This is a genomic window from Haemophilus parainfluenzae, from assembly GCF_014931275.1.
Classification (GTDB): domain Bacteria; phylum Pseudomonadota; class Gammaproteobacteria; order Enterobacterales; family Pasteurellaceae; genus Haemophilus_D.
In genome coordinates this window covers 509513-567183 of record NZ_CP063110.1, presented here as the reverse complement: position 1 = coordinate 567183, position 57671 = coordinate 509513, and the positions used below count along the sequence as shown (strand labels likewise).

Annotated in this window: 46 protein-coding genes and 1 pseudogene (2 of these 47 running past the window's edge); 25 read left to right on the top strand and 22 right to left on the bottom strand. The window is 38.5% G+C overall.

Features of this window, described 5'->3' with window-relative positions; genetic code table 11:
• The 3 genes and pseudogenes from INQ00_RS02740 to INQ00_RS09835 form a co-directional block, all read right to left on the bottom strand.
• On the bottom strand, window positions 1-6914 hold the 5' portion of the coding sequence (locus INQ00_RS02740) for a hemagglutinin repeat-containing protein (RefSeq protein WP_232086614.1). 235 nt of this gene lie to the left of the window's left edge; 6914 of the gene's 7149 nt are visible here — the first part of the coding sequence; the start codon lies at window positions 6912-6914; its stop codon lies off the left edge, out of view.
• 141 nt (window positions 6915-7055) lie between these two features.
• Window positions 7056-7616 carry a two-partner secretion domain-containing protein gene (locus INQ00_RS09870; protein ID WP_197547239.1) on the bottom strand — a complete coding sequence of 187 codons (561 nt, stop codon included), beginning with the start codon at window positions 7614-7616 and terminating at the stop codon, window positions 7056-7058.
• A 61-nt stretch (window positions 7617-7677) separates the two neighbouring features.
• Window positions 7678-9455, bottom strand: a pseudogene (locus INQ00_RS09835) (ShlB/FhaC/HecB family hemolysin secretion/activation protein).
• A 495-nt stretch (window positions 9456-9950) separates the two neighbouring features.
• Between INQ00_RS09835 and INQ00_RS02720 the strand changes: the two are divergent.
• The 3 genes from INQ00_RS02720 to INQ00_RS02710 all read left to right on the top strand — a co-directional run bounded on the left by INQ00_RS02720 (window position 9951) and on the right by INQ00_RS02710 (window position 11711).
• Window positions 9951-10628 carry a helix-turn-helix transcriptional regulator gene (locus INQ00_RS02720; RefSeq protein WP_041918214.1) on the top strand — a complete coding sequence of 226 codons (678 nt, stop codon included), beginning with the start codon at window positions 9951-9953 and terminating at the stop codon, window positions 10626-10628.
• A gap of 209 nt (window positions 10629-10837) precedes the next feature.
• Window positions 10838-11251 (top strand): hypothetical protein, encoded by a 414-nt coding sequence (locus INQ00_RS02715; RefSeq protein WP_197547238.1) that lies wholly within the window; start codon window positions 10838-10840, stop codon window positions 11249-11251.
• 28 nt (window positions 11252-11279) lie between these two features.
• Window positions 11280-11711: a hypothetical protein gene (locus tag INQ00_RS02710; RefSeq protein ID WP_197547237.1), complete on the top strand. Its 432-nt coding sequence runs from the start codon at window positions 11280-11282 to the stop codon at window positions 11709-11711.
• Between the two features lie 87 nt (window positions 11712-11798).
• Here the strand turns inward: INQ00_RS02710 and INQ00_RS02705 are convergent, their stop codons facing one another.
• From INQ00_RS02705 to INQ00_RS02690, 4 genes are all read right to left on the bottom strand, one after another.
• Window positions 11799-13013 (bottom strand): aromatic amino acid transporter, encoded by a 1215-nt coding sequence (locus INQ00_RS02705; protein ID WP_197547236.1) that lies wholly within the window; start codon window positions 13011-13013, stop codon window positions 11799-11801.
• Between the two features lie 162 nt (window positions 13014-13175).
• The gene (locus INQ00_RS02700) at window positions 13176-14552 is read right to left on the bottom strand and encodes a tyrosine phenol-lyase (protein WP_178162391.1); all 1377 of its coding nucleotides are present in this window, start codon (window positions 14550-14552) and stop codon (window positions 13176-13178) included.
• 500 nt (window positions 14553-15052) lie between these two features.
• The gene (locus tag INQ00_RS02695) at window positions 15053-15319 is read right to left on the bottom strand and encodes a hypothetical protein (RefSeq protein WP_197547235.1); all 267 of its coding nucleotides are present in this window, start codon (window positions 15317-15319) and stop codon (window positions 15053-15055) included.
• Between the two features lie 327 nt (window positions 15320-15646).
• Window positions 15647-15922 (bottom strand): hypothetical protein, encoded by a 276-nt coding sequence (locus INQ00_RS02690; RefSeq protein ID WP_197547234.1) that lies wholly within the window; start codon window positions 15920-15922, stop codon window positions 15647-15649.
• Window positions 15923-16275: 353 nt separating this feature from the next.
• On the opposite strand from INQ00_RS02690, the gene INQ00_RS02685 reads away from it, so the two are divergent.
• On the top strand, window positions 16276-16578 hold the full coding sequence (locus INQ00_RS02685) for a YMGG-like glycine zipper-containing protein (RefSeq protein WP_111327416.1): 303 nt from the start codon (window positions 16276-16278) through the stop codon (window positions 16576-16578).
• Window positions 16579-16674: 96 nt separating this feature from the next.
• Here INQ00_RS02685 and INQ00_RS02680 read toward each other — a convergent pair whose 3' ends face one another.
• From INQ00_RS02680 to rimO, 7 genes are all read right to left on the bottom strand, one after another.
• On the bottom strand, window positions 16675-18129 hold the full coding sequence (locus INQ00_RS02680; RefSeq protein WP_197547233.1) for a DASS family sodium-coupled anion symporter: 1455 nt from the start codon (window positions 18127-18129) through the stop codon (window positions 16675-16677).
• Window positions 18130-18356: 227 nt separating this feature from the next.
• A complete protein-coding gene (locus INQ00_RS02675) occupies window positions 18357-19838 on the bottom strand; it encodes an aldehyde dehydrogenase family protein (protein WP_197547491.1) in 1482 nt (493 codons plus the stop codon).
• A 473-nt stretch (window positions 19839-20311) separates the two neighbouring features.
• Window positions 20312-21247 carry an alpha/beta fold hydrolase gene (locus INQ00_RS02670; protein ID WP_197547232.1) on the bottom strand — a complete coding sequence of 312 codons (936 nt, stop codon included), beginning with the start codon at window positions 21245-21247 and terminating at the stop codon, window positions 20312-20314.
• A complete protein-coding gene (locus tag INQ00_RS02665) occupies window positions 21244-21633 on the bottom strand; it encodes a hypothetical protein (protein WP_054420179.1) in 390 nt (129 codons plus the stop codon). The genes INQ00_RS02670 and INQ00_RS02665 overlap by 4 nt, the downstream gene beginning before the upstream one ends.
• 99 nt (window positions 21634-21732) lie before the next feature.
• Window positions 21733-22848, bottom strand: coding sequence for an aspartate-semialdehyde dehydrogenase (gene asd, locus INQ00_RS02660; protein ID WP_197547231.1), 1116 nt, complete (start codon window positions 22846-22848; stop codon window positions 21733-21735).
• A 138-nt stretch (window positions 22849-22986) separates the two neighbouring features.
• On the bottom strand, window positions 22987-25005 hold the full coding sequence (locus INQ00_RS02655) for a UDP-glucose:protein N-beta-glucosyltransferase (protein ID WP_197547230.1): 2019 nt from the start codon (window positions 25003-25005) through the stop codon (window positions 22987-22989).
• A 39-nt stretch (window positions 25006-25044) separates the two neighbouring features.
• Entirely contained in the window at window positions 25045-26382 is a 1338-nt protein-coding gene (rimO, locus tag INQ00_RS02650; protein ID WP_197547229.1) for a 30S ribosomal protein S12 methylthiotransferase RimO, read from the bottom strand.
• 164 nt (window positions 26383-26546) lie between these two features.
• Between rimO and INQ00_RS02645 the strand changes: the two genes are divergently transcribed.
• The gene (locus tag INQ00_RS02645) at window positions 26547-27263 is read left to right on the top strand and encodes an MgtC/SapB family protein (protein ID WP_049364256.1); all 717 of its coding nucleotides are present in this window, start codon (window positions 26547-26549) and stop codon (window positions 27261-27263) included.
• An 84-nt stretch (window positions 27264-27347) separates the two neighbouring features.
• Complete coding sequence (gene mutS, locus INQ00_RS02640) at window positions 27348-29930, top strand: DNA mismatch repair protein MutS (RefSeq protein ID WP_197547228.1); 2583 nt, start codon at window positions 27348-27350, stop codon at window positions 29928-29930.
• Between the two features lie 59 nt (window positions 29931-29989).
• Here mutS and glpX read toward each other — a convergent pair whose 3' ends face one another.
• The gene (gene glpX / locus INQ00_RS02635; RefSeq protein ID WP_197547227.1) at window positions 29990-31003 is read right to left on the bottom strand and encodes a class II fructose-bisphosphatase; all 1014 of its coding nucleotides are present in this window, start codon (window positions 31001-31003) and stop codon (window positions 29990-29992) included.
• 143 nt (window positions 31004-31146) lie between these two features.
• On the opposite strand from glpX, the gene INQ00_RS02630 reads away from it, so the two are divergent.
• The 13 genes from INQ00_RS02630 (at window position 31147) to INQ00_RS02570 (ending at window position 41956) form a co-directional block, all read left to right on the top strand.
• The gene (locus tag INQ00_RS02630) at window positions 31147-31365 is read left to right on the top strand and encodes a cell division protein ZapB (RefSeq protein WP_049370030.1); all 219 of its coding nucleotides are present in this window, start codon (window positions 31147-31149) and stop codon (window positions 31363-31365) included.
• A 51-nt stretch (window positions 31366-31416) separates the two neighbouring features.
• Window positions 31417-31854, top strand: coding sequence for an FMN-binding protein MioC (gene mioC / locus INQ00_RS02625; protein ID WP_197542622.1), 438 nt, complete (start codon window positions 31417-31419; stop codon window positions 31852-31854).
• Window positions 31855-32284: 430 nt separating this feature from the next.
• On the top strand, window positions 32285-34174 hold the full coding sequence (gene mnmG, locus INQ00_RS02620; protein ID WP_197547226.1) for a tRNA uridine-5-carboxymethylaminomethyl(34) synthesis enzyme MnmG: 1890 nt from the start codon (window positions 32285-32287) through the stop codon (window positions 34172-34174).
• A 169-nt stretch (window positions 34175-34343) separates the two neighbouring features.
• Window positions 34344-34955 carry a 16S rRNA (guanine(527)-N(7))-methyltransferase RsmG gene (gene rsmG, locus INQ00_RS02615; protein WP_111327429.1) on the top strand — a complete coding sequence of 204 codons (612 nt, stop codon included), beginning with the start codon at window positions 34344-34346 and terminating at the stop codon, window positions 34953-34955.
• 140 nt (window positions 34956-35095) lie between these two features.
• Entirely contained in the window at window positions 35096-35470 is a 375-nt protein-coding gene (locus INQ00_RS02610; RefSeq protein ID WP_197547225.1) for an ATP synthase subunit I, read from the top strand.
• A 31-nt stretch (window positions 35471-35501) separates the two neighbouring features.
• A complete protein-coding gene (gene atpB, locus INQ00_RS02605; RefSeq protein WP_075916789.1) occupies window positions 35502-36290 on the top strand; it encodes a F0F1 ATP synthase subunit A in 789 nt (262 codons plus the stop codon).
• Between the two features lie 54 nt (window positions 36291-36344).
• Window positions 36345-36599 (top strand): F0F1 ATP synthase subunit C, encoded by a 255-nt coding sequence (gene atpE / locus INQ00_RS02600; protein ID WP_005629249.1) that lies wholly within the window; start codon window positions 36345-36347, stop codon window positions 36597-36599.
• 49 nt (window positions 36600-36648) lie between these two features.
• Window positions 36649-37119: a F0F1 ATP synthase subunit B gene (gene atpF / locus INQ00_RS02595; RefSeq protein ID WP_197547224.1), complete on the top strand. Its 471-nt coding sequence runs from the start codon at window positions 36649-36651 to the stop codon at window positions 37117-37119.
• A gap of 12 nt (window positions 37120-37131) precedes the next feature.
• Window positions 37132-37665 (top strand): F0F1 ATP synthase subunit delta, encoded by a 534-nt coding sequence (atpH, locus tag INQ00_RS02590; RefSeq protein ID WP_197542617.1) that lies wholly within the window; start codon window positions 37132-37134, stop codon window positions 37663-37665.
• Between the two features lie 12 nt (window positions 37666-37677).
• Window positions 37678-39219 carry a F0F1 ATP synthase subunit alpha gene (gene atpA / locus INQ00_RS02585; protein WP_197547223.1) on the top strand — a complete coding sequence of 514 codons (1542 nt, stop codon included), beginning with the start codon at window positions 37678-37680 and terminating at the stop codon, window positions 39217-39219.
• An 18-nt stretch (window positions 39220-39237) separates the two neighbouring features.
• A complete protein-coding gene (gene atpG, locus INQ00_RS02580; protein WP_197547222.1) occupies window positions 39238-40107 on the top strand; it encodes a F0F1 ATP synthase subunit gamma in 870 nt (289 codons plus the stop codon).
• A 16-nt stretch (window positions 40108-40123) separates the two neighbouring features.
• On the top strand, window positions 40124-41497 hold the full coding sequence (atpD, locus tag INQ00_RS02575) for a F0F1 ATP synthase subunit beta (protein ID WP_111315336.1): 1374 nt from the start codon (window positions 40124-40126) through the stop codon (window positions 41495-41497).
• A 30-nt stretch (window positions 41498-41527) separates the two neighbouring features.
• Complete coding sequence (locus tag INQ00_RS02570) at window positions 41528-41956, top strand: F0F1 ATP synthase subunit epsilon (protein WP_197547221.1); 429 nt, start codon at window positions 41528-41530, stop codon at window positions 41954-41956.
• 58 nt (window positions 41957-42014) lie between these two features.
• On the opposite strand, the gene ilvA is transcribed toward INQ00_RS02570, so the two are convergent.
• The 6 genes from ilvA to INQ00_RS02540 all read right to left on the bottom strand — a co-directional run bounded on the left by ilvA (window position 42015) and on the right by INQ00_RS02540 (window position 49111).
• Window positions 42015-43556 (bottom strand): threonine ammonia-lyase, biosynthetic, encoded by a 1542-nt coding sequence (ilvA, locus tag INQ00_RS02565; RefSeq protein WP_197547220.1) that lies wholly within the window; start codon window positions 43554-43556, stop codon window positions 42015-42017.
• Between the two features lie 87 nt (window positions 43557-43643).
• Window positions 43644-45482: a dihydroxy-acid dehydratase gene (gene ilvD / locus INQ00_RS02560; protein WP_178162441.1), complete on the bottom strand. Its 1839-nt coding sequence runs from the start codon at window positions 45480-45482 to the stop codon at window positions 43644-43646.
• 114 nt (window positions 45483-45596) lie between these two features.
• A complete protein-coding gene (locus INQ00_RS02555; RefSeq protein ID WP_197547219.1) occupies window positions 45597-46400 on the bottom strand; it encodes a hypothetical protein in 804 nt (267 codons plus the stop codon).
• Window positions 46400-46630, bottom strand: coding sequence for an acetolactate synthase 2 small subunit (gene ilvM / locus INQ00_RS02550; RefSeq protein WP_178162445.1), 231 nt, complete (start codon window positions 46628-46630; stop codon window positions 46400-46402). Before ilvM ends, INQ00_RS02555 begins: the two co-directional genes overlap by 1 nt.
• 1 nt (window position 46631) lies before the next feature.
• Window positions 46632-48287 (bottom strand): acetolactate synthase 2 catalytic subunit, encoded by a 1656-nt coding sequence (gene ilvG / locus INQ00_RS02545; RefSeq protein ID WP_178162447.1) that lies wholly within the window; start codon window positions 48285-48287, stop codon window positions 46632-46634.
• Window positions 48288-48472: 185 nt separating this feature from the next.
• The gene (locus INQ00_RS02540; RefSeq protein WP_070775162.1) at window positions 48473-49111 is read right to left on the bottom strand and encodes a tellurite resistance TerB family protein; all 639 of its coding nucleotides are present in this window, start codon (window positions 49109-49111) and stop codon (window positions 48473-48475) included.
• 159 nt (window positions 49112-49270) lie between these two features.
• Here INQ00_RS02540 and INQ00_RS02535 point away from each other — a divergent pair, with 159 nt between their 5' ends.
• Both INQ00_RS02535 and INQ00_RS02530 read left to right on the top strand, forming a co-directional pair.
• The gene (locus INQ00_RS02535) at window positions 49271-50785 is read left to right on the top strand and encodes a sodium-dependent transporter (RefSeq protein ID WP_070775163.1); all 1515 of its coding nucleotides are present in this window, start codon (window positions 49271-49273) and stop codon (window positions 50783-50785) included.
• 2 nt (window positions 50786-50787) lie between these two features.
• Window positions 50788-50886 (top strand): methionine/alanine import family NSS transporter small subunit, encoded by a 99-nt coding sequence (locus INQ00_RS02530; protein ID WP_111327440.1) that lies wholly within the window; start codon window positions 50788-50790, stop codon window positions 50884-50886.
• A 57-nt stretch (window positions 50887-50943) separates the two neighbouring features.
• Here the strand turns inward: INQ00_RS02530 and cpdB are convergent, their stop codons facing one another.
• Window positions 50944-52917 (bottom strand): 2',3'-cyclic-nucleotide 2'-phosphodiesterase, encoded by a 1974-nt coding sequence (gene cpdB / locus INQ00_RS02525; RefSeq protein WP_197547218.1) that lies wholly within the window; start codon window positions 52915-52917, stop codon window positions 50944-50946.
• Window positions 52918-53146: 229 nt separating this feature from the next.
• Here cpdB and INQ00_RS02520 point away from each other — a divergent pair, with 229 nt between their 5' ends.
• The 4 genes from INQ00_RS02520 to potE form a co-directional block, all read left to right on the top strand.
• Window positions 53147-54151 (top strand): ornithine carbamoyltransferase, encoded by a 1005-nt coding sequence (locus INQ00_RS02520; protein WP_197547217.1) that lies wholly within the window; start codon window positions 53147-53149, stop codon window positions 54149-54151.
• A 215-nt stretch (window positions 54152-54366) separates the two neighbouring features.
• Complete coding sequence (gene speFL, locus INQ00_RS09800; RefSeq protein ID WP_197534114.1) at window positions 54367-54561, top strand: leader peptide SpeFL; 195 nt, start codon at window positions 54367-54369, stop codon at window positions 54559-54561.
• A gap of 250 nt (window positions 54562-54811) precedes the next feature.
• Window positions 54812-56974 carry an ornithine decarboxylase SpeF gene (gene speF, locus INQ00_RS02510; RefSeq protein WP_014064454.1) on the top strand — a complete coding sequence of 721 codons (2163 nt, stop codon included), beginning with the start codon at window positions 54812-54814 and terminating at the stop codon, window positions 56972-56974.
• Window positions 56975-57079: 105 nt separating this feature from the next.
• Window positions 57080-57671, top strand: the start of a protein-coding gene (potE, locus tag INQ00_RS02505; RefSeq protein WP_232086613.1) for a putrescine-ornithine antiporter. It continues 725 nt past the right edge of the window; the window shows 592 of its 1317 coding nt (coding positions 1-592); it begins with the start codon at window positions 57080-57082; its stop codon lies beyond the right edge, outside the window.

Here is a 57671-nt window from a genome sequence, read left to right as displayed (position 1 = left end):
TTTTTACCATAAAGCTCTTTTGCAATTACATCAGCCATCACCTCACCCGCTAAAGCACCGCCAGCTCCCGCTGCTGCATTTTGATTTGCGGAGTAAGCTTCCACCGCGCCCCAAAGTGCATGGGCAACCTTATTAGCCATAGGACTACCCTCAGTGGCTAGCTTAATTTGATGATTTATTTCTGGCGAAAGTGCGGAGGTAGCAATACCCGCTGCTGGCAAACCACCCAATGCTGCAGAAATCGCATTCATTGCGCCATCAATTTTTCGCTTATATTCTCCTCCAGTTTGCCACTTGTCTGCTTCATTATTAGCCGTTATCAGATTTTGATTCGCGGTATTTAATGCGGTTTCATTTTCTTTGCTTGGGTTAGCTTTATACGCACGGTCAGCAACTTCTTGAGCAGCTTGTGCTTCACGTTGTTTAGCAACAGCTTCTTCACCTAATTTATTTGCAATTGCATTCCCAGCTGCACTCGCTGTTTGAACAAACCCTTTTGTTGCCTCGACTTGTACATTAAGCTCTTTTTGTAAGGCATTCTTATCAAAACGATTTTCTAATTTACCACTTTGACTTTCTGCATTATCAGTACTGATATCGGTTTTAATTGCTGCAAGGGTCTCGGTGATGGATTTCCCTGTACGTGCTTGTTGTGCGTTTTCATTGCGGATTTTAATATTTTGAGTATTGATACCGCTTTTAGTCACACTATCTTGATTATCACTTTCGCGACCATAACCCACACTACCAGAAATACCATTTTTCTCTTGGCCAGTCCATCCGCCATTTGCATCTCCCTTAGCAGATATGCCTATTGAAGAACCTTTATAAGATGAGTGGTTTTCAATATCACTATGGCTTAATGTACCAGTACTAAATTGATTTAATCCTAAGCTTTCAGCTTGTTGAGTTGAAGTAATGATCGCACCTTTTAAATCTGTATGATTTTTTACATTCACATCATAGCCTTCATCACCTGAATAAATTCCTGCCTGTTCATTCACAGATGCATGGTTTGAATTCATTTTAGACTTACTATAACCACCATCAGCAGAAAAACCATAACCAACTGTTATTGAACCATTTACGTTCATTTGTTTTCCATCATAGCTTGCTTTATTTTGCAAGCTCTCAATATTGAGGTTTTCCGCACTAAGCTCTACTCGTTTTCCTTGGATACTTGAACCAATTACATTAGCATCTCCACCTGCCTGAATCACGGTTTTACTTTGGATATCACCTACATGACTTGCTACATATGTAGTTTCATCGCCGTTACCATAACCTTTACCATAGTTGCCACCTACAGTTAATCCAGCTGAAACTCCTTTTCCAATAGCAATAGCAACCCCAGCGTTAAATCCACTGGATTTGTTAGTACTACGCTCTTGATGTGTTTGCTCTGCTGCTTTGATATTTACTTGATTATCAGCAATTAAAGTTGTTCCTTGTTTTCCCCATATATCAGATCCAACAATATCAATATTTGATGCTTTACCCGCTCCTGTAGCGATGATATTCACTTTACCGCCAGCATTGACTTGAGACTTAGCAGCGGTATTACCCACTGTATGTGTTCTGGATTCACTTTGTTGTTGACCATAAGTGATTGAAATTTTAACTCCCGTAGAACCACCAGCTGCTTGCCCTGCACCACTAGCAGCGCCAGCTAACTCACCTAGAGCTTGACCTGCTTGAACCACGTTATACACGCTATTAGCTGCTGTCATTGCATTTACTCGAGCATGCTTACTTTTCCCTATCATTTCAGCTGATTTAGCTACTCCCTGAATAGCTGAAATCACTGGAGAACTTAAGGAAATAGTAACGCCTTTTTGCTGAAAAGTTTGCTTAGTATTCGTTTCATATTTATCATCTGCTGCTTTAATTTCAGCTTTTTGAGCTAAAATATTTACATCACCCTCTATTGCTTTCACTGTACTCGCTGTTTGTGTGTATGATTGCTCGGCAATTATTGTAGTATTCCCCTTGAGGCTACCAACTTGACTACTTTGGGCATAAAGCTTAGTTTGGCCACTTTCCGTAGTTTGTTTTTGGGTACCGAAAGCAACCCCGATACCAGCACCTAGCATTCCTGATTTTTTCTTGCTATAAAAATCATCAGAATAAATTCGGTTCTCAGCCTCACGAATATCAATGTTCTTACCCTTCATCGTCAAGCCATTACCTGCCGCCACATTTGAGCCCTGAATAGTAATATTACCCTTAGTTGAATGGATATTTATCTTATCCACATCCAAATTTGAGGCTTCCGCAACATCATAATCGTGTTTATGTCGATAAACTTCTGTCGTTGAACTTGTTAAACCTCTAGATTTACTTTTTGAACCACTAGAAAGCTGCTCTTTATAACGGGCTTCTTGGATATTAATATTCCCCTCAGACATCACATTCATGGTGCCATTACTGGTTACAGAAACGCCTCGCATTTCAACCGCACTTTTACCTATAGCATCAAAGTTTCCAGTCACATTTAACTGACTGCCAACTTCTTGTTTTTGATCAAGCTTGTAATAATTATCAGCGTTAGAGACATAATGTTCTTTGTTTTGGGTTTCAATCGTGTCGAGATTTAATTTATCACCCGCTTGCAATACAGCATCACCTTTAATATTAAAGTTAGCGCCTTTTACTGTGATATTTTCCGTTGCCATTAAAAGAGCATTGCCTTTTTGCCCCTTGTCAGCTGCATCTTTTCTACCCACATTAATTGAGGCTTGCTGAACAAGGGATTTGCGGTAAAAATTGCCAGTATCCTCGGTTTCACTCGTACGGCTTTCTATGTTAATGTTTTTAGCTTGAGCCACTAAACGCTCTTCTGCATTGAGTTCTCCACCGAGATTATTAAGAGTTTCTTTCGCTTTTAAGTAAAGCTCACGCCCTTGCAATTTTCCGCCTAGGTTTTCTATATTATTTGCCGCCAAATGGGTCAAATTACGCCCAGAAATAACTCCACTGTTTTGAATGTCGCCTTGAATATTGACAATCACATCGTTGGCTGAAATCACTGCGCCTCGACTATCAATATCTGCATTACGGCCTACTACATAAACCTGTGGTGCAAGTACTTCTGTTTTCGTACCATCTTTTAACGTAACTTCACGTTTCACCATCCATACCATGTCTGAAGTGAGCTGTTTCATCTGCTCAGCCGTCAATGCTACGCCAGGGATCAAATTAAGTTTCGTTGCATATTGCGCACCATTATCCATCAAGGCTTTATACTGTTCATAATCTGACGAATACCCTTGAAGGAAACGTCTACCAGTAAGTTGATTAATTTGTTCATTAACTAAACGTTGTTCATAGAAACCATCCCCTAAACGTTTCAAAATATTTTTCGGATCGTTATGAATCTGTTTAAACATATAATCAGAACTTAGCCATTTAGATTTCTGAATAAAACGTGGATCAGTTTCCACTAGGTATTGACTAGATAGCACTGGGTTAATTTTGTAAAGGCTTGCCTGTGGCAATGAAATATCTGGTAAATGCGTTTTGATATCAAGGTTATCTTTATTTTTCATCACTCCAGACGTGATTGCTTCTAGATTAACGCGATGAACATTTAAATCTGTATTTAAAGGTGTTTTCTCTGCTAATGAAACGCCTTGGAAATCTGATTTATTCCCAACAATTGCGCCAGTAGACTCCACCGGCTCACCTATTTTTAAAAGTTCCAGCCCAAATTTAAACGGTTCGACAGGTAATAGGCGGTCGATTTTTTGTTTATTTCGACCATACACAGCCCAAACTTTTCTACCTCTCACACCATGACGATTCTTTTCTTTTATAATGTCTTCTTTCAAACCGATGTCTCGACGATGAATTTCACCATCAACATCAATATTATCCAGTTTTAGTAATCCTTGACTTACTGTACTAACGGGTTCCTTAATCGCTTTATCTGCTAAATATAAAGTGTCACCAATCACAATTCGGGAGTGTTTATTCGTATACTCCCCCCCTTCCAAATGTAAAGATTGCCCGATAAGCAATTTACCTGGGTCTTGGTGTTCAATGGTATTAGTATCTGTGGTTCGAATGTAATCTTGTTTCAGCCAATTTTGAGCTGCCACAGCTTTACGTCCATCATTGAAACGAAAATATTGATTGCTATTATGACGACTATTATTAACATGATCTAAATAGCCCTCACCTTTTTCTCCTTCATTACTATAATAAGTCGCACTGCTATCAAACGGGGAATACGTAACAAAATGATTTTTAGTATATTTATGTCCTAACCTTAAATGTAAATCGTGGTTTAGCAGACGATGGGTTTTAATCCAACCACTTCCTAAAGCTTCAATGGTTGCACTACCGTTATCAATACTATTTGCGTAACCAGTTGCTTGATTATTTTCATTTAACTGTCCACCAATATAGATATTACCTAAACTCATAATAAGTGAATGGTTACGGTTTACTAAATTACCGACACCTAAATCAAGTCTCTCACGAGCAGCAATTGTCGCCGCTGTTCCGTCAGCATTCTCAAGGTTATTTAAATTGTTTGCTTGAATTGCAAGGTGTCCTCCATAAATACGTGCCGTACCAATGTTATTTACATCATTGGCTTTAATCACTGTGGTATCGCCATCAATTAAGCCAAAGTTATTTAGCTTATTAGTTTGAATACGTGTATTTATTGAAGAAATTTCTGCATTAGCACTATTTTGAATAGTAGATCCTTCAACTGATGCTGAATTACCTACCACAAGGTTGGAGTTATTAACAAAATCACCTTTTGTTTTAAAAGTAAGATTATTGCCTACACCAAAGGCTTTATTTAGGGTAAAGCTATCATTTAACTCAATACCCAAATCTCCTTTTGTACTAATTGACCCCTCATCAACTAATGTTTTAGCTTGCAATGTCGTTCCAATCACTGATTCAATTGTCCCTAGTGCATTATTTACAACTAAGGTCAAATCTGGATTTATAATATCAACTCGACCAGTTGATAAAATCTCACCTTTTTGATTATCAAGAGATTGATTAATTGTAAGATTTGCTGATTTTCCAACATAAATGCCGCCAGATTGGTTTTCAATATGATCCGCATTCATTACTAAATTAGCTGTTTGAATACCTTGGGTAAGAGTATCTTGTTTAGCTTTTGTATTTTTATTATTTACATTTGTAACATTCAACACTAAACGATTTGTTGCACTAACCAAAGAGCCTTTATCATCTTCAGCTTGGTTATCAAGTGCGGTCAAATTTAATGTTGAATTCACACTTTGAACAATGCCACCTTTGTTATTTAAATCTGTACCAGATAATGTTAAATCCTGAGATGAAATTACACCTTGTGCATTATTTATTGCAGCTGAAGAAATCGCTGCTGTTTTCGCTGAAATATCACCTTGTGTATTATTTAAATTTTGGGTTTGAATCGTTAAATCAGACTCTCCCTGAATCACTCCTTTAAGGTTATTTAAATCATTTGCAAGCAATGTCGCACGAGAAACCGATGAAATAATGCCATCTTGGTTGTGTAGATTTTCTGTTTTTAATGATAGTTCACCTTGGCTATAAACAATACCACGCTGATTATTAAATTGATTAACTGATAAATCTGCGCGATTTCCGGCAATTAACTTTCCTTCCTCATTATTAACTTGCTGCGCAGTCAATAAAACTTGTCCACCTAACATTTCACCTTTCTGGTTATTTAATGTTGAAGTACTAATATCAAGACTATTTTTTCCAAATAAATAACCAGATTGAGACTCTATATGTCCTGCATTTGTGTTAAGTTTCACACCTTGATTTGACCAAATCACACCTTGATTATTTTGAATTAACGGACTTTGAATAGAGATCAACCCTTCAGCAGCGATTTTCCCTTGAGTATTATCTAGCCCTTTTTTTAAATTCAGTGAAAAGGCTTCTTTACCACGTTGAATCCAGCTACTCTTCTTATTATTAAGTTGTGCAGTATCTATCACAAAATGCCCTGCATTTAGGTTAGTATTCTCCGCTAGAATAGCGTCTGGACTGATTAATGTAGTATTCCCCTCACTGTATAATGTTGCTTGATTCAAATTTAAAGGTGATTGAGTAGATTGGAAAGCAATACTATCAGCTGTTGATTGACTTTCAGATAAATCAAGGGTACCTGCTTTAGCATTAATTTGGCCACTAGCTAGATGCTGAGCTTTAGATGAAACAGAATTTTCAGCTGAGAGCATAATGCTAGCACCTTGAGCACTTTGACTATCTAATGAACGAGTCTCACCTTGTGTAGTTTCTTGAGCAGTTACACCTGCGGCAATTAATGCACCTTTACTAGCCTTAATATTCTTCGCTTGGTAAGCAACATTACCCTTCACTACGGTTTCACCTGTTTGAGTGAGATTATCCTTAGCTTGAACTGAGATCCCACCCTGACGCGAAACAATCGAACCATGTTGTGCCACATTAGCTTGAGAGCGTAATGATACATTACCTTGCTTAGTTTCAATTTTACCTGTATTTTCAATGGATTTTTTTGCGTTAATATCGGCTTGTTGCGTTGAGCTGATAGTGCCACTATTGATAACTTTTCCTTGGCTATCAATCTTCACCTCACCTGCAGCAGCACCAATATGCCCCGCATTACGTACACCAAGACCTTGACCGTTATCCACTAAATGGATTTTCTCAGCATACATCCCGCCTAATTGGCCCACATCCACACTGTAAGTTTGTGTTTGGCCATTTTGGCTCTCTGAAGTGCGGTCAGTTTCGTTTGTATTTTTATCACCAACATAAACCACCGAATCATTGGTGCGGTCTACCTTGTTTTTACCTGTGGTAACCTTAACTTTATTACCCCACACACCACCTTTGATTTCAGCCTTATCTGCAATAATATCTGTGTAATCTGCTTTAGAGGTATCCATCCCCTTTTGACCTACTGAGACCTTTCCTCCTTGTACGCGATAGCCTTTTAATTCACCATTTTCAACTTCTGCCTTACCGTAGTAAACGTTGCACGCCCTGCATTTATCACACCACAGCCATCACACTGAATGCCACTAGGGTTAGCAATCACCACATCTTGCTTTTTTACCCGCTACTTCTACATAACCTTTTAAACGGCTTGGATTCGCTGAGTTAACTTCATTCAAAATCACTTTCGCTTCACCACGAGCAAGATTTGGGTTACCCTGCACCCAGCCAGCCATCTGAGTTTGTGCCGCTTTACGAGCATTGTTTAATACAGCCCCTTTCTCTGCCACATCAAATTGTGAATATTGGTTACGCGATACTCCAGCCTGACTTGGTGCTTGAATATTAACTTGTGGAATGCCATTACCTGTTTGTAATACTGTCGGCTGTTGATTACCTGGTGCTGATTTATCCGCACGAATAGCCATATCTTCAGCTTGAACTGAAGGTGAAAGGAACACAAAGCCTAATGCTAGCATTAAGCTAAAATGGATAGGGTTGAGTGAGAGCGCGGTTGAAAACAACCCTGTTTTTGACTGTTCTGAGCTCATATTCTCACTTTGTGCTTTACCCTGTGATTTGGCAAGTTCAGATACCACAACAAGTTGATTTAATACACGACTAAAAATAACTTTGTAATGACGTTTATTCATTTTCTCAATTTCCTTTAAATTTTAAATTCTGTCTAATTTCAATTAATCTGATAAATACGTATTAAAAACGGTAACTTACATTAAATCCGGTTGTCACATTACTGGTTCTAAATCCTTCTGGCTTTTTAATCGGTTTACCTACGAAATAATCATAGTTAATTCCCCATAATTTGCCTCTAAGACCAATCACCCCACCAATTAAGCTACTTCCTACTTGAAGCTCATCTTGACTAGAATGTACTTTACCTTGGTCTATACCTAAATAAAGCTCATGCCCTTTATTAGCAATGTCCCACCCAAGTTCATTACGCCATAACCAACCTTTTTCACCCGAAAGCGAAAGCTCACCATCAAACCCTCGTACGGTATAACGCCCACCAATACTAAATTTATCTTGTTGAGTTAAAGGTGTGCGATTCCATTGACCATTCCAACTAGTATTGAAACGAAATGGTTGATTACCCATCGTAAATGGATACGTTAAATCAAGTCCCGCTGTAATAATTTGCATGCGTGAAGTCCCTTCACCAAACGCTTCTTCTGGTGCTGGTAGCGCTTTATTACCGCCTGTACCACGCTTGTAACCAGCAAAAATCTGCAAAACAAGGTCGCTGATGTAGTGAGTATGATTAATCCCCACTTCCCAACCTGCTGTTCGACGACGTTGTACTTCAACTTCTGTATCATCAATATAGTTATGAGATTTTTTTTCGTCCATAATGCACCATTGATATACGTTTTATGTTGACTACCACGAGAGAGTAAGCGACTTAAATTCACTTTCATTTGTTGGCTTTCGCCAGAATAGACATAAGACTCAAAAGCCCCTGCGACTGTTTGATGATAAGAATATTTAGAGCCTGAAAGAGTTAAAAGGTAGTTTCTCCAAGGAATAGAATAATAGAGTGTTATATTTTTACTACCATAATCGCCTTCTGCATCGTCACTATTACGCTTAAAGCTACGCGTACCACTGATATAGAACATGTCGTTCAGTGTTAACACATTATCCCAAGAAAATGTTGCTGAGCCCTGTAAGCGACCTGTTGCTTTGCTACCTGAATCATCTACACCTAAAGTTAAATGAAAAGGCAATGTCTGTTTATAGGAAATCACAATATCGGTTTCCCCTACATTTTCACTTGGTACAAGCTCCATATTGGCATCAGCACTTGGTACACGTTTTAAGTTTTCTAATCCTTGCTCAATATTGCGTACATTTAACATGTCTCCTTGCGACATTGGCATAGCAAACCATAGCGTACCGCGTGTCGCAAATGGAATAGCACTTTGGTCTTGTAATTGAATGCGACCCACTTTACCGGGTATTACCGTTAAAACTAACACGCCTGAACGCAAATCTTGCGGTTCAACTACAACACGTGTTGTCACATAACCTGCATCAATCAAACGATTTTGAATACGACGAAGTAATACGTTAATCCCTTCTGAACCAATACAAGCCGGTAGCGCAAAATCACGTTCAGCATAAACTGATTTTAATGCCCAAGAAAATTGGCTAGGTTGAGCAAGTTTAAGAGGCGTTGTGGATGAAGTGGATTCTTCAGCTTGATAGTCTGTGAGTGCTAATTGATTGATGGGAAAACATTGTGCTTCATTTTGTGGAAAGCTAGGAGACGATTCTTTTTCAGCCTCTAAACGCACATTCGCTGATTGCGTTTGCTGAGCTAAAATTGCAGCCTCTTGTTCCGCTTGTTGTTTTTGTTGTTGAGCATCAATTTGTTTTTCTACATTTGCATTTGTAGAAGGTGGATTAGCTAAGATAAAAGGGGAAATAAGTAATAAACAGGAAAGAAAAGAGGGTAATAATTTTTTCATCTATTATGTTAATTAAGTTTAAGTTATTGATAAATATAGGTCTATACAATATCAAATTTTTCAAAAAAAAAAAGCCATTGAAATTTGCATGATTAAGGTATTTATCTCTTGATTCTATTCAAGTTTTAAAACTCTTTGGAGATTGACTGCACTTTGTATTTGGTTAAAGCGTATTCTGTTTAAAATACTTTTGTATTATTTATCCTCAAGACTTAGCATCAGGTTTGTTGTGTTTTTTCACCATTGGATACATATTGGCCTACCTTCCCTATCCCTTACTTTCCAAGCAAAGAATATCATTGAAGTATTGCCTGATCTGACCCCTCCCACCTTTAGGGAAAAGTAGAGAGGTCTATGCTTAATGTGGATTATAAGATTCGCCTAAAGCAAAACGCCATAGATAACCTGTCGTTTTTTACAATGTATTTGCTATAAAAAATAAGTGCTATAAAATAGCCACAACAAGCAAATGGTAATTAATGAGATTGGCTCGATATGAACAATGTACAAAAGAAATATTTTATTGGTCTAACCCATTTTTTGGGAAGTGTTCTAGGCCCTAAATACGAAGTCGTATTTCATTCTTTTGATAAAAAGAAGGCTCATATGGAAGCCATTGCGAATAGCCACGTCAGCGGGCGAACACTTTCCTCGCCACTTAGTTCTTTTGGCTCTAGTTTGTTGCAAGATAAAGTATATTTAGATAAAGATTTTATCTTTAACTACAAAGCTGTGGCAGATTCCGAAAAGGTCATTCGAGGTGCAACTTATTTCATTAAAAACGGGGATAAATTAGAAGGCATCCTTTGTATTAATCATGATACCTCTGAGTTAGTTGATGTGATGACCAAATTGATTTCACTGGAGAATCTCGGAAACTTCGTCAATATTTTAGGTATTGATGCAGCCTTTGCCGAAGTGGAAGAAGCCGAAATAATTAATAAAGAAAAACTCGAAAACTCCATCGAAGATATCCTTTGTGAATACCTTGATTTCACCCTATTACATTCCGATAAACCACTCAGCTTAAGACAGCGGGAAAACGCCGTTCAAGTCTTATTTGATAAGGGTATTTTCAATATCAAGGGTGCCATTCCGATGGTCGCTAAATATTTAAAAATCTCAGAACCTAGCGTATATCGCTATCTCAAAGCTATCAAAGAGAAAGTATAGCGTTAGAATAACTGCCTAATTATGCTAAAAATGTGTATGAAGCAACGTTTCACACCCTACCTATCATATTCTTTATGCTCTTTCCATGTTATTTAGAACACTATAATTTTCCTCTGTAATTACCCAAAATAATAGAATGATTTATTATCGGAAAATAAATTTTTATTGCTATAATGCCTTGAGTTACTATCAATTAAAGGTATTTTAATATGCAAAAAGCCACTATTATTTTAGGGTTATCTCTTCTTTTAACAGCTTGTGATTTAGGTTTTCCCAGAATGACCGTTAATTACGATAATTTACCCCAAGGGGAGATTAAAGAATATATTACGAAAAGATTTCCTAATGAGCCAGAAAAAGAAGCGCTAAGCAAATTGATTTATGCTCATTTAGATGGTGACAATCATGCTGATAGCATCAAAAAAGCAGTTTCCCAAATGGGTATGACTTGTGAAGCAGGAAAAGAAATTTGCGAGTATTCAGGATATATTAGAACGAAACTTACTGGACATAGCTCAGGAAGTGGTCAAGCAAAACGCATTTATCATATTGTTATTTCACCTAAAAAAGGAATAGATTCGTTAGCTCTTGAATATCAAATTGTAGAAGATACCGAAAACTGAAACCCAAGAAATATAAAAGGTACTTAACATGAAAAAATTACTCACAATATCCCTTGCTCTACTTTCCCTAGTTTCAATTGGCTGCGAAGCGAGTGACCATAAGAATCATTCTGGGTTTCAATCTTCAGTTTCAGACAGAAAAAGCAATGCAACAGATTTAAACTTAATGCTAGATGAGGTTTTTAAAACCCGTATTACTGACATTGCAAGTCAACGTGCGAATGTTAGTCATATTGTCTCCAAATACCTTCATTCAGGAATGGATAAGAAAGAAATAAGCGATTTAATTTCGAACCAATTTGAAATTTTAGAAGAAATAGATAATAAACTATTTGCACTCTATAAAAAAGGTGAAGGTTACTTAGGTAATAGACGTGATTTTTATATTGAGTTGTTTTTTAGTAAAGAAGGAAAATTATTAAAAAATAAATCTTATTTAGATAAAAGCAACAATATTTAATTCATTCTTTATGGTCTTATATCAACAAAAAGTGCGGTTAAAAACACACTGATTTTTAACCGCACTTTTTTTATTTTAATCGTGTTATTAACCCACTACTGGAGGCAATACACCTAATTTAATTAGGAATGGGATACACACAATAATCGTCCCTAAAATTGAGACAAAGAGTAGAACCCCTGAACCACCTGGCACACGATAAGGTAAGTTTGGATGTTGATGGCGAGCTTTCCAGACTAATGCTGCCGGCAATACCACTGCATAGAAAGCAAACATTTGTCCTGCATAACCTAATGCAAGGATGAAGCCTTCTGGGTAGAAGAATGCAAAGAGCAATGGCGGAAGGAACGTTAAGAAACCTAAACTTAAACGGTTTGCTGAAATATTGAAGGCGCGTTTTAACAAGTCGTCAATACATTCTAATAAACCGAGTGCCACTCCTAAGAATGAGGTAATCAGCGCTAAGGCAGAGAAGATTTTCACGACAGCAGCAATAATAGTACTGCCTGTAATCACACGAACCGCCTCAATCAATCCATTTAATGTTGGATCTTGATTAAGGATTTCTAAGAAGCGAGTTTGGCTTAATACACCATGAGTTGAAAATTGCCATAAGATATAACCCACTAATGTGATTGCAGAGCCCACAATAATCGAAAATCTTAAGGCTTTTACATCACCTTCTAAGTATTTATTTAAGCAAGGGATCGAACCATGGAAACCAAAAGCGGTAAAGAAAACAGGGCTAGCCGAAATCAATAAGGCTTTATCAATTGGCATGGCCATTAAGTTATCGATTTTAATTTCGGGGATCATCAATCCAAGCACGATAAATAAAGCGGCAATCATCGCAATAAACAAGAAGCGATTTAGCGCATCCACAAAGCTTGTACCAATTGCCACGAAAACACCAAATAAGATTGTAAATGCAAGGATAGAACCTTTCATTTTCAAATCAGGAGCAGCAAAATCAGGTAAAGTTGAAGCAAGAATTGCACCACCACCGGTCACATAGGCGGAAAGCAATGCATAAAGGAAAATCATTAATACGCTGGTTGCGACAATTCGTCCTGGTCGGCCAAAATATTGTGCAGCAAGTGTACCAATGCCGGCATCATGTTCAGCGGTTTGATAAACCTCAACAAATAATAATGCACTATAAGTGAGTAGGATCCATAAAAGAATAAGTAGAACGACTGTAAACGTAAAACCTATTCCAGCAGATGTGAGAGGCATAGCAAGCATCCCTGCGCCAATCATCGTCCCTGAGGTAATTAAGGTACTTCCCAATGTTTTATTCATGAGTTTTCTCCTTTCCGATTATCGTAGAAAGGCTAGTCACTTCCTTACTTGACAATACATCAAACTACAATGTCATTAGAATGTTTTCGCATTTTTCTCATTAACCAAATGTTTTAGATACAAAAAGCCCTTACCTCGTTGCCGAAGTAAGGGCTAGTAGGCCTATTTTTGTTCAAAGCGTGCAGTGAAGAAACGTAATTGTTTTGGTTCATACACGAAACGAAGCCCTTTAATATCCTCTTTATGTTTGAATAAGTGGATAATACCATCAGCAACTAAATCCATGTGTGCATAGGTGTAAACACGACGTGGGATAGTAAGACGTACTGTCTCAAGTTTTGGATGGTGGTTTTCGCCAGTTTTGATATCACGACCAGCTGAAATAATACCACGTTCCATTGAACGTACACCGCACTCAACATAAATTGCTGCTGCTAATGCTTGTGCTGGGAAGTCTTCTTCTTGTTTCAAGTGTGGACAGAAACGACGAGCATCTAAGAACACTGCGTGACCACCAATTGGCTCAACAATCGGTACGCCCGCTGCTTTTAATTTTTCACCGAGATAACGTACTTGTTTAACACGGTGTTCAATGTATTCTTCTTGAGTTGCTTCTTTCAAACCAATTGCCATCGCTTCCATATCGCGACCAGCCATACCACCGTAAGATGGCATACCTTCGAATACTACAACCAACTCTTTAGATTTCATGAACAATTCTTCATCATTCATACATAAGAAACCACCGATATTGGTTAAGCAGTCTTTTTTACCACTCATTGTACAGCCATCTGCGTAGCTGAACATTTCTTGAACGATAGATTTGATTGAGCGATCTTGATAACCTTCTTCTTGCTCTTTAATAAAGTATGCGTTTTCAATACAACGTGTTGCATCATAGAATACTTTAATGCCGTGTTTCGCTGTTAATTCACGAACGGCTTTCATGTTTGCGATAGAAACCGGTTGACCACCTGCTAAGTTTACAGTTACCGCTAAGCACACATAAGCAATATTTTCAGCACCTTTTTCATTAATTAAATTTTCTAATTTTTTAACATCAATATTACCTTTGAACGGGATATCTAATGTTGCATCATGCGCTTCATCACGAATGATATCGTAGAAAATACCGCCATTTGCTTCTTGGTGGAAACGTGTAGTGGTGAAATACATATTACCTGGTACGTATTGACCTGGTTTAATCGCGATACGAGAAAGAATGTTTTCTGCACCACGTCCTTGGTGAGTTGGCACAATATGTTTGAAGCCAAATAAATCTTGAACAGTTTCTTGTAAATGATAGAAGTTGCGGCTACCTGCATAAGCTTCATCACCCATCATAATACCAGCCCATTGACGGTCACTCATCGCGTTAGTGCCGCTATCAGTTAAAAGGTCAATGTAAACATCTTCTGAATCAAGTAAGAAGGTATTGAAACCTGCTTCTTTCATTGCTTTTTCACGTTCTGCTTTTGGTAGGATTGAAACTGGTTCAACACTTTTAATACGGAACGGTTCTGCTGGATAGTATGACATAATAAATCTCCTATTATGATTAGGTTTAAAGTCTAAATGATTATTAACCCGCTATTAAAAAACATCTATCATCGAGTTGCGTGCATAATACTGAATTTTTTTCTGCATTACTGTGATCAAAGTCACAAATCGATAAAATTTTATCAAATTTATGCAAAAAAAATTTTATTTGATAATTTTATATCAAAATATCATAAACATACTGATTTTTAGAGCAAGTAAACAAGCGAGTTGGACTATCCTGTTTTCTCAACAGAACAAGCGGACATAAGAATACTGTTGCAGGCAAGATTGCAATGAGAGGGGGATATATCGGCAAAAGAAGCATCAAAAATACAAAAAGTGCGGTCAATTTTTGAGAGGTTTTAAAACTCTTTGAAATTGACTGCACTTTTTGTCATTCTATTTCAAGTAGTATGCTAAGAAAATTCTAATTTGTTATTAAAAAAACTAATACTTAACCTTAATAAGACTATAACTTTTGATAGCATACTTCTATCTTACTTTTTATCATCCATACATTTTAATGTAGCAAGACTTGCTTTTCCCCTTTCCTCAGCTGTTCCTCTTGGTAAATTTTTAGTTTTCTCATAGCATAGATCAAATTTTTTCTCCTCCTCTGGAGTCATGTCAGATATAACATCCCCATTCCAAAATCGAACAAAATAGCTATCAGAAGAAACACATGCAGTCAAAATACTACAGAGCAAAAAGAGACTGAGATTTATCTTACTCATGTTTTCATCTCCCAATAATACTTTCATCATTTATGTAGCCTGTCTAGTTTTCTATCTACTATTTTTTAGAAAACGACTAAGATAAAAGCCAACCAATACACAAATAAATGATGCTGGATACCACTTTAATATAGATAAAATTTTAACTTTAGAAAAATCAAAGTTAAATTTATATAGAGAGTATAAAGTTGCCATAATAATTAGAAATATTGACATTTTTATAATCTCAATAAAATCATTTTTTTTCATTATTCTGCCCATCTTAGATAGTGGTTTATTAGCCAATGAAGGCGTGTTTTGATCAAAAATTCAGTCTCAAATCAAAACATTAATTCAAAGATCTAATTCCCCACCTTGTTATTTTACTCTTACATCCTCATCAGTAAGCCATTCATACTTTTCAGGAAAATCTTTATATAACGGCGTTCCATTTACTCTCATACAATGAACAAAAATATCACTCATATTAACTCTATAAGTATCACCATATTTATGTTTTTTCTCATAAAACAATGGTTTATTTATTTTATTGCAGTATTGTTCATTTTTAATCCTCAATAACTTTGTTTCTTGAGGTTCATTTTCATAAAAAACTCTTCTTTCTTTATCAAACTCAGCGGCATTATTCCTCACAGAATAATCTCCATTCCAAAACCTAACTATGGGATCATTGACATCTGAAGCACAAGAAGTCAGTAGTGTAAATAAAGGTATTAGTATTTTTTTTTCATTTTCTTACTCATTATTTTATTACTTGAGACTTAACTTCAATTAGTGTAAATAGATTTTACAACATCCTATTTAATCACCAATTAAACCTTTCAACAATCATACCAAAAATTGTTCATTCTTAAACCAATTGAACAAGCCGTTTGAACTAACTAATTTTCCACATAGTCAAAGCAATCGTAAAAGGAATACTTTTACACGCCGGATTGCATAAGTGTTTAGGCAAGCAATCCCGACAAAAATAGAGGAGTAGATTTATGAAATCTAAATTGATGAAAGGGTTAGTGATTGTTGCATTAGCAGGAAGCTTAACCGCTTGTGAAATGGACAGACAACAACGTCATACTGCAACAGGTGCAGCAATCGGCGGTGTAGCCGGTGGTTTATTAGGTGGTGATATTGCCACAACACTCGGCGGCGCGGCATTAGGTGGTGTAATAGGTAGTCAAGTGAATAAAGGCGGAGACTACGATGACAGAGAATATCGTCATCATAAAAAACATAAAAAACATCACCATCACAGAAGACATCGTGATTGGGATGACGACTGGGATGATTAATTCAAAATACAGATAAAAATGACCGCACTTTTGAGATACAAATCAAAGTGCGGTCGTTTTTTAGGGATTATTTATGAATTAATGAATTAATAAGGATTACCACCAGCCAAGGAGTTTCATCCATAATCCACCCACACCAAACCAAATCATTAATGAGAGGATGGAAACAATAAAGCTCACGCCCCACCATTGACCGGTTGAGTTATAACCTGAACCGTATAAAGCAGGGCCAGGACCACCTGCGTATTGCGTTAAACTCATGGATAATGTTGAGGTGTAACCTAAACCAATTGCAGCAATGATTGGTGGTGTACCCACAGCGATGGCCGCAGCCACGAAAGCGAGATACATTGCGGAAATATGTGCCATGGCTGAAGCAAAGAAATAGCGGGTATAGAAGTACACTAACACTAAAATAGTAAAGGCAATTGGCCAGCTGAAACCACCCACAGATGAAGAAATGTGGGTAGAAATCCAAGTGATTGCACCGTATTTGTTAAGTGCATTTGCCATCATCACCAATACAGCAAACCAGAACATCGTATCCCATGCGGTGGTTTCTGCCACGATATTTTTCCAGCTCATAATATTGGTTAATAATAAAATCACTAAACCGATAAACGCTGAAATTGTTGCAGGGATATGGAAGACTAAATCACCCACCGTCCAAAGGAATAAAAGAAGGATAAAGTCTAGGGCAAGAATCCATTCCGCTTTGCTCATTGGGCCCATGCTTTTTAATTCATCACGTGCCATTTCTGCCATTTTAGGCGTATCTTTTAATTCTGGTGGATAAATTAAATACACGAAATAAGGTAAGACGATCAAGCTCACAATACCCGGTACGATCGCCCCTAAGAACCATGTCATCCAAGTGATTTCCACACCTTGGCTTTTCGCGAGTTCTGCAATTAACGGGTTACCCGCCATGGCGGTTAAGAACATGGTACAAATAATGGTATCGATTTGAGAGACAGCAATCGCTAAGAAAGCACCTGCACGACGAGCAGTTGGACCAGGTTTGGACTCATATGCATCAGCAATAGATTGCATAATAGGGTACATAATACCGCCCCCACGCGCAGAAGCCGAAGGAATACCCGGACCGATAACAACATCAGCCAACGCCATACCATAGGCCACACCCATCATTTTTTTACCAAAACGACCAACGAAGTACAGCGCGATACGTTTACCTAAACCGGTTTTAATCACCGCGCGAGATAAAAACATAGCAATAGCAATCAACCAAATTGTGCCGTTTGCAAAACCAGATAACATGCCGACATCACCTTGTTTTGGCGAAATTGGCGTAAGCCCAGTCAAGCCACTAATCACTAAGGCAACTAGCGTTGCAGCACCCATAGGCATTGCTTTAGCGATAATAGCCACAATGGTTGCCACAAACAGTGCTAGCATTCCCCATGCTTTTGCGGATAAGCCTTCTGGCGTTGGGATTAACCAAATCCCTAAACCAACGATGACGGCAATCAGCAGCCCTTGCCATTTAAAGCCTAGTTTGACTTCTACTGCTGGAATTTTACTTTCCATAGGATAACTCCTAGATAAATGAACAAAAAATAATTCATCACCTATAACGGCAGTGACGCAATCGATTAAATAAACGAGTATAAAGATACCACTTATTTAGTACGAGTAAAGATTTAAGCGCATTTTTTTAATAGAATTGAGTAAAAATTTGATATAAATAAAAAATAAACCGCACTTTGATGGATAAAATCAAAGTGCGGTTTATTTTTAGGTTAGAAAGTGAATGATTAATACATGCCTTCTCGCTCTTCACGGGTGCTGATGAAGATATTTTTCACCTGTGTATAAGCGTCAAGCATCATTTTATGGGTTTCACGACCTATACCAGAGGTTTTATAACCACCGAAAGGAGCTCCAGCTGGTAAACGGTTATAACAGTTCACCCAAACACGACCGGTTTCAAGTGCTCGTGCAACTCGTAGCGCACGATTAATGTTATATGTCCACACCGCACCACCTAGGCCATAATCACTGTCATTTGCCATTTTAATTACATCTGCTTCATCCTTGAATTTGATTACCACAGCAACCGGACCAAAAATTTCTTCTTGTGCCACGCGTTTTTTGTTATCAGGCGCTAAAATTAAGGTTGGTTGGAAAAATTCGCCTCGAGCCAATGCCGGATCGGTTGATTTACCTCCACCAACGACGATTTGACACCCTTCTTCTTTAGCAATATCAACATACTTGCTAATAACCTTAACTTGATTTCCGTTTACTTGCGCCCCCATTTGCGTGTCATCTTCCCAAGGTAAGCCGACTTTAACTTTCTTAAATTCTTCTTTTAGTGCCGCGATAAATTTATCGTAAACGCTTTCTTGTACGAAAATACGTGAACCGGCACAACACACTTGCCCTTGGTTGAAGAGAATTCCTTTTTGTGCGCCCTCCAATGCTTTATCAAATGGCATATCGTCAAAGAAAATATTGGCTGATTTACCACCCAATTCCAAGGTGGATGGAATCAACATTTCAGCAGCAGCTACACCAATTTTTCTACCAATTTCGGTGGAACCGGTGAATGCCAGTTTGTTAAATCCAGTATGGTGCAACATGTATTCGCCAGATTTAGAACCCTTACCAGTAATAACATTGAAGACACCTTTCGGTAATAAATGATTAATTTTTTGAGCTAAGGAAAGTAAGCTCAATGAAGTAGTGGAAGATGGGTGAATCACGACGGTACAACCTGCTGCCAATGCCGGTGCTATTTTCCATGCAGCCATTAAGAACGGAAAGTTCCATGGAATAATTTGACCAACAACGCCAATAGGCTCGCGTAAAATCAACGACAAATCTTCGCTATCCAGTTGGTTTGCGACACCTTCTTCGGCGCGAATAACACTGGCAAAATAACGGAAATGATCTGATGCCAACGGAATATCTGCTGCGCGTGTTTCGCGAATCGGTTTACCGTTATCCAACGTTTCTTGTAAAGCGAATAATTCGGTATTTTCGTCAATAATATCTGCAATTTTATTCAAAATTGTAGCTCGTTCCGTTGCGCTAGTATTTTTCCAGGTTTTAAAGGCCTCTTTCGCAGCATTCACTGCAGCATCGACATCTGCATCCGTAGCGTCAATAAAGGTGGCTAAGGCTTCACCATTTGCAGGGTTATATGCTGTTAAGGTATTACCCTCAGAGCCATTTGTCCATTCGCCGTTGATCAATAAACCATAGTGTTTATCAAAGACATTAAGATCTTTTATCATCTGTTTTCTCCTTTTTTCTGCGTTGTGAATCAAAGTAATACCTGATCTTTTTACACCATTAGGTCTTTAATATTTTGTCCGTAAAAGAGGACTATGGGTTGATTTTAGTACAAAACAAGACTTAAAACTGGGAGACAGATCACATTTTGATGGTGAGAAGGAAAGGTAGAGAAAATTGATTTGATAGGTGAAAAAAAACAAAGTACAGAAAAACTTATTGAAAAAAGACCGCACCTGAATGGATAAAATCAAAGTGCGGTGGCGATTTTCTTCATTTTTGACATAGACACTCCAACTATACAAACGACAAAAAAACATAACTACAAATAAGTATTATGGATTGTAGGCATATAGTGAGGAAGAAACTATGATCTTGCTCAATAAAAGGTTAAACACTCATGAGATAAAAATAAAAAAAACATTATATAAATCAATATATAATGTTTTATATTTAATCTAATTAGTAAAATTTAAGAATGAAGAAATTGATTCACGCGTTCAAGCACGGTTTTTCTTACGTTATCCTTTTCAAAAAGAATTTCATGTTTTGCTTGAGGTACAAGCATGGATTCTGCATGCGGAAAAAGTGCAGTCAATTTTTCAAGATTTTTGTTATCTACAATTTTTTCCTTTTCCGCTTGTAAAATAAGCACAGGTGTTTCCACTCTTGGAATGATTTTAGGAAGCGCTTTTATTGCATTTAAACACAAATGTACCCAACGGAAAGTCGGGCCACCTAAGTGAATAGCAGCGCGTTTTCGATTAACTCGGTTCATCCATTTCATTCGCGTTTTAGAATGGCTAAGTTCATTAAGGTTTAAATCTGCCGGTTTGTAATGTCCTTTGCCAAAAACATAACGATGACCTTGACCAAATGCCATCATCGTTGCAATGATGACTTCATCTCGTAACGGATGTTTCATGGGAACGCCAAAGAAAGGCGAAGAAAGCACAGCCTTTTTAATATGATGATCATAATTGGCCAGGTAATAGGTGGAAATCAAAGCACCGAGGGAGTGTGCGAGAATATATTGCGCTTGATAAGCATAAAGTGCGGTCGTTTTTTCAATGATTTTTGCCATATCATCAATATAAAAACGAAACTCATCTAAATGCCCTTTTTGAGGAATAATACGCTGTGAATAGCCTTGTCCTCGGTGATCGAAAAGCAAAACATCATAACCTTGTTGATAAAAATCATAAGCCAACTCAGTCCATTTCAGCATATTTTCTGCTCGACCATTCACCAAAATCATCAATTTTCTGACCGCACTTTCAGGCTGAACCAAATGACGATAAGCTAATTTGATATTTCGTTCACCAGAAAGATATTGCGTCGGAAATTGCTCAAAAAAAGGCAATAACTCTGCAAGAGCAAATTGATGAAAATGAGGTTCTCTGATCATAATTTTTTAACAAAAAATAGTGTAGGGATAGTAATAACAGATATGACGATATAAGGTATTTTTAATTCGATCCAAGCATAGTGAAATAAGCTTGAAAGCTCAAGTGTATTTCCTAAATCAGTACTATCAAAGGTGATAAAAACTGAACCCAATAGCCATAAAAGCCCAAGCCACAAACAACCGATAATAAAGTAAGATAATTTCTGAGAAAAAATAAAAGGAAACAATGCTAAAAACGCAACAGTTATCGTTGTAAATAATATATTAAACGTATATTCACAACGCGCTTCATACAAAAATTCACCCGTGTAATTTTGGCATGTTGTTGCAAAGGTTTCAGGATAACCAAGGCGTGAGACAAACCAATATTGCAAAACAAATGTCATTAAAGAAATTGTAATAAAAACAAAGATAGATCGTAGCATATTATCTTTTTTAGTAATGAAAAGGGCGTAGTAAATACGCCCTTTGTAGTGAAAGTAAACTTATGCCACCAATTGTTTTAAGATACGGCGAACTGGCTCTGCAGCACCCCATAATAATTGGTCACCCACAGTGAATGCCGCCAAGTATTCCGGACCCATTGCCAATTTACGTAAACGACCAACTGGTACGCTTAATGTACCTGTTACTTTAGCTGGGGTTAATTCACGTAATGTGATTTCTTTGTCATTTGGAATCACTTTCACCCATTCGTTGTGAGACGCTAAAATTTGTTCAATTTCTTCTAATGGTAAGTCTTTTTTCAGTTTGATAGTGAATGCTTGGCTGTGGCAACGTAATGCACCGATACGTACGCATAAACCATCCACAGGAATTGGATTGTCGCTTAAACCTAAGATTTTGTTGGTTTCTGCATAGCCTTTCCATTCTTCTTTAGTTTGTCCTGTTTCTGGGAGAAGTTTGTCAATCCAAGGGATTAAGCTACCACCTAATGCCGCACCAAAGTTATCCGTTGGGAAGCTATCAGAACGCATTTCTGCTGTCACTTTACGTTCAATATCTAAAATAGATGAAGCAGGGTCTTTTAATTCACTTGAAACCGCTTGTTCTAATAAACCCATTTGTGAAAGCAATTCACGCATATTTTTTGCGCCTGCACCTGAAGCCGCTTGGTAAGTTGCGACAGATACCCATTCCACTAAATCTTTTTCAAATAAACCACCGATAGCCATCAACATTAAGCTTACAGTACAGTTACCACCTACGAAAGTTTTAATGCCTTTTTTCAAGCCTTCAGAAATCACGTGTTGGTTTACTGGATCAAGCACGATAATTGCATCATCTTTCATACGTAGCGCTGAAGCAGCATCAACCCAATAACCATCCCAACCTGTTGCTTTTAATTTTGGATAAACTTCATTGGTATAGTCGCCACCTTGACAGGTCACGATAATGTCTAATTTTTTAAGTTCTTCAATGTCGAATGCACTTTTAAGTTCACCCGCCTCTTTGCTTGCGAATACAGGGGCTTTTTGACCTGCTTGAGAAGTGGTGAAGAAAACTGGATTAATATTGGCAAAATCTTGCTCTTGCACCATACGATCCATTAATACGGAACCGACCATTCCGCGCCAACCGATAAAACCGACGTTTTTCATGAGTTTTTCCTTATTTTATGTTGTGTTGAATGGGTCTATTAATTACAGGCTTTATGCTACAAAATCAAGTTTTTTTAAAAAAAATGAGACTTTGTTTAATTTTTCTCAATAAAAAATCCCCTTTCGGGGATTTATTGATTATTTATCTGCTTTTTTCGTGGTTTTCTTTACCGTTTTTTTCGACTCAGATTTACCTTCAGATTTGACCGCACTTTTCTTTGTCGTAGTAGACTTTGTAGTCTTCTCTTTTGTCGTTGCGGATTTAGTCACTTTTTTCTTTGGCTTTTCAGCTAAATTTGCCGCTTTCCATTCCTCAAATTTTTCAAGTAACACTTTACCCATTGGGCTTGGATCACCTGTAAATAAGGTTTGTAAGCCATTATTTTCAATGATATGACGGCGAAGTTCTAAACGTTCTTGATGGTTTTCAGCTAAACGAATTGCACGTTCAACATATTCATCTACCGTATTTGCAATTAACCATTCCGGTAAACCTAAACGTTTAAATAACCCTTCATCAATATGTTCATGCACTTCTGCACCGGTTTTACATACGCCCACTAAACCTAATGTCACCATATCAATAATGCCATTCGTGTTACCAAATGGGAATGGATTCACCATCATATCGCAGTTATGCAAAATACGAAGATATTGATCATAAGGTGCATGTGGATGAGCTGTCGCATCATTACCTAAATAAGATTTAATAAAACGCTCAACATAAGGATGAGTCACACCACTGGATTGACCTAAAGCAAAGTGGAAATGAACTTTGACATTCGCACGATCACGAATAGCTTTTAATGCTGTCAAGAAATATGGATTAAGCTTCATTGTAGTAGAAGCAATACCAATATTTACGACTTCAGGATTTTCACGTAAACGATACTCTACGTGTTGCGGTGCAAGCGCTGAAGGTACATAAGGAAGAGCATCTTTTGGTAAACGCAATAATTGCTCACTGAAGCATTTTTCAGAACCCACATAATCATCTTCTACAATCACATATTCAATAAAATCAGAATGTGTCGTAGCAGGATGGCCTAAAGCAATCACTTGAATCGGTGCAAGACGCGTGTTACTTGCAAAAATGGTGGTTAAATCCATCCCAATACTTGGCATATAAAGAACGGCTGCACCATTTTTTTCACAAATATCTTTTAATTCATTCAATTTACCAAAAATATTATCACCTTTTAATAAATGGAATTCATCAAACACCGCTTGGCCTGCTGCATCTACAGCTTCATTACCCACACCAATTAAATGAAAACGCTCACGCGCGGCAATCATTGAAGTAGAATGCGTACGATAAATTGAATGAGATGAATGGAAATGCTCCAATAATACAACCATGACAGGTTTGCCATTACGCTCACCTAATTTCGTGACATCGCGGTCAGTCCATCCACCTTGCAATAAATGACGACGAATGACTTGGTTTAATGCTTTTTTCACCCAGTGTTTATTTTCAGCAATATCGTAACTGCAATGCATATACACATCATGTGAAATTGCACTTGGCACATTATTTAAGTTTTCAATCGTCGCTAATTTTTCAGGGAACCATTGTAAAAGCGTACCACGCTTAGAAAACGATTGTTCTGTACCAATAAAACGTGGTGATTGCAACGCAAAACAAAGCGATGCGCATAACTCTGGATCTAAATTCCATAAAGCATCAAGATTAACATTCACATTAGATTCTGGCAGGTAGAAAATACAGAATTTAATTAATGATGATCTCGTATTATCTAAATGGAAATCGGATAAATTGGTTTTATCTGGATTGCGGTTATAAGCTTGTAAAACATGATCCGCATTCACAAATGGTGATGACGCAAAAATCATATTAATCCAACGTTGTAAGGTAAAGAAACGTTGTGCACCACCTTCAGAAATATCTAATTGAGGATCAGAAAATAACTCACTTATTGCTACCGCTACACGGGTACAAAAATGCTCAACTTTCTCTTGTACTAATTCATCATTTAATTGACTAGGATAATCAATTTCAATGCCTTCTATACCACCAAAATTAGTATCGATTTTGTTTAAAATATCCAACAATTCAACGCAAGCTACTTCATAGTTTTTTGCTGCTACTTCCTGTTCAAAACGGATAACACTTGGTTGTTTTTGTGTTTCTACCATTTCTAAATTCCTTTGGTAAAAAATAAATAAGATTAATAATTAACAGGTTCCCCACAGATCATATTCATCTGAATGGGTAATGGTTACTTTAATAAATTCGCCTACTTTCACAGGCGTGCCACTTAGATTTTCAATATAAACTAAGCCATCAACTTCTGGCGCATCAGCTTTTGTACGCCCGATAATACCTTCGTCATCAATTTCATCCACAATTACATCAAGCGTTTGGCCTATTTTTTGTTTTAATCGTTCAGCCGAAATTTCTTGTTGTAACTGCATAAAGCGGTGGAAACGTTCTTCTTTTACATCTTCAGGCACTTGGTCGGCCATTTCAGTTGCAGGAGCGCCTTCTACTGGGCTAAATTTGAAACAGCCCACACGATCAAGTTGTGCCTCTTTTAAGAAATCCAATAACATTTGAAAGTCTTCTTCTGTTTCACCTGGGAAGCCTACAATGAAAGTTGAACGCAAGGTTAAATCAGGACAAATCTCACGCCATTGCTTGATACGCTCTAAAGTGCGGTCAATTTTTCCTGGTCTTTTCATCGCTTTTAAAATTTTTGGACTCGCGTGTTGCAATGGAATATCCAAATAAGGCAACAATAGACCTTCCGCCATTAATGGAATTAAATCATCCACGTGAGGATAAGGATAAACGTAGTGTAAACGTACCCAAATGCCTAATTTACCAAGTTGTTTACACAAGGTCATTAAGTCATTCTTAATTGGCATACCATTCCAGAAAGCGGTTTTAACCCCACCTTCTTTGCGTTGTGTATCCATCGCATAAGCAGAAGTATCTTGTGAAACAACCAATAACTCTTTCACTCCCGCATCAGCAAGACGTTTTGCTTCATCCAATACTTGCGTAATAGAACGGCTTTCTAAATCCCCACGTAATGAAGGGATTATACAGAATGTACAACGATGATCACAGCCTTCTGAGATTTTCAAATAAGCATAGTGTTTTGGTGTTAATTTCACCCCTTGTTTTGGTACAAGGCTGGTGTATGGATTATGCTCTGGTTTAGGAACGTACTTGTGTACTTGTGCCATTACTGTTTCATAACTGTGCGGACCGCTCACTTCCAATACTTTCGGGTGAACTTGGCGAATTTGATCTTCTTTCGCACCCAAACAGCCGGTCACTATCACGCGTCCATTTTCTTCCAACGCCTCTCCAATGGCTTCTAGGGATTCCTGTACAGCACTATCAATAAAACCGCAAGTATTCACAATGACCAAGTCCACATTTTCATAACTTGGCACAATGTTATACCCGTCAGTACGTAATTCAGTTAGAATACGTTCGGAATCCACTAAATTTTTAGGACAACCTAAACTTACAAAGCCAATATTCGGCGTTGATTTTTGCATAAATTTATTCTCAGCTATCATCATCTTTCAAAACTTTAGATTTTACTCAATTTCAAGCAGAAAGGCGATAAATTAAAGGTAAATTGATTGTAAATTTGCCCATTAAAGTCCTTTTTTCAGGTAGAATAACGCCCGTTTTTTATTTACTCATATTCATTATTAACATGGAAAATTCTTCTCTTTTTTCGACCGCTCTTGAACAGACGGCTTATTTACTTATCCTAGGGAAAATGCTACTCGCACTTGTACTTGGCGGGATTATTGGCTTAGAGCGTGAACTTAAACATAAACCGGTTGGGGTCAAAACCTGCGCCATTATTGCGGTGACAACTTGTGTACTGACGATTGTATCCATTCAAGCCGCAGAACATTATGCGCAAGTTTCAGATAATATCCGAACTGACCCTATGCGACTTGCCGCACAAGTAATCAGTGGCATAGGTTTCTTAGGTGCAGGGGTTATTTTGCACAAGAAAAATGATGCTATTTCAGGTTTAACCACTGCAGCAATCATCTGGGCTGCAGCAGCTATTGGTGTGGCAACAGGTGCTGGTTTTATTTTTGATGCGATTATTGCCACTTTAATGATTTTAATCGCCATCCGTATCAGCCCGATTGTGCAGCGTTATGTTCGTCGTAAAACCTATAAAAAACGTACTCGTTTAGCCATTCAACTGAGCTCCGCTAACGGCATCAGTAAGGTGACAGATTTATTATTGAAACATGATTACCGCATTGAAAATATCTCGGTAAAAGACCAAGCAAGTGGTGAAGTTCGCTTGCAAGTGCGATGCTACAACATTGATAATGAAATGCTAAAAGATGTCTATACGCTATTAAAAACAGAAGATGAAGTTTTGAGTGTGGATGTAGAAAATTAAAATCAGCTTAAAGTAACACATTACTTCTATTGTAAAACCACTACTTGCTAGACAAAAAGTTAAATACTTAAACTGGATAACGTCATGAATTTACAAGATAATTTCGAGCAGCATACGCCGATGATGCAGCAATATCTCAAGTTAAAAGCAGAAAATCCTGACATTTTGTTATTTTATCGAATGGGGGATTTTTATGAGCTTTTTTATGATGATGCAAAAAAAGCGGCAGCGTTGTTAGATATTTCTTTAACTAAACGTGGACAATCAGCAGGTAATCCCATTCCCATGGCGGGTGTGCCTTATCATGCGGTAGAAGGTTATTTAGCAAAATTAGTGCAATTAGGTGAACCTGTAGCCATTTGTGAGCAAGTAGGTGATCCTGCCACCTCAAAAGGGCCGGTTGAACGAAAAATTGTGCGAATTGTGACACCAGGTACGGTAAGTGACGAAGCGCTTTTACCAGAACGCCAAGATAACTTAATTGTGGCGGTTTATCAGGAAAAAGAAAAATTCGGTCTAGCTACATTAGACATGACATCTGGACGCTTCCAGCTTTGTGAACCTCATTCAAAAGAAGCCTTGCAAGCTGAATTACAGCGTATTAATCCCGTAGAATTACTTTATTGTGAAGATTTTGCCGAAATGGCTATTATCGAACATTATAAAGGCCTACGCCGTCGCCCAATTTGGGAATTTGAACTTAGTACGGCGATTTCAGAACTTAATCGTCAATTTGGTACGAAAGATTTACGTGCATTTGGTGTAGAAAAATCACCTCTTGGCTTGGCAGCAGCAGGCTGTTTATTGCAATATGCAAAAGAAACTCAACGTGCTTCTCTGCCACATATTCAAAGTATTAGTGTTATTCAAAATAACGATAATATTCAATTAGATGCCGCAACACGCCGAAATTTAGAACTCACTCAAAATCTTGCGGGTGGTACAGAAAACACACTGGCTTCGGTATTAGATAAATGTGTTACGCCAATGGGTAGCCGTTTGTTAAAACGTTGGATTCATCAGCCTATCCGTCAAACAGACATTTTATTAAAACGCCAAAAAACCATTGGTGAAATTATTGAGCAAGATTTGTATCACGAATTGCAGCCTTATTTGCAACAAGTGGGGGATATGGAACGGATTCTTGCTCGTGTAGCACTACGTTCTGCGCGTCCTCGAGATCTCACGCGTTTACGTACTGCATTAGAACAAATTGAACCGATAAAATCGCTGATTCATACAAAAACATCGTCAAATTTGACCGCACTTTCCGCGCAAATTGATGATTTTTCCGCGCAAATCGAGCTACTTCAAAAAGCAATTATTGAAACTCCTCCGTTATTAATTCGCGATGGTGGTGTTATTGCTGAAGGTTATAATGCAGAATTAGATGAATGGCGAACCCTTTCCGCTGGTGCAACGCAATATTTAGAAAATTTAGAACAACGTGAACGAGAAAGCACAGGTATTGATACCTTAAAAATTGGCTTTAATGCAGTGCATGGTTATTACATTCAAATTAGCCAAGGGCAAGCTCATAAAGCACCGATTCATTATGTTCGCCGTCAAACATTAAAAAATGCCGAGCGCTACATTATTCCTGAATTAAAAGAATATGAAGACAAGGTTTTAAAATCAAAAGGAGCGGCGCTTGCTTTAGAAAAGCAACTTTATGATGAATTATTTGATTTATTGCTGCCATATTTAGGCCAATTACAATTAGCCAGCTTGGTATTGTCTGAGTTAGATGTGTTAGTTAACCTCGCAGAGCGAGCAGAAACCTTAAATTATGTTGCACCACAATTTAGCGATGAAATTGGCGTAAAAATTGAAAATGGTCGTCATCCTGTAGTGGAACAAGTCTTAAAAGCCCCCTTTATTGCTAACCCTGTTAATCTCAATCAGCAGCGTCATTTACTGATTATTACTGGCCCAAATATGGGCGGCAAAAGTACCTATATGCGTCAAACAGCTTTAATTACGTTAATGGCTTATATAGGCAGTTTTGTGCCGGCTGATAGCGCAGTTATTGGGCAAATTGATCGGATTTTTACTCGAATTGGTGCCTCTGATGATTTAGCATCCGGTCGTTCTACATTTATGGTGGAAATGACAGAAATGGCGAACATTCTTCATCAAGCCACTTCACAAAGTTTGGTTCTGATTGATGAAATTGGACGAGGTACGTCTACTTATGATGGGCTTTCTTTAGCTTGGGCTTGTGCCGAATGGTTAGCGAAGAAAACCCGTTCACTTACATTATTTGCGACCCATTATTTTGAACTCACCGCACTGCCAGAACAAATTGAAGGTATTGCTAATATTCATTTAGATGCATTAGAACATAACAATACCATCGCCTTTATGCATGCGGTTCAAGACGGGGCTGCAAGTAAAAGTTATGGTCTTGCTGTTGCAGCGCTGGCTGGTGTGCCTCAATCCGTGATTAAACTGGCGAAGCAAAAATTACATCAGTTAGAAAAATTGTCGGCACAAAATGGTGATCAACAAATTCAACATTTGAGAGCATTAAATCAATATCAAGGTGAATTAGCTTTTGAAGCAGAGCCAGATGCTTTACGTGAAGCCATTGAGCAGCTTGATCCAGATGAATTAAGTCCAAAACAAGCCTTAGCTTATCTGTATCAATTGAAGAAAATGCTGTAAGAAATAAAAAAGAGCGGTCAAAAAATTCATTGTTTTTTATGACCGCTCTTTTATTTTCACTAATTTCTTAAAATCTCATAGATTTCAGAATCTTTTCTATCGAGATAATGAATGGATTGGATTTTACGAATGGTGCGTGATTTACCACGAATTAATAAGGTTTCTGTCGTTGCCAAGTTTCCACGGCGAGAAATTCCTTTGAGCAATTCACCGTGCGTAATTCCCGTTGCAGCAAAAACAAGGTTATCATCACGCACTAAATCTTCTAATTTTAAGATTTCATTGACCTTCACACCTAAGGCTTCACAACGTTGAACTTCTTCAGCGGCAATTTTACGGTTTTCCTCTGTATCGCCTTTCACTTCATTACGTGGAATAAGACGAGCTTGCATATCCCCACCTAATGCACGAATTGCAGCGGCAGCTGCCACACCTTCAGGTGCACCGCCAATGCCATAAACAATATCCACTTCAGCATCCGGTAAGCAACATAAAACCGAAGCGGCAACATCACCATCTGGAATAGCCATCACACGAATACCTAGATTATGCATTTGCTTAATCACTTCATCATGACGTGGTTTAGCGAGTACCATCACCGTTAAATCCGATAAGGATTTACCTAAACGAGAAGCTACACGGCGAAGGTTTTGTTCAATTGGTAAACTTAAATCAATCATGCCTTTCACTTCAGGGCCGACGACCAATTTTTCCATATACATATCAGGTGCTTTTAAGAAGGTACGTTTACCACCAGCAGCCAACACTGAAATGGCATTTGATTGGCCCATTGCTGTCATTCTTGTACCATCAATAGGATCAACCGCAATAGAAACGAGTTCACCGTTACCAGAACCTACTTTTTCGCCAATATAAAGCATTGGCGCTTCGTCAATTTCCCCTTCACCAATCACAATTTCACCGTCCATATGGATTAAATTCAGCATATAACGCATGGCTTTGACTGCCGCATCATCTGCTGCATTTTTATTACCACGTCCAAGCCAAGTATAAGCCGCTAATGCAGCCGCTTCGGTTACTCTTGAAAATTCAATAGCTAATGCACGATTCATTTTTCTCTCCCAATGCAAAAAGTCTCGCTATTTTATCACTAAGCAAACGTTTGCATAATAATTTTTGACAAGAGGCTTTTAAAAATAGGATTAAGTGGGTAGAATAAAGCCGTTTCGGACTTATTTTAAAAAAGGAAATCACTATGTCTTTAGAAATTTTAGATCAGCTTGAAGAAAAAATTAGACAAGCAGTAGAAACCATTCAATTACTTCAACTTGAAGTGGAAGAATTAAAAGAACAAAAAAATCAATCTCAACAAGCGGTAGAAGCGTTGCAACATGAAAACGAGCAACTTAAAAATGAACACCGCAACTGGCAAGAACACATTCGTTCATTGTTGGGTAAATTCGACAACGTATAATGACTATAAAGGCTTAGAAAATCTAAGCCTTTTTTCTTATTAGGAAACAATATGAATATTTGCGTGATTTCAGGCAGCACGTTAGGCGGCGCTGAATATGTGGCGGAACATTTAGAAGATGTGCTAAAAACACAAGATTTTTCTACCGCACTTTTCCACGGACCAGAACTTGATGATGTGATTGATGAAAATATTTGGTTAATTGTCACTTCAACACATGGCGCAGGTGAATTGCCTGATAATTTAAAACCACTCTTTGAACAAATTGCGGCATCAGATAAAGATTTCTCTTCCCTCCGCTTTGCCGTTGTAGGCTTAGGCAATTCAGATTACGATACATTCTGTCATGCCGTGAATAAAGTCGAAACACAATTAAGTGAAAAAAGTGCGGTCAAAATTTGCGAGAGTTTAAAAATCGATGTCTTGCATGTTGATGATCAAGAACAATTTGCGGAAGATTGGCTACCACAATTTATAAATGCACTTTAGTCATAATAAAGCGATAATTTGAGTTTATTGCTTTTTCTTTATCCATTATCAAAAAAAATTACCTGTGGATAACTTTACTAAAACCTGTCAAAAACTTGTTCTTTTCCACTGAGTAAATATGATGATTGTTTTAACTGTGGATAAAACTCAAGGTTATCCACAAGAAAAAGCCTCCAAACTGATGACATTTCAACACAGTCTAAAATGATCTAACTTCTTCATTTAAAAAAGGAAAAGGATCTTATTAACAATATAAAAGGATCTTAATAGTAACAATAATAAGATCTTTATATATAAATAGATCTTATCTTTATTACCTCTCGATCTTCTCTTATCACAGATTGAATTCTTACTTTCAAGCACACGTAATTTTCAGTAGAATAGCGCCTATTTTTAGATCGAAGATCAAATTGAAGACGAAGAGAGAGATATGTTTTACACCGAAAATTATGATGTGATCGTTGTTGGTGGCGGTCATGCCGGTACAGAAGCCGCATTAGCACCAGCACGTATGGGATTAAAAACCCTATTATTGACACATAATGTCGATACCCTTGGACAAATGTCATGTAACCCAGCCATTGGCGGCATTGGTAAAGGCCATTTAGTGAAAGAAGTGGATGCTATGGGCGGCTTAATGGCGCATGCTGCAGATAAGGCGGGTATTCAATTTCGTACTTTAAACAGCAGTAAAGGGCCTGCTGTACGTGCAACTCGTGCTCAAGCTGACCGTGTGTTATATCGTCAAGCGGTACGCATCGCACTTGAAAACCAACCAAATTTAGACATTTTCCAACAAGAAGTGACCGATATTTTAATTGAGCAAGATCGCGTTTGTGGTGTGGAAACTAAAATGGGACTTAAATTCCGTGCGAAATCAGTTATTTTAACTGCCGGTACTTTCTTAGCGGGTAAGATCCATATTGGTTTAGAACATTATGAAGGCGGTCGTGCAGGTGATCCGGCATCTGTTACACTTTCTCATCGTTTACGTGATCTTAATTTACGTGTTGATCGTTTAAAAACGGGTACGCCACCGCGTATTGATGCACGCACGATCAATTTTGATATTTTAGCTAAACAGCATGGTGATGAGGTGTTGCCTGTATTCTCTTTTATGGGATCAGTGAATGATCACCCTCAACAAATTCCTTGTTATATCACCCATACTAATGAACAAACCCATGAAGTGATCCGTAATAACTTGGATCGCAGTCCAATGTATACCGGTGTGATTGAAGGGATTGGTCCGCGTTATTGTCCATCCATTGAAGATAAAGTGATGCGTTTTGCGGATCGTAATTCACATCAAATTTATTTGGAACCAGAAGGCTTAACCAGTAATGAAGTGTATCCAAATGGAATTTCTACCAGTTTGCCGTTTGACGTGCAAATGGGCATTGTGAATTCTATGAAAGGTTTGGAAAAAGCTCGCATCATTAAACCAGGTTATGCCATTGAATATGATTATTTTGATCCACGTGACTTAAAACCAACGTTAGAAACTAAATCGATTTCGGGTTTATTCTTTGCAGGTCAAATTAACGGTACAACCGGTTATGAAGAAGCGGCGGCACAAGGCTTATTAGCGGGGATTAACGCAGGTCTTTACGTACAAGAAAAAGATGCATGGTATCCACGTCGCGATCAATCTTATACAGGCGTATTGGTGGATGACCTTTGTACGCTTGGTACCAAAGAACCGTATCGTGTATTCACTTCTCGTGCTGAATACCGTTTGTTATTACGTGAAGACAATGCAGACATTCGTTTAACGCCAATTGCCCATGAATTAGGTTTGATTGATGAGGCTCGCTGGGCGCGCTTTAATCAAAAAATGGAAAATATTGAACAAGAACGCCAACGGTTACGCAGCATTTGGCTGCATCCACGCTCTGAATATTTAGAAGAAGCGAATAAAGTGCTTGGCAGCCCACTTGTGCGTGAGGCCAGCGGTGAAGATTTATTGCGCCGTCCAGAAATGACCTACGATATTTTGACTTCTTTAACTCCATACAAACCGGCAATGGAAGACCGAGAAGCCGTAGAACAAGTGGAAATTGCTATTAAGTATCAAGGCTATATTGAGCATCAACAAGAAGAAATTGAAAAACAAAAACGCCACGAAAATACGGCAATTCCAGCTAACTTTGATTACAGCAAAGTGTCTGGTTTATCTAATGAAGTACGTGCGAAGTTAGAACAGCATCGTCCGGTTTCCATTGGCCAAGCAAGTCGAATTTCAGGCGTTACTCCTGCAGCAATTTCAATTATTCTGGTGAATTTGAAAAAACAAGGCATGCTAAAACGTGGGGAGTAAACTTCTCAGGTATTGAAAGCAAAAGTGCGGTGAATTTTCATCGCACTTTTTTATATTACAAATTAAAAAGATGTAATTAGTAGGCTAAATTTTTGCTGAAATAAAACACTAAGGATTTTAACCGCACTTTCAAGTAGAATGACGACAAACAGACAAGATAGATAGAAAAATGAAAGCAAAACTCGAAAATTTACTGGCTCAAGCAGAAATTCAATTAACCGATCTACAAAAAGATCAGCTGATTCAGTTGGTACAATTACTCCATAAATGGAACAAGGCTTATAATTTAACTTCTGTGCGTGATCCGCAAGAGATGTTAGTAAAACATATCTTAGATAGTATTGTTGTTAGTCCTTATTTACAAGGGGATCGTTTTATTGATGTGGGAACAGGTCCAGGCTTGCCAGGACTGCCTTTGGCCATTATTAACCCCACTAAGCAATTTGTCTTGTTAGATAGCTTAGGCAAGCGCATTAGCTTCATTCGAAATGCAGTACGTGAGTTAGGACTAACAAATGTAGAACCTGTTCTTAGTCGCGTTGAGGAATACCAACCTGAACAAAAATTCGACGGTGTATTAAGTCGTGCATTTGCTTCGTTAAAAGATATGACAGATTGGTGTCATCATTTGCCAAAACAAGATGGATATTTTTATGCTTTAAAAGGCATTTATCACGAAGATGAAGTTCAAGAATTAGATAAAAAATTCGAAGTAAAAGACGTGATAACTTTGCATGTACCAGAGCTTATAGGTGAGCGACATTTAATCGTTTTACGATAAAACACACTTTTTTTATGACTATTTTGTTAATTATTTTTTAAAAGTGTGATTTGTTTAACATTTTTTAGTGGTTTAAAAGTTGAAACTCTTTGTAGCACGGGTATAATTAGGTAGTTTTTGTATTTTAAAAAAATAAGATAATGTCTAAGGTTTTAACGCAGGCCAAAAATCGATATCAAAAAGCGATGATCATTGAATCAGTTTGTCTTGTTGTTTTTGGTTTGTTAGTTACGCTTTGGCAAGGTGAAAGTGCGGTAGATTTTAGTTTAGGATTTATCTGTGCTTTTGTGCCATTTTGTGCTTTTGCTTATATTGTTTTTTTTCGTAAACAAGATTTCTCAACAAAATTAACAGCATTTTATCGTGGTGAAGCATTGAAATTTATGCTGACGATTGTGCTTGTGGGTGTGTCCTTTAAATGGCTTTCTATCTCACATTTTATTTTGTTTTTTGTTGGTTTTTTTACGGCATTAGCGTTGAATAATTTTATTCCGTTTTTGTTAAATAAATCTTAAATTTTTTTCTTTTTTCTACAAAGGGTTGACTATGTCTGGACAAACGACTTCCGAATATATTGGCCACCATTTGACCTTCTTAAAAACAGGTGATGGTTTCTGGAACGTTCATGTTGATACGCTCTTTTTCTCGATCGTGTCTGCAGTGATTTTCCTGTTTATTTTTTCTCGCGTTGCAAAAAATGCAACGACAGGCGTACCGGGCAAAATGCAATGTTTGGTTGAAATTGTCGTAGGTTGGGTTGATGGCATTGTGAAAGAAAACTTTCATGGCCCGCGTAATGTGGTAGCACCAATTGCTTTAACCATTTTCTGCTGGGTATTCATTATGAATGCTATCGACTTAATTCCTGTTGATTTTCCTCCTCAACTTGCCAGCCTCTTTGGTATTCATTACTTAAGAGCCGTGCCAACAGCAGATATCAGCGCAACCTTAGGTATGTCGATCTGCGTATTCTTCCTTATTCTTTTCTATACAGTTAAATCAAAAGGTTTTAGTGGTTTAGCGAAAGAATATACACTTCATCCTTTTAATCATTGGGTGTTTATTCCAGTAAACTTTATTCTTGAAACCGTAACTTTATTAGCAAAACCTATTTCTCTTGCTTTCCGTCTATTCGGTAATATGTATGCAGGGGAATTAATCTTTGTTCTTATCGCTGTGATGTACTCTGCAAATGTGGCCATCGCGGCATTGGGAATTCCGTTACACCTTGCTTGGGCTATTTTCCATATTTTGATTATTACGTTACAAGCATTCATCTTTATGATGTTAACGGTCGTTTATTTAAGTATTGCTTATAACAAAGCAGATCATTAATCATTTTTTATTAACCGGCTCTAGGGCTAAACTTAACTTCTATTGGAGAACATTATGGAAACTGTAATTACAGCGACAATCATTGGTGCATCAATCCTTCTTGCATTTGCTGCATTAGGTACTGCAATCGGCTTTGCGATCTTAGGTGGTAAATTCTTAGAATCATCTGCTCGTCAACCTGAATTAGCATCTAGCCTACAAACTAAAATGTTTATCGTGGCAGGTCTTTTGGATGCGATTGCAATGATTGCTGTTGGTATTTCATTACTTTTCATTTTCGCAAACCCATTCATCGGTTTATTACACTAATCACCTTATTTGCTTATCAACGTAAAACAAGCATAGTAAGGAGGACGTTGTGAATTTAAATGCAACATTGATTGGTCAACTTATTGCGTTCGCACTTTTCGTGTGGTTCTGCATGAAGTTTGTTTGGCCACCAATTATTAATGCGATTGAAACACGTCAAAGCCAAATTGCGAACGCGTTAGCGTCAGCTGAAGCAGCGAAAAAAGAGCAAGCAGATACTAAAAATCTTGTGGAACAAGAACTTTTATCTGCAAAAGTACAAGCTCAAGATATTTTAGATGCTGCTAATAAACGTCGCAATGAAGTGTTAGACGAAGTGAAGGCAGAAGCCGAAGAACTGAAAGCAAAAATTATTGCTCAAGGTTATGCTGAAGTAGAAGCAGAACGTAAACGTGTTCAAGAAGAATTACGTGTTAAAGTGGCTTCATTAGCAGTGGCTGGTGCTGAGAAAATTGTGGGTCGTTCTATTGATGAAGCGGCAAACAATGACATTATTGATAAATTAGTTGCAGAGTTATAAGAGGCTTAGCTTATGTCAGAATTAACTACAATAGCTCGCCCTTATGCAAAAGCTGCATTCGACTTTGCCATTGAACAAAGTGCGGTCGAAAAATGGACTGAAATGTTAGGTTTTGCTGCTGCCGTAGCTGAAGATGAAACGGTAAAAGCTTACTTAAGTAGTTCTCTTTCTGCACAGAAATTAGCTAATACAGTAATTTCTATTTGTGGCGAACAATTGGATCAATATGGGCAAAATCTTATTCGGTTAATGGCTGAAAATAAGCGTTTGAGTGCGATTCCTACCGTGTTTGAAGAATTTAAACATTATGTAGAAGAACACCAAGCTATTGCAGAAGTTGAAGTAACTTCCGCACAACCATTGAATGCAACACAAATCGAAAAAATTGCAGCTGCAATGGAAAAGAGATTAGCTCGCAAAGTAAAATTAAATTGCAACGTAGATAGCTCACTGATTGCCGGTGTGGTTATTCGTACTGAAGACTTTGTGATTGACGGAAGTAGCCGTGGGCAACTTGCTCGTCTCGCAAATGAGTTGCAATTATAAGAGGAATACAAGATGCAACTAAATTCAACTGAAATTAGTGAATTGATTAAAAAACGCATCGCTCAATTCGACGTGGTGAGCGAAGCCCGTAATACAGGGACAATTGTTTCTGTAAGTGATGGGATTATTCGTGTTCACGGTTTAAGCGATGTGATGCAAGGCGAAATGATCGCCTTACCAGGCAACCGTTACGCAATGGCACTTAACCTTGAACGTGATTCTGTTGGTGCGGTAGTAATGGGTCCTTACGCAGACTTAGCGGAAGGTATGGAAGTACAATGTACTGGCCGTATTCTTGAAGTACCAGTTGGTCGTGGTTTATTAGGGCGTGTGGTAAACACACTTGGTCAACCAATCGATGGCAAAGGCGAAATTGAAAACGATGGTTTCTCTCCTGTTGAAGTTATTGCGCCAGGTGTTATCGATCGTAAATCTGTTGATCAACCAGTACAAACTGGTTATAAAGCGGTTGACTCAATGGTGCCAATCGGTCGTGGTCAACGTGAGTTAATCATCGGTGACCGTCAAACAGGTAAAACAGCATTAGCAATCGACGCAATCATCAACCAACGTGATTCAGGTATTAAATGTATCTATGTTGCGATCGGCCAAAAAGCTTCGACTATCGCAAACGTAGTACGTAAATTAGAAGAACATGGTGCGCTTGAAAATACTATCGTTGTTGCAGCGTCAGCGTCTGAATCAGCGGCATTACAATACCTTGCACCTTACTCAGGTTGTGCAATGGGTGAATATTTCCGTGATCGCGGTGAAGATGCGTTAATTGTTTATGATGACTTATCAAAACAAGCCGTTGCTTATCGTCAAATTTCATTATTATTACGTCGTCCACCAGGTCGTGAAGCATATCCAGGTGACGTATTCTACTTACACTCACGTTTACTTGAACGTGCAGCACGTGTAAATGAAGAATACGTAGAGAAATTTACTCAAGGCGCAGTAAAAGGAAAAACAGGTTCTTTAACCGCTCTTCCTATTATTGAAACTCAAGCGGGTGACGTTTCTGCATTCGTTCCAACCAACGTAATTTCGATTACCGATGGTCAGATTTTCTTAGAATCTAACTTATTTAATGCTGGTATTCGTCCTGCGGTAAACCCTGGTATTTCGGTATCTCGTGTGGGTGGTTCTGCACAAACTAAAGTAGTGAAAAAATTAGCTGGTGGTATCCGTACTGCATTGGCTCAATATCGTGAATTAGCGGCATTTGCTCAGTTCGCATCTGACCTTGATGATGCAACCCGTAAACAACTTTCTCACGGTGAAAAAGTCACTGAATTATTGAAACAAAAACAATATGTACCGCTTAGCGTAGCAGACCAATCTGTGTTGCTTTTCGCGGTTGAGTTTGGCTATTTAGAAGATGTGGAATTGCAAAAAATTGCAAATTTTGAAGCCGCACTTTTAGATTATGCTCGCCGTAACCACAGCGAGTTTATGGCTGAATTGACCAAAACCGGTAACTACAATGATGAAGTTAAAGCATCATTGAAAGCGATTTTGGATAACTTTAAAGCCAACAGCGCGTGGTAAAAGTAACGGAGAAATAAGATGGCAGGTGCAAAAGAGATAAAAACCAAAATTGCCAGTGTACAAAGTACACAAAAAATTACTAAGGCAATGGAAATGGTGGCAACCTCGAAAATGCGTAAAACGCAAGATCGTATGGCTGCTTCTCGTCCGTATTCTGAAACAATACGAAATGTTATCAGCCACGTCTCTAAAGCAACTGTTGGTTATAAACACCCATTTTTAATTCAACGCGAAGTAAAAAGAGTCGGGATCTTAGTGGTCTCGACTGACCGCGGAATGTGTGGCGGTTTGAACATTAACTTGTTTAAAACTGTGATGACAGAAATCAAACAATGGAAAGATAAAGGTGTTACTGTTGAATTGGGCTTAATTGGCTCAAAAGGTATCAGCTTTTTCCGCTCATTAGGATTACCTGTTCGTGCACAACTTTCCGGTTTGGGTGATAATCCGGCAATGGAAGATTTAATCGGGGTCGCAAACGACATGTTTGATGTCTATAAAGACGGCAAAGTAGATGCAGTTTATATTGCCTACAATAAATTCGTTAATACAATGGCACAAAAAACCGTTTATCAACAATTAATACCATTACCGGCATTAGAAACCGATAATTTAGAGCAAAGACAAAGCACCTGGGATTACCTTTACGAGCCAGAGCCAAAAGTCTTATTAGACAGTTTGCTTACTCGTTATTTGGAATCACAAGTGTATCAATCTGTGGTAGATAACCTTGCTTCCGAGCAAGCTGCTAGAATGGTAGCAATGAAAGCGGCAACTGATAATGCAGGTAATTTAATCAATGACTTGCGATTAGTTTACAATAAAGCTCGTCAAGCAAGTATTACAAATGAATTAAACGAAATCGTCGCCGGCGCGGCAGCGATTTAATAAAAGAGGAACGGTAATGTCAGCAGGAAAAATTGTACAAATCATCGGTGCGGTGATTGACGTTGAATTCCCACAAGATGCAGTACCAAAAGTTTACGATGCATTAAAAGTTGAATCAGGTTTAACCCTTGAAGTTCAACAACAATTAGGTGGCGGTGTAGTTCGCTGTATCGCATTAGGTACATCTGACGGCTTAAAACGTGGCTTAAAAGTAGAAAACACTGGTAACCCAATTCAAGTTCCAGTAGGTACAAAAACTTTAGGTCGTATCATGAACGTATTGGGTGAACCAATCGATGAGCAAGGTGATATTGGCGCGGAAGAAAATTGGGCTATCCATCGTCCAGCACCAAGCTATGAAGAACAATCTAACAGTACGGAATTACTAGAAACTGGTATCAAAGTTATCGACTTAATTTGTCCATTCGCAAAAGGTGGTAAAGTAGGTCTATTCGGTGGTGCGGGTGTAGGTAAAACCGTTAACATGATGGAATTAATCCGTAACATCGCGATCGAGCACTCAGGTTACTCCGTATTTGCGGGTGTAGGTGAACGTACTCGTGAAGGTAACGACTTCTATCATGAAATGAAAGATTCTAACGTATTAGATAAAGTATCATTAGTTTACGGACAAATGAATGAGCCACCAGGTAACCGTTTACGTGTTGCGTTAACCGGTTTAACTATGGCTGAAAAATTCCGTGATGAAGGTCGTGATGTATTATTCTTCGTGGATAATATCTATCGTTATACCCTTGCTGGTACTGAAGTATCTGCGTTATTAGGTCGTATGCCATCTGCGGTAGGTTACCAACCTACATTAGCAGAAGAAATGGGTGTACTACAAGAACGTATCACTTCAACCAAAACAGGTTCTATCACCTCTGTACAAGCGGTATACGTACCTGCGGATGACTTAACTGACCCATCTCCAGCAACAACGTTCGCGCACTTAGACTCAACAGTTGTATTAAGTCGTCAAATTGCGTCTTTAGGTATTTACCCTGCGGTTGACCCATTAGATTCAACCTCACGCCAATTAGACCCACTTGTTATCGGTCAAGAGCACTATGATGTAGCGCGCGGCGTACAAGGTATCTTACAACGTTATAAAGAATTGAAAGATATCATCGCAATTCTTGGTATGGACGAATTATCTGAAGAAGATAAATTAGTGGTAGCACGTGCACGTAAAATTGAACGTTTCTTATCACAACCGTTCTTCGTTGCTGAAGTATTCAACGGTACACCAGGTAAATACGTTTCTTTAAAAGAAACTATCCGCGGCTTTAAAGGTATTTTAGACGGCGAATACGACCATATTCCAGAACAAGCGTTCTACATGGTCGGTACAATCGACGAAGCGCTAGAAAAAGCCAAAAATATGTAATCGCTTCAAGTCATTTGAAGGAGAACAAAAATGGCGACATTTAACCTAATAATAGTCAGCGCAGAGCGAAAAATCTTTGAAGGTGCTGTGAAACAAATCCAAGCAACAGGTGTGGAAGGTGAACTTGGTATTTTACCAAACCACACCCCTTTAATGACGGCTATTAAGCCGGGGATTGTTAAATTCACCCTTGAAGATGGCAAAGAAGAAGTTATCTATGTTTCAGGCGGCTTCTTAGAAGTTCAACCTAAAGTAGTGACTGTGCTTGCCGATGTTGCAATTCGCGGTAGCGAGTTAGATGCAGATCGTATTCTTGAAGCAAAACGCAAAGCTGAAGAAAATATTGTGGCTCACATTTCTGATGTGGATTATGAGCTTCTTGTAGCGAAACTTTCTAGAGAGTTAGCGAAACTTCGTGCTTATGAGCTTACTGAAAAACTCGTTAAATCAAAACGATAAGTTTATGATAATAAAAAAGAGCGGTCATTTTGACCGCTCTTTTTATTTCTATCTATTTCTATCTTAAGAAATATCGATAAGCTTTACTTTCACTTACATCTTCATAAACATAGCCGAGTTGTGTTAAAGCTTGCTCAAATTCTGCGTTATCTTTTTCTTCTAATTGGAATGCTGCAAGGATATTACCGTAATCGGCACCATGCGCACGATAGTGGAACAATGAAATATTCCAACGTTTACCTAATATTTCTAAGAATTTCAGTAGAGCCCCTTTTTGTTCTGGGAATTCAAAGCTATAAAGTCGCTCATTACGGTTTGAAACGCGTCCGCCCATCAAGTAACGAATGTGTGTTTTAGCAATGTCGTCATCAGACATATCTTCAACATCAAAACCGTTTTTCGTTAAATCAGCAATAATGTCTGCTTTTTCTGCTTCATTAGTCGTTCGCACACCAACAAAAATGCAAGCTTTTTGGTTATCTGCATAACGATAACTAAATTCTGTTACTGCACGATTACCGATGACATGGGCAAATTTTAAGAAACTGCCAGGTTGTTCAGGCATAGTTACAGCCAATAAAGCTTCACGGTTTTCACCAATTTCGCAACGCTCTGAAACATAACGTAATGTATGGAAGTTTAGGTTAGCACCAGATAAAATCGCTGCCATGTTTTTGCCTTGAATATTGTGCTGTTTGACGTATTTTTTCAGACCGGCTAAACCTAATGCACCAGATGGTTCTGATACCGCACGCACATTTTCGAATAAATCTTTCATTGCGGCACAAACTTCATCGCTATCCACCAACACCATTCCATCTAAATATTTCTGGCATAAACGGAATGTCTCATCACCAATGCGTTTTACTGCTACACCGTCAGCAAATAGAGCAACGTGAGCTAAATCTGTAGGTTCACCTTTTTCTAAAGCGGCATTCAAACAGGCTGAATCTTTGGACTCGACACCGATCACTTTAATTTCCGGCATAAATTGTTTGAGTAAAATGGCTACGCCAGCCGCAAGGCCACCACCACCAACTTGCACAAAGACATAATCCAAATCAGCCACTTGTTGCAGCATTTCCATTGCCAACGTGCCTTGACCCGCGATCACCAATGGATGATCAAACGGCGGAATAAATGTCATATGTTTAGATTTTGAAAGCTCAATAGCTTTGGCTTTGGCTTCATCAAAATTAGCTCCGTGTAGCAACACTTCGCCACCAAATCCACGGACAGCATCCACTTTAATGCTTGGTGTGTTTTGTGGCATAATGATCAATGCTTTTAGCCCGAGTTGTTTCGCTGATAATGCTACGCCTTGCGCATGATTGCCCGCAGAAGCAGCAATAACACCAGCCTGTTTTTGTTCATCAGAAAGGCTAGAAATCATTGCATAAGCACCACGCAGCTTAAAGCTATTTACTGGCTGGCGGTCTTCACGTTTAATCCAAATATTATTATGCAGACGGTCAGATAATTTCCCCATTTTTTGTAGCGGGGTTACAGTAGCGGCTTCATATACTCTAGAGCCAAGTTTAACAATCGCGTTAACATAATCCGATTGAGAGGGTTGAGGATTGGTAAGTAAATTTTTCATGATACTTAATTTGTTATGATGAAGTGCGGTTAATTTTTTCTTTATTTTTATCCTCCTCTCTTTTATGAGAGGAGGAGCGATTAGAGATTATTTTAATAGACTCTTATCACGCACAGCCCCTTTATCCGCAGAAGTAGCGAAGTGACCAAATACTTTTAATGCAAAGGATACTTCACGTTCACGGTGAGCAGGTTGCCAGCCTTTAGCATCTTGCTCGGTACGGCGTTTTGCTAATTCTTCATCGCTGATTTTAAGGTTAATCGAGCGATTTGGAATGTCGATTTCGATAATATCGTCATCATGTACTAAACCGATGGCACCGCCAGAAGCCGCTTCAGGCGAGGCATGACCAATAGATAATCCAGAGGTACCACCAGAGAAACGACCATCTGTCAATAAAGCACATTTTTTACCTAAGCCCATAGATTTTAAGTAGCTGGTTGGATACAACATTTCTTGCATACCCGGGCCGCCTTTTGGACCTTCGTAACGGATAATCACAACGTGACCTTCTTTGACTTTACCACCTAAAATACCAGATACAGCATCTTCTTGGCTTTCAAATACGATTGCGCGGCCAGTAAATTTCCAGATCGATTCATCCACACCCGCCGTTTTTACGATACAACCGTCTTTAGCGATGTTACCGAATAATACGGCTAAGCCACCTTCTTGAGAAATTGCATTTTCTTTGTTACGGATACAACCGCTTACACGGTCATCATCTACGCTATCCCAACGGCAATCTTGTGAGAAGGCTTGCGTGGTACGAATACCTGCAGGACCTGCGCGGAAGAATTTGTGTAATTCTTCGTCTTTGTTACGAATGATATCGTATTGATTTAATTGTTCTTCTAGTGTTGTTCCTAACACAGTTTTGGTGTTACGGTGGATTAATCCTGCGCGATCTAATTCACCCAATAAGCCCATAATGCCACCTGCACGGTGCACATCTTCCATATGGTATTTATTGGTGTTTGGTGCGATTTTGCTTAAGCAAGGCACAACGCGTGATAAGCGGTCAATATCCGCCATTTTGAAATCAACGCCAGCTTCTTGAGCAGCCGCTAATAAGTGTAAAACGGTATTACTTGAACCACCCATTGCAATATCTAAACTCATGGCATTTTCAAAGGCCTCAAAGGTGCCAATTGAACGAGGTAATACGCTTTCATCATCTTGTTCATAATAGCGTTTGCAAAGTTCAACAATTTGACGACCAGCTTTTAAGAATAATTCTTTGCGGTCAGCATGGGTCGCTAACATCGAGCCATTGCCCGGTAAAGATAAACCTAACGCTTCCGTTAAGCAGTTCATTGAGTTAGCGGTAAACATCCCTGAGCAAGAACCACAAGTTGGGCAAGCACTGCGCTCAATCGCATCAATACGCTCATCACTTACATTCGGATCTGCCGCTTCAATCATCGCATCGACTAAGTCTAAGCGAATAAGCTGATCAGATAATTTTGTTTTACCCGCTTCCATTGGGCCGCCTGAAACGAAGATAGTTGGAATGTTCAAACGCATGGCTGCCATCAACATTCCTGGGGTGATTTTGTCACAGTTGGAAATACACACCATCGCATCAGCACAGTGAGCATTAACCATATATTCCACGCTATCAGCGATTAAATCACGGCTTGGTAAGGAATAAAGCATCCCGCCGTGGCCCATCGCGATACCGTCATCTACTGCGATAGTATTGAATTCTTTTGCCACACCGCCGGCTTTTTCAATTTCAGCTGCAACCAATTGTCCCATATCTTTTAAATGAACATGCCCTGGTACAAATTGAGTGAACGAGTTCACCACCGCAATAATCGGTTTACCAAAGTCATTTTCTTTCATCCCTGTTGCACGCCATAAGGCACGTGCACCTGCCATATTACGACCCTGAGTACTAGTCGCTGAACGTAGTTTTGGCATAAATAATCTCTCCAAGTTTTAAATAGAATTACATTTATATCTTTCCCAGTCAGGCTTATATATTTCATAAGTTCTAATCCTAAATGGATGGTTATTGTCGATCTTTCCAAAATTTTAAAAAAAATCAAATTTTTCTTTAAATCCTTCAGGTATATCTAATTTGTTTTTATCAATACTAATTTCATCATTATTTTTTTTTTTTTTGCTAATATAGATAAATGATTTGCCCGAAAGTCTATCTATTTCTTTTGATTGGGTAAGGTTTTGACATCTCCCATTATTTTTATCAAATGTTAATAAATCAAAATATTTTGAAATTAAATAAACCTTTGTTTTAAGCAAGGAAATTTTAGTCTCTGGCTCCTGATAAGATAGATACGAGAAACTTTCATTTTTTATAATTTGTGTAGGAAATAGACTTATGTATAAGCTATAAAGAGCAAACAAAGAAATAAATGGATAAAAGACGTTCATTAGCTTAATGGTCATTTCTTCACAGCTCTCTTTTATTCCTAATTTATATCTATCATATAATACTGGTAATAGGTCAAGGCCACAGAATAGAGCCTGAATTGAAAAGATAATCCCTAAAAAATATAAAACGTATTCATAGATAAGTAGTATAGTTAGGGCTTTTTGGGTTTTTGGAAATAACTCTGGTTCATAACCTAATACTTCTTGTATTAGGTTATCTGAACTAGATGTAAGAGCAAAATAAGAAATAAAAAATACTGCAACTGCGGAACCGTATAAGGTCGCCCACATAAATCTGTTTTCTTTATAATAAATAGATAATATTTCAAACACTACTACAACCAATGTCCCTATAAACAAATAAATAGGCTCATTATTAAAAAAGCCGCCAAGTATTATCATAAGCCCTAACGCTTGGGTAATACATCGTAAATATTTATCCATTAGTTTAATACTCTATCTATATTGAAGATATCAGGCAACTTCTCCAACTGACTCACCAACAACACCAAAGTGCGGTCGGATTTTACAGTGAATTTTAACCGCACTTTGTCGTCAATCAGTGCCATTTCCATTTTTGTCACGGTGAAGCCGCGGTGGCGGATCACACGCAAAATGCGTTCCAGTACTTCGGGGCGGTGTTGAGCGATCAAGTCAAAAGTATATTGGTTCATCTTAAATTTCCTCCAGCATATCCGTGTTGCATGCACCCGGCGGCACTAATGGCCATACACATTCTTCAGGTGGAATGCATACTTGCAATAAATAGGCAGTTTCACTATTTAATAAACGATTAAGTGCCGCATCTACATCATCAGCGCGCTCAATGCGTTCAGCTGGAATATCAAAGGCTTTCGCTAACATCACGAAATCAGGGTTATCTTCTAGAATGGTTTCTGAACGGCGTTTATTCCAGAAAAGGTCTTGCCATTGACGCACCATACCAAGACGTTGGTTATCTAACAGCAAAATTTTTACTGGCAATTTACCGCGTTTGATTGAACCTAATTCTTGGATATTCATCATCAATGAACCATCGCCTGTTACCAAAATCACTTCATCATGAGGACGTGCTTTTTTCGCACCTACCGCTGCAGGTAAACCAAATCCCATGGTGCCGAAGCCCGCAGAGGTAATATAGTTTTCTGGTGCGAAATGGCGCATATGTTGCGCAGACCACATTTGGTGTTGGCCCACATCAGTACAAATCACGGCATTTTGAGGTTTACGCTGTGAAAGTGTGTTGAGCAATGACCAAGGGTCAATAGGTCGGTTGCCTGCATTGTCGATATAAGTGAAGTCGAGTTTGGCTTTCAGCGCTTGAATATGCGCACGCCAATCATCAATCGCAAGCGGGATACTTAAAGCCTCTAAAGCTTGAATTAAATCACCTTGAAGGGCAACATTTGCCACACGGAGTTTGTTGATTTCTGCCGCATCAATATCACAATGAATGACTTTAGCTTGTGGCGCAAAACTGTCTAATTTACCTGTCACGCGGTCGTCAAAACGTGCACCGCACACTAACAATAAATCACATTCGTGCACGGCAATGTTTGCTGGTCTTGTGCCGTGCATACCAATCATGCCCATATAAACGGGATCTGTCGGGTCAATTGAGCCTAAACCTTTTAATGTCGAAACAGACGGCATTTTGGTAATTTGTAGGAATTTTCTGACCGCTTGTGTTGCGTTTGCCATACCTACGCCACCACCAACATAAAGCACGGGTTTTTTCGCTTGAGACAATAACGCTTTTGCTTCCGCTAATTTTAATTCTGAAAGTACGGTCGGTTTTACGACAGGTTTTACAATGGGTTTGATATGTTCTGGTACATCGCCAACTTGGATGTTACGAGGCACATCAATTAACACAGGGCCAGGTCTGCCAGTTTGTGCAATTTGGAAAGCAGAGGCAATAATTTCGGGGAGTTCTTCAATGGATTGCACAATGTAGCTGTGTTTGGTGCAAGCAAGAGATAAACCTAAAACATCGGCTTCTTGGAAAGCATCGGTACCGATAAGAGGGGCAGCCACTTGACCAGTAAATGCCACGATTGGCACAGAATCAGCAAAGGCATCGCCTAAACCGGTAATTAAATTGGTTGCACCCGGACCAGAGGTTGCCACACAAACGCCGACTTTGCCTGTAGAGCGCGCATAACCAATCGCGGCTATTGCAGCACCTTGTTCATTACGACAAAGGAGATGGTCAAGACCTGAGTCATAGATGGCATCATAGGTTGGCATGATTGCCCCGCCTGGGTAGCCGAAAAGATCGGTTACGCCATGCGCTTTTAAACATTGGATAATGAGTTGTGCGCCTGTCATGTTGCTTCCCGTTTTTATGATTATTGAATAATTTTATAAACACTGAAGTTCAGCATTGTAGCGGAATTTTTCGCCTTTGGTTAGGTTTTCGCGAAAAAACCAATGAAAAAAACACGATAACAAACATTATCGTGTTTTTGAATGAAAAGTGCGGTCAGAAAACATGATGTTTTCTTTGCATAAAATTAGAAGCCTGCTTGTTTTTCTAATTGTTCCACAAGTGCATCGTCTAAGCCTAACGCTTTTGCTAAGTCTGCTAAGAAAATGATTTCTTTGCGAGATAAATCTTTGCTTACTAAACGAGCCGCTAAGTACACATTGCTTGCAAGTGCAGTATCGTTACCTACAAGACGTGCAATTTCATTGATAGAAATTGGATTTTGGATTTCTTGTGCAAGCCATTGTGCTAATTCAGGGTTGTTACCTGCTTCGTTTGCAATAGTTTGTTTTTCATCTTCAGTAATTTCACCATCTGCTGCCGCTGCGGCGATCATGGTGCGTAAAATTAATTCACCCGCATCAACATGGCTTGATGAATTTAATACATCAAACGCATTTTCTGAGATGTTTGGTTGGCTGCTTTGTTGGGATTTTTGATAGTTTTGGTAAGCTTGATAAGCAAGGTTACCTAAAACGGCAAGTGAGCCTAATTTTGCTAAGCTTGCACCACCGCTACGGCCTAAAATCATCGATAAGATACCGCCTAACGCTGCACCACCACCTACTTTTGTAATAGAGTCGATAGTTTGGTTGCCGGTTTCAAGTTTGCTTGCAGAGTTTTTAGCGACATTTAAAACTTGATTTAAAATGCTGTTGATATCCATAAATGTTTCCTTTTGGTTGTTAATAGAGATTAAATTTGGCCTTTAGACAGTAAATTTTAAAAAAAATTCACTATTTTTAACCGCTCTTTTAACCAAGTCCTTGACTCGGTTTTAGAATTCATTATATTGAAATCTTTCTTCATTAAAAAGGAACTTAGTATGACGCAGTCAAACGCAAAGCGTGAGACCTTCTCTGGTCGGAAAGCATTTATTATGGCGGCAATTGGATCCGCTGTTGGTTTAGGAAACATTTGGCGTTTCCCTTACACCACTTATGAAAACGGGGGCGGTGCATTTATTATCCCTTATCTTATTGCACTTTTAACCGCCGGTATTCCATTGCTTTTCTTAGATTACGCAATCGGTCATCGCCATCGTGGTGGTGCACCACTTTCTTATCGTCGTTTTAACCCGCACTTTGAAGTGTTTGGTTGGTGGCAGGTGATGGTGAACGTCATCATTGGGCTTTACTACGCAGTAGTATTAGGTTGGGCGGCAAGCTACACCTACTTCTCACTTAATTCTGCCTGGGGAGATAAACCAATTGATTTCTTCCTACACGAATTCTTAAAAATGGGCGATATCGCTAATGGTGTGAGCTTTGAGTTTGTTGGCATGGTGACAGGCCCGTTAATCGCAGTATGGTTAGTCGCATTAGGCGTACTTTCTTTAGGTATTAAAAAAGGGATTTCTAAATCTTCAGACATCTTAATGCCTGTTTTAGTGGTGATGTTTGTGGCGTTGGTTGTTTATTCTTTATTTCTACCGGGTGCAGAAAAAGGCTTGAATGCGTTATTTACACCAGATTGGTCAAAATTGTCTAACCCAAGTGTGTGGATTGCGGCTTACGGTCAAATCTTCTTCTCTCTTTCTATTTGTTTCGGGATTATGATCACTTATGCGTCTTACCTGAAAAAAGATTCTGATTTAACAGGAAGTGGTTTAGTTGTTGGCTTTGCAAACTCAAGCTTTGAAGTACTTGCAGGTATCGGTGTATTTGCGGCATTAGGCTTTATTGCCGCTGCACAAGGTGTGGAAGTGAGTGAAGTGGCAAAAGGCGGTATTGGTTTAGCTTTCTTTGCATTCCCAACCATCATTAATAAAGCACCATTTGGTGAAGTGTTAGGGGTATTGTTCTTCGGTTCATTAACCTTCGCGGCATTAACTTCATTTATCTCTGTTATTGAAGTAATCATTTCAGCGATTCAAGATAAACTCCGTTTACGTCGAGCAAAAGCGACCTTTATTGTGGGTTTACCAATGATGGTGGTTTCAGTGATTTTATTCGGTACCACAACCGGTCTACCAATGCTTGATGTGTTGGATAAATTCGTAAACTACTTTGGTATTGTAGCGGTAGCATTTGTTTCATTAATTGTGATTGTAGCAAATGAAAAACTTGGCTTATTAGGTAAGCACTTAAATGAAAGCTCTTCATTCAAAGTCGGTTTCCTATGGCGTTTATGCATTGTAATCACCACGGGTATTCTTGCCTTTATGTTATTGAGTGAAGGTGCGAAGGTATTTACAGAAGGTTATGAAGGTTATCCAAGTTGGTTCGTAAATACCTTTGGTTGGGGTATGGCAATTTTGCTTGTAGTCGTTTCGTTCATTCTTTCTCGCTTAAAATGGAAAAATGAAGAGAACCTCAATCTTGAAGAAAAAGGAGAATAAAGATGACAGGTATTGCACTTACAATGATGATTGTGTCGCTTTTGATTATTTGGGGCGGCTTGATCTTTGCTTTAATTAGACTTCCAAAAGAAGAAAAATAAGGTCAAAATTGACCGCACTTTGATATAAGTAGGGCGTGCTCAGCACGCCCTTTTTTGTTATTTCGATAAATCGATTTGATATACCGCAAAGCCAACTTCATCAGTGCCGACTTTCTTCATTGGGTATTGTGCATTGTCTTGAATAAATTTCGCTGCTTGTTCGCTTGGCGAGGTTTCAAAACGCACGTCTAATTTATCGTTATCTTTAATCGGTGCAAAACGCCAGTTTTTATCCGCACTTGGGTTTACATGGCCATGTTTTTCGCTTTCTGCTTTGATGTAATCCGCAAGGATTTGGCGGTTTTCATCAGGAGAAGCGTAAACAATGTGTGCATCGCCTGTACCTGGGAATTTATTACCGTAAGCGCGATAGTTGTTAGTCGCAATTAAGAATTCTGCTTTTGGATTAACTGGTTTACCTTGGTAAGTTAAATTTACCACACGGTGTGAGTTAGGGTTAATCAATTTACATTCGCCGTCATAACGCGCTGGTTGAGTCAGGTCGAATTCATAATTTACGCCGTCAATCACATCGTAGTTATAAGTACGGAAACCTTCCCAATCAAGTAAAGATTGAGGTTTGTCGCTTGCAGGGTCGATTTGTTTAAACATGCCTGCGCTACATTCTAACCATTCTTTCAATTCTTCACCGGTTGCTTTTACCACAACTAAGGTATTTGGATAGAGGTATAAGTCTGCTGCGTTACGGAAGGTTAATTCACCTTTGTTAACTTCAGTATAGCCTGTTGGGTCATTTTTACGTCCGCCCGCTTTAAATGGTGCGCCTGCACTTAAAATTGGTAAGCCTGCCATTGCTGCAACACTTGGAGCCACTTTTTCAACATAAGCCTTTTGTGCTTGGTTCACAATTTGAATCGTTGGGTCATCTTGCACTAACGCTAAGTAGCTATACATGTTATCGGTCGCTTTACCGATTGGCTGAGCCACGAATTCACGGGTGGCTTCATGCACAGGTTTTAAAAGTGCGGTCAATTCTGCATCATTTTCTGTGGTCGCTTTTTTGTTTTCTGCATCGTAAATTGGGCGAAGTGCTGCTTTACCATCAGCCACTAACCATTTGCCGTTGTGTTGAGCAAGGGTTAGGTCGATCACACTGATGTTATTTGCCCAGTAGCCTGCCATACTTTCAGGCACGCCTTTCACGGTACCTTTAGCAATATCTGCATTTGGTGATTTCGCGAACTCTTTGTTCGGGAATAAACGGTGGGAGTGACCGAAAACAATCGCATCAATGTGTGGTACATCAGCAAGATAGAATGCTGAGTTTTCTGCACCTTCTTGATATGGCTCGTCAGATGGGCCTGTATGCGCAAGTGCCACAATAATATCTGCACCTTTTTGTTTCATTTCTGGCACATATTTTTGTGCAGTTTTCACGATATCGCGAGTTTCAACTTTGCCTTGTAAGTTCGCTTTATCCCACACCATAATTTGTGGTGGTACAAAACCGATATAACCGATGTTTAGTTTATGTGTTTTACCTTGGCTATCCACCACTTCTTTGGTTTGAATCACATAAGGCGTGAAATATGGCTCTTCGGTACCGACTTTTACTACGTTAGCATTGATGATTGGGAATTTCGCTTGTTTAATCGCATCGGCTAAATAATCTAAGCCATAGTTAAACTCATGGTTACCTAATGTCCCTACTTCATAGTGCATTGCATTTAAGCAATCTACAGCTGGGTTTGGTTTGCCTTCTTTGTAACCTTTAGCTGCTTGATAGTCAGCGATTGGGTTACCTTGGATTAAGTCACCGTTATCAACTAAAACGCTGTTTTTCACCTCTTGACGAGCTTGACGAATCAAGCTTGCTGCACGAGTAAAACCGAATTTCTCAGTCGGTGCATCTTTGTAGTAATCGAAGTCAGTTAAAAAACTGTGAATATCGGTTGTTGCCACAATACGTAAATCGACTTGTGTGTCGCTTTTCGCAAAAGCAAAACGGCTAGCACTTAACGCTAAAATGCTGCTTGCGCCAAGTTGGATGAAATCTCTTCTGTTGATCATATGAGCTCCTGTTGTATAAGAATCGGCAAGATTTTAAAGCTCTTTTATATATAAAGAAAGCGCAATATAAAGTTATGAAATGAAGTGTGATATGCATCACAAAATAAGGGATTGAATTTGGTTGCAAAACTTCACGTTTGGGACAAAAATAGGGTATCCAATCCGCTAAAAATCACTTCATTCACAGTAAGGTAGCCATTTATTGATGGCATCCGATAAGGAGATCGCTATGGCTTTTAATCTTAAAAATAGACATCTATTGAGTCTTGTTCATCATTCAGAACGCGAAATTAATTATTTGTTAGATTTATCCCGTGATTTGAAACGAGCTAAATATGCAGGGACAGAGCAGCAACAACTTAAAGGTAAAAATATTGCACTCATTTTTGAAAAGACATCAACTCGTACTCGTTGTGCTTTTGAAGTGGCTGCTTATGACCAAGGTGCTCGAGTAACTTATATCGATCCAAACTCCTCTCAAATTGGACATAAAGAAAGTATGAAAGATACGGCTCGAGTTCTTGGGAGAATGTATGATGCGATTGAATATCGGGGATTTAAACAAAGTACCGTACAAGAACTTGCGGATTATGCAGGTGTGCCGGTGTTTAATGGTTTAACGGATGAGTTTCATCCTACACAAATGCTCGCGGATGTTCTCACGATGATTGAACATTGTGACAAGCCACTTCGTCAAATTAGTTATGTGTATATTGGTGATGCACGTAATAACATGGGGAATTCTCTTTTACTGATTGGATCAAAATTAGGGATGGATGTGCGTATTTGTGGTCCTAAAGCCCTATTACCAGAAGCCGGTTTTATTGAAATGTGTAAAGGTTTTGCCAAAGAAAGTGGTGCGCGGATTACTGTAACAGAAGATATCGACAAAGCCGTAAGAGGCGTTGATTTTGTGCATACCGATGTCTGGGTTTCAATGGGCGAGCCATTAGAAGCTTGGGGAGAACGTATTAAGTTATTGCTTCGTTATCAAGTAACGCCAGAACTCATGAAGCATACGGGTAATCCAAAAGTAAAATTCATGCACTGTTTACCTGCATTCCATAATAGCGAAACTAAAGTGGGTCGCCAAATTGCAGAAAAATACCCTGAATTAGCAAATGGCATTGAAGTGACTGAAGACGTATTTGAGTCTCCGATGAATATTGCGTTTGAGCAAGCTGAAAACCGGATGCATACGATTAAAGCGGTAATAGTTTCAAGTTTAGCTTAGTATTGAAAATTAGATAAAATGTGTACCGTTTTTTAATTCTAAATTTTGAATGAATTCTTAAGTTGTTCGTTGTGATTTTTTATTATTTATGTGAAATTTTATGTTGTTTTTTGATTATGATCACATTTTTCAAAAAATATTATTGACATAATATTTACACAAGCAGAGAATGTACCAAAGAAAGGTTAGTTTAGATAGAAAGAGGGACTTTTTCTATGCTACTTCGTACATATATACACAGATATGTCCATACGAAAGTATTGAGACTTTTACGGTTTAATCCGATAAAAGGTCGTTCTTTGATGGCGCACATCCGTCGTACACGCCATATTATGATGCCATCGCATCGCTCTTGCTTCTCATATTCAGTATTTGCTTCTCAAAACAAACCATCCAACACGGCTCTCTAAACAGAGTTGTTCTCTCTGTTTAGAGAGTATCCACAGATTAATTTCTGAATATTTTTGTATTGCCTAGAACAGGTAAGAAATATTTTGTGAAATTAACTTAATCTTATTTAATTTAAAATAAATAAATTCTTACTTTAGTTTTTGTTATTAAAATCTAGAGAGGGTTGTTTTATTCTAAATAAATCTATTGCGTTATTAAAATTAATAATGCAGGGTAACTTTACGTCAAAAATAAATAAAGGAGTTCATTATGCCAAACTTAAAAATTGCATATAGCCCAAAAGTTGAACAATATTTCTCTACAAATAGAGAATTAGTTGAGATTGCCAAAACAGACTTTACAGATGTTGCGGCTATTGTGTTAAGTTCAGGTGATGTAGGAGAATACCTCGGTCGAATTCAAGCAACAAAATTTGGTGTTCCAGTGTTCGTTGTTCAAACTGAAGAACAACAAGTGGATCCAAAATTCTATGATTCTATTTACCATATCCAAGATTTAAACGGTTATGACATCAAACTTTATAGCCGCCAAATCGAAACTGCAGCAAAACTTTATGAAGAAAAAATGTTACCTCCATTCTTCAAAATGTTAAGTGAATATGTGGAAATGGGTAATATCGCTTTCGACTGTCCAGGACACCAAGGTGGTCAATACTACCGTAAACACCCTGCAGGTCGTTTCCTTTACGATTTCTTTGGTGAAAATATTTTCCGTTCTGATATTTGTAATGCGGACGTAAAATTAGGTGACTTGTTAATTCATGAAGGTGCAGCTTGTGATGCACAAAAATATGCCGCTCAAGTATTTAATGCAGATAAAACTTACTTCGTATTAAATGGTACTTCATCTGCAAACAAAGTAGCATTAAACGCAGTGCTTTCTCCAGGCGATTTAGTGTTATTTGACCGTAACAACCACAAATCAAACCATCACGGTGCGTTAATTCAAGCAGGTGCAACGCCAATTTATTTGGAAACTGCACGTAACCCATTTGGTTTCATCGGTGGTATTGATAGTCACTGTTTTGAAGAAGATTACTTAAAATCATTAATCAAAGAAGTAGCACCTGAAAAATTAAATCAAAAACGTCCATTCCGTTTAGCGGTTATCCAATTAGGTACTTATGACGGTACGATTTATAACGCTCGCCAGGTTGTGGATAAAATCGGTCACCTTTGTGATTACATCTTATTCGACTCTGCATGGGTAGGTTATGAACAATTCATTCCAATGATGAAAGATTGCTCTCCATTATTGCTTGAATTAAATGAAAATGACCCTGGTATTTTAGTGACACAATCTGTTCACAAACAACAAGCTGGTTTCTCACAAGCTTCACAAATCCATAAAAAAGATAAACATATCAAAGGTCAAGATCGTTATGTAAACCATAAACGTTTCAATAACGCCTTCATGTTACATGCTTCAACCAGTCCGTTCTATCCATTGTTTGCAACATTAGATGTGAACGCGAAAATCCAAGGTAGTGAAGCAGGTCTTCGCTTATGGCATGAATGTGTGAAAGTGGGTATCGAAGCACGTAAATTAGTGTTGAATCATTGTGACTTAATCCGTCCATTCATCCCTACCACAGTAAAAGGTAAAAAATGGCAAGATTATGACACAGAAGAAATCGCAACTAACCTCGAGTTCTTCAAATTCCACCCAACTGATACATGGCATAAATTTGAAGGCTATGCAGATGAACAATACTTCGTTGACCCATGTAAATTCTTGCTTACCACTCCAGGTATCAGCTTAGAAAATGGTGAATATGAAGACTTTGGTATTCCAGCAACCATTCTTGCAAACTACTTACGTGAAAACGGTATTATTCCGGAAAAATGTGACTTGAACTCTATCTTATTCTTGCTCACTCCGGCAGAAACTCTCACCAAAATGCAAACATTGGTAGCTCAAATTGCCTTGTTCGAAAAACACATTAAACAAAACTCTTTATTAAAAGATGTATTGCCAACTGTGTACAAAAACAACGAAGACCGCTACAAAGGTTACACAATCCGTCAATTATGCCAAGAAATGCATGACCTTTATGTAAGCCGCAATGTAAAACAACTTCAAAAAGACCTATTCCGCAAAGCAACATTACCGGAATATGCATTAAATCCACACGATGCGAATATTGAATTCGTTCGTAACAAAGTTGAACTTGTTGCATTAACTGACATTGTTGGTCGCGTAGCTGCGGAAGGTGCATTACCTTATCCTCCAGGTGTGTTATGTGTGGTTCCAGGGGAAAGATGGAGTCCGACTGCACAAAAATACTTCCTCGCATTAGAAGAAGGTATCAACACATTACCTGGTTTCGCACCTGAAATCCAAGGGGTTTACTTACAAAAAGACCCTGATGGACGTACTCGTGCATATGGCTATGTTTTAACTGACTATTAATAAAGTGTGGTTATGAGGTTTTCCCTCATAACCCTCTCAGCACAAACAAAAAAAGTGCGGTTAAAAACATCTGATTTTTTGACCGCACTTTAAGGAGTATAAATTATGAGTGCTAAAAGTAATAAAATTGGTGTGGTTCAACTCACCATTCTGACTATGGTTAATATGATGGGTTCAGGTATCATTATGTTACCGACCAAATTAGCCGAAATTGGGACTATTTCTATCGTTTCTTGGCTTGTAACCGCAGTTGGTTCAACAGCCTTAGCTTATGCATTCGCACAATGCGGTATGTTTAGTAGAAAATCTGGTGGTATGGGTGGCTATGCTGAATACTCTTTCGGTAAAGCGGGTAACTTCATGGCAAACTATACTTATGGTGTGTCGTTAGTTATTGCGAATACTGCGATTGCGATTTCTGCTGTTGGTTATGGTTCAGAGTTCCTCGGTGCAACCCTTTCTCCACTTTCTATCGCATTATGGACGATCTTCACTCTTTGGCTTGCGACTGTTCTTAACTTCGGTGGCGCAAGAATTACGGGTAACATCAGTTCATTCACCATTTGGGGTGTAATTATTCCTGTGGTGGGTATTTCAATCATCGGTTGGAAATGGTTTGATGGTTCAATGTATGTAAATTCTTGGAACCCACACAATGTGCCTACTTTTGAAGCGATCGGTGTATCTATTTCAATGA

Bases quoted from the DNA above. Each gene is read 5' to 3' on its own strand.
- INQ00_RS09870 (WP_197547239.1), bottom strand. From the start codon at position 7,616: ATGAATAAACGTCATTACAAAGTTATTTTTAGTCGTGTATTAAATCAA.
- INQ00_RS02720 (WP_041918214.1), top strand. From the start codon at position 9,951: ATGAACAATGTACAAAAGAAATATTTTATTGGTCTAACCCATTTTTTG.
- INQ00_RS02715 (WP_197547238.1), top strand. From the start codon at position 10,838: ATGCAAAAAGCCACTATTATTTTAGGGTTATCTCTTCTTTTAACAGCT.
- INQ00_RS02710 (WP_197547237.1), top strand. From the start codon at position 11,280: ATGAAAAAATTACTCACAATATCCCTTGCTCTACTTTCCCTAGTTTCA.
- INQ00_RS02705 (WP_197547236.1), bottom strand. From the start codon at position 13,013: ATGAATAAAACATTGGGAAGTACCTTAATTACCTCAGGGACGATGATT.
- INQ00_RS02700 (WP_178162391.1), bottom strand. From the start codon at position 14,552: ATGTCATACTATCCAGCAGAACCGTTCCGTATTAAAAGTGTTGAACCA.
- INQ00_RS02695 (WP_197547235.1), bottom strand. From the start codon at position 15,319: ATGATGAAAGTATTATTGGGAGATGAAAACATGAGTAAGATAAATCTC.
- INQ00_RS02685 (WP_111327416.1), top strand. From the start codon at position 16,276: ATGAAATCTAAATTGATGAAAGGGTTAGTGATTGTTGCATTAGCAGGA.
- INQ00_RS02680 (WP_197547233.1), bottom strand. From the start codon at position 18,129: ATGGAAAGTAAAATTCCAGCAGTAGAAGTCAAACTAGGCTTTAAATGG.
- INQ00_RS02670 (WP_197547232.1), bottom strand. From the start codon at position 21,247: ATGATCAGAGAACCTCATTTTCATCAATTTGCTCTTGCAGAGTTATTG.
- INQ00_RS02665 (WP_054420179.1), bottom strand. From the start codon at position 21,633: ATGACATTTGTTTTGCAATATTGGTTTGTCTCACGCCTTGGTTATCCT.
- asd (WP_197547231.1), bottom strand. From the start codon at position 22,848: ATGAAAAACGTCGGTTTTATCGGTTGGCGCGGAATGGTCGGTTCCGTA.
- INQ00_RS02655 (WP_197547230.1), bottom strand. From the start codon at position 25,005: ATGGTAGAAACACAAAAACAACCAAGTGTTATCCGTTTTGAACAGGAA.
- rimO (WP_197547229.1), bottom strand. From the start codon at position 26,382: ATGCAAAAATCAACGCCGAATATTGGCTTTGTAAGTTTAGGTTGTCCT.
- INQ00_RS02645 (WP_049364256.1), top strand. From the start codon at position 26,547: ATGGAAAATTCTTCTCTTTTTTCGACCGCTCTTGAACAGACGGCTTAT.
- mutS (WP_197547228.1), top strand. From the start codon at position 27,348: ATGAATTTACAAGATAATTTCGAGCAGCATACGCCGATGATGCAGCAA.
- glpX (WP_197547227.1), bottom strand. From the start codon at position 31,003: ATGAATCGTGCATTAGCTATTGAATTTTCAAGAGTAACCGAAGCGGCT.
- INQ00_RS02630 (WP_049370030.1), top strand. From the start codon at position 31,147: ATGTCTTTAGAAATTTTAGATCAGCTTGAAGAAAAAATTAGACAAGCA.
- mioC (WP_197542622.1), top strand. From the start codon at position 31,417: ATGAATATTTGCGTGATTTCAGGCAGCACGTTAGGCGGCGCTGAATAT.
- mnmG (WP_197547226.1), top strand. From the start codon at position 32,285: ATGTTTTACACCGAAAATTATGATGTGATCGTTGTTGGTGGCGGTCAT.
- rsmG (WP_111327429.1), top strand. From the start codon at position 34,344: ATGAAAGCAAAACTCGAAAATTTACTGGCTCAAGCAGAAATTCAATTA.
- INQ00_RS02610 (WP_197547225.1), top strand. From the start codon at position 35,096: ATGTCTAAGGTTTTAACGCAGGCCAAAAATCGATATCAAAAAGCGATG.
- atpB (WP_075916789.1), top strand. From the start codon at position 35,502: ATGTCTGGACAAACGACTTCCGAATATATTGGCCACCATTTGACCTTC.
- atpE (WP_005629249.1), top strand. From the start codon at position 36,345: ATGGAAACTGTAATTACAGCGACAATCATTGGTGCATCAATCCTTCTT.
- atpH (WP_197542617.1), top strand. From the start codon at position 37,132: ATGTCAGAATTAACTACAATAGCTCGCCCTTATGCAAAAGCTGCATTC.
- atpA (WP_197547223.1), top strand. From the start codon at position 37,678: ATGCAACTAAATTCAACTGAAATTAGTGAATTGATTAAAAAACGCATC.
- atpG (WP_197547222.1), top strand. From the start codon at position 39,238: ATGGCAGGTGCAAAAGAGATAAAAACCAAAATTGCCAGTGTACAAAGT.
- atpD (WP_111315336.1), top strand. From the start codon at position 40,124: ATGTCAGCAGGAAAAATTGTACAAATCATCGGTGCGGTGATTGACGTT.
- INQ00_RS02570 (WP_197547221.1), top strand. From the start codon at position 41,528: ATGGCGACATTTAACCTAATAATAGTCAGCGCAGAGCGAAAAATCTTT.
- ilvA (WP_197547220.1), bottom strand. From the start codon at position 43,556: ATGAAAAATTTACTTACCAATCCTCAACCCTCTCAATCGGATTATGTT.
- ilvD (WP_178162441.1), bottom strand. From the start codon at position 45,482: ATGCCAAAACTACGTTCAGCGACTAGTACTCAGGGTCGTAATATGGCA.
- INQ00_RS02555 (WP_197547219.1), bottom strand. From the start codon at position 46,400: ATGGATAAATATTTACGATGTATTACCCAAGCGTTAGGGCTTATGATA.
- ilvM (WP_178162445.1), bottom strand. From the start codon at position 46,630: ATGAACCAATATACTTTTGACTTGATCGCTCAACACCGCCCCGAAGTA.
- ilvG (WP_178162447.1), bottom strand. From the start codon at position 48,287: ATGACAGGCGCACAACTCATTATCCAATGTTTAAAAGCGCATGGCGTA.
- INQ00_RS02540 (WP_070775162.1), bottom strand. From the start codon at position 49,111: ATGGATATCAACAGCATTTTAAATCAAGTTTTAAATGTCGCTAAAAAC.
- INQ00_RS02535 (WP_070775163.1), top strand. From the start codon at position 49,271: ATGACGCAGTCAAACGCAAAGCGTGAGACCTTCTCTGGTCGGAAAGCA.
- INQ00_RS02530 (WP_111327440.1), top strand. From the start codon at position 50,788: ATGACAGGTATTGCACTTACAATGATGATTGTGTCGCTTTTGATTATT.
- cpdB (WP_197547218.1), bottom strand. From the start codon at position 52,917: ATGATCAACAGAAGAGATTTCATCCAACTTGGCGCAAGCAGCATTTTA.
- INQ00_RS02520 (WP_197547217.1), top strand. From the start codon at position 53,147: ATGGCTTTTAATCTTAAAAATAGACATCTATTGAGTCTTGTTCATCAT.
- speFL (WP_197534114.1), top strand. From the start codon at position 54,367: ATGCTACTTCGTACATATATACACAGATATGTCCATACGAAAGTATTG.
- speF (WP_014064454.1), top strand. From the start codon at position 54,812: ATGCCAAACTTAAAAATTGCATATAGCCCAAAAGTTGAACAATATTTC.